A 56,504-nucleotide genomic window follows, 5' to 3' on the forward strand; every position below is an offset into this window, starting at 1 on the left:
CGCCTGCGCCTGCGCGTGAGCTGACGGCGTGGCCGGGTCGGGGTTGCTCGCCGTGACCGGACCGCCGGCATCCTGCGCGTGCGGTCCGGTGTCCTGACCATGTCCGGGCGCCCCGGCGCTCCGCCCGGGTTCGGCGGCTTGCCCGTGCGCGGGATCGGCAGCGCCCGCCTGCGCCTGCGCCTGCGCCTGCGCCTGCGCCTGCGCCTGCGCGTGAGCTGACGGCGTGGCCGGGTCGGGGTTGCTCGCCGCGACCGGACCGCCGGCATCCTGCGCGTGCGGTCCGGTGTCCTGACCATGCCCGGGCGCCCCGGCGCTCCGCCCGGGTCCGGCTGCCTGCGTGTGACCTGGATCGGCAACGCTCACCTGCGCATTCGCTGACGGTTGGCCTTGGACCGTGTCGGCCGCGGTGCCATGACCGTCGGTATCCTGCGCGTGCGGTGTCGTGTCCCGGAGATGTCTCGGCGCCTCGGCGCTGCGGCCCGGTTCCGCCCCGGCCCGCGAGTGGCCTGCCTCGCCAGCACTCACCCTGTTCTGGGCGGGACCTGCCTGTGCGGCGGCTGAGTCTGTATCTGGATCGGCGGCGGTGCCGTGGCCGACGACGGCCTGGTCGTGACCTGCATCCGCCCTCCCCCCCCGCGCCTGCGCGCTGACTTGCAGCTGAGCGGGATCCGCATCGGTGCCCCAGCCCTGTTCGGGCGCGACCCGCGTTCGCGGCGCCGAGCTCTCGAGATGCCCTGGTGCCTCGGCGCTCCGTCCCGATTCCTCGCCAGCCTGCCCGTGTCGCGGATCCGCATTGTTCGCGCGAGCCTGTGCGACGTCTGCCGCGGGGGAAGGGCTCACGCTGTCAGGTGTCTCGTGATCGCTTGGATCGGGCTGGGCAGAGCCCGCCGTTCGATGCCCGGGAGCCTCGGCGCTCCGTCCGGGGCCGACCTGCGCTTGGCCCGGATCGGCCGCGCTGGTCTCGACCTGCGCGATGCCGGACGGTTGACCCGGATCCGCGCTGCCGGCCGAGCCGCGACCGTCCGCCTCCCGTTGGACCGCTGCTGTTTCCTCCCGATGTCCCGGCGCTTCAGCGCTCCGGCCGGGTCCATCGCCGATCTGACCGCCGCCAGCCCCCGCAGCCTCCACTCGGCCCTGCGCGGTGCCCGCAGAAGGGCTCTCACCAGCGACCGTTGTTGCGTTGTGGCTGTCCGTGCCGTGCTGCTCCCGTTCGGGTGCGCCCGCGCCTCTGCCCGAGGGATCCGCATCCGGGCTCGCCTCGGGTCGTGCTCGTTCGTCTGGAAAGGTGCTCGCCCGCGAGCCGTTGTTCGAGTTTCCTGACTGCGCCTCCCCGGTCGCGAGCAGCGCATGTTTCGATTCGGGTTGTGCGGCGGAGTTGAGGCCATTGACCTGGGCTGGCGGAGCTTCGGACGCACCAGGCCCGGTCGTCGCGTTCGCGCTCCGGACTTGCGGTCCGGCCTCACCGGTCGCGCTTGGCGATGGCGCTGGCTGTTCCCGCGCTTGGGCGTCCCCCGATGCCACGGCACTGCCGTCCGATCCGGCATCCGGAGAGGACGATGAACCCGCCGCGCGGGCTGCGCCCGCCTCCACACCGTGCACCAGGGGCTGATATGCGGGCTCCGTGCCTGCCCGCGCCGGCCCCGTGGCTGAGGCCGGATCTCTGAGGCCGATCGATCCAAAATCCGCAGCATCGGGTCGGGCGGCAACGACCGAGATCGGTTCGACCGTTACGGAACCGGAGGCGCCGCTCGTCGGACCTTCGTGCCGGCCGGAGCTGTGCGGTCCACCGGCCTGGACCGGGCTCAGCGCTCCGCCCGCCGTCGGCGATACGCCGCCCTGGTCCTCCGGGAAGGCCTTGATGCCACCCGGTGCGCCGAGATCTGATGGCGCTTCGTGTCCCTGCGCCGGGTGGTCGGCGAGGGCGTCCACAGCGAAGACCATCGCCGAGAACACGATGATCCCGACTTGCTTGCGATGCGCGTCGCGGTCTTCGGCATCACCGGTGTCGCGCGCTTCGGACGGCCCTTGCTGATGCGCCTGGCCCGCGTGAGGGGCCTGGGACGCGCTCTCGGTCGACCGGGCCTCGTCATCGGCGCGGGCGTCGTCGGGCGACAGGCTCAGGGCCGCGGCCGCGACGAGGGCGGCGAGCAGCGCCGCCGGGTGAACCGAGAGCTTCGTCTCACCGGCACTCTGCGGGATCGGGAGAAGCTCGGGATAGCGTCGGGCGATCTCGTTGATGAGGGCGCGAAAATCGCTGCCCCGCATCGGGCTGTCCAAGACCTCGGACGCGATGACGTAGCTGCCGTCGATCCTGGCGAAGTGCATGACGGCGTCGCCATCCGGCCGGCAGAAGACGAACCAGGGATCCGCCTCGTCGCTCAGGCCCTGCTCGCTCCCGATCTGCAAGCCGGCCCGGACCAGGGCGGCCTCGACGCGGTAGAATTCCGCGAGTTCCTGCTGCGACCAGCCACCCCGGCACGTCGCCGCGGGTCGGAAGAATGAGATGACCGCGCCCATCGGGACCTCACGTCCGCACAGTGACTGAGAAGCAGGGTCTAGCGCTCATGGAAACTGCGTCCCAGAGCGTCGAAGAACGGAGCCACCAGATAGTCGAGCGCGGTGCGCTCGCCGGCCGAGACGACGACCTCGGCAGGCAGGCCGGCCAGGAGGCGTGACCGTACGTCGTCCGGGAGTTGGCGGTCGTCGATCTCGACGGTGCCGGCGAAGTAGGCGTGTTTCGTGCCGTCGTCGATCAGGCGATCGCGGGACACCATCGTCAGCGTGCCGAAGATCGCCGACATGCGGCGCGTCTGAAAAGCCGGGAACTTCACCTCGGCCCGCAGGCCGGCATGGACCGCCTCGAGATCGTTCGGCGCGAACTGCACGCTGATCACCAGCCTGTCGTTCGTCGGAACGATCTCCATCAGCGGCTCGCCCGAGCGGACCACCTGCCCGATCGTGTAGACCTTCAAGCCCTGGATGACGCCCTGATGCGAGGCCCGGACCTCGTGCCGACGGAGGACATCCTGGGCCACGATGAGCTTCTCGCGCAGCTCGGCGATCTTCTGCCGCGTGTCCAGGAGCTGGGCAGTCAGCGCCTCCTGTAGCTTCTGTTTAAGCTGCGCGGTCTGCATCCCCGCTTCGTTGATGCCGTTCTGCGCCTTGGCGGTCTCCGCCACGGATCGCCCGATCACGCCTTCCAGGCGCGCGTGCTCGCGTTCCATCATCAGGACGCGCGAGAGCGGGATGAGGTTCTTCTCGCGCAGGCCGCGCAGGCCCTCCAGCTCCTGCTGGATCAGGGCGACCTGCTGCTCGACCGAGGCCTTCTCGACCGCGAGCCCGGAAATCTCCGTCCTCAACTGCGTGACGCGCGCCTGGATGAGGGCGAGCTGCGCCTGGAAGGACCCGCGCCGCTCCAACAGCTGGCTGGCCTGATCGTCGATCATCCCGGCGACGGCCGGCTCAGCGCGCCGCGCCGCGATCTCCGGCGGCAGGAGCAGGTCTTGCGCCTGGCTCTGCTCCGCACGGAGGCGGGCTTCGAGGATCAGGGCCGCGTCGAGCTGGCCACGGAGGAGATCGTTGCTGGCACGCGATTGCACCGGATCGATGCGGAGCAGGACATCGCCCGCGCGGACCGTCTGTCCGTCCCGGACCAGCACCTCCTGGACGATGCCACCTTCGAGATGCTGCACCACCTTGCGGCTGCCTTCCGCGACCACCACCCCGGGACTGATGACCGCCCGGTCGAGGCGCGCGAACGTGGCCCAGGTGCCGACCACTCCGAACGTCGCGAAGATGAGCGCGTAGCCGGCCACCGCGTAGGCGCGCCAGTTCGTCAGGCCGGTGACACCCGGCCGCTCTCCATCGGGCGCTTTCTGGACAGGTGACGGGCTCAAGATCGCGGCGCGCGGGACGGTCATCGCTTACCCCGCGCTCCGCTGCCCGTCGGAGCCTCGGTGGCTCTGGGACGTCGTGGGGCCGACGGGCGGCACCAGGGTCGGGACAGGCCTCTGGCCGGTGATGTGGCCGAGGATCTGATTGGGCGGTCCGGAGAGTTGGACGCGGCCCTCGCCCATGAGCAGGATATGGTCGGCCTCCTCCAGCAGGCTCATCTTGTGGGTCACCATCACGACCGTCGCCCCGGACTGCTTCAGGGCCGCGACGGCGCGCATCAGCGCCGCTTCGCCGTGCTGGTCGAGACTCGCATTCGGCTCGTCGAGCACGACCAGGCTCGGCTCGCCGTAGAGGGCCCGGGCCAGAGCGATGCGCTGCCGCTGCCCTCCGGACAGACCGTGTCCCCCGCGCCCGATCACCGTGTTGTAACCCTCCGGCAGGGACTGGATCAGCTCGTGACAGCCAGCCCTTCGGGCAACCTCGATGACGCGCGCATCGTCCAGGGCGGCGAAGCGCGCGATGTTCTGCGCGACGGTCCCGTCGAACAGCTCAACGTCCTGGGGCAGGTAACCGACATGCTGCCCGAGCAGAGCCTTGTCCCAGTGGCCCAGGTCGGAGCCGTCGATGCGCACCGTGCCTTCCAGCAAGGGCCAGACACCGGTGAGCGCGCGCACGAGCGTCGATTTGCCGGCGGCACTCGGGCCGATGATCCCGACGACGCTGCCGGGCTCGAGCCGGAAGCTCACGTCCTCGAGGATGGCTCGCGACGCTCCGGGGGCGGCCACCGAGATGGTCTCGGCCTCGATCAGGCCGCGCGGTCGCGGCAACACGAGGCGGCGCGTCTCCGAGCCGGCGACGGCGATGAGATCGGTCAGTCGCCGATAGCTGGCCCGCGCCGCCGTGAAGCCCTTCCAGTTTCCGACGACAGCCTCGATCGGCGCGAGGGTGCGGCCGATGATGATGGACGCGGCGATCATCGACCCGGCCGAGATCTCGCGGTGCAGGGCGAGATACGCGCCGATGCCGAGCACCAGGGTCTGCAGGAGCATGCGGATGAACTTCGTGGCGGCGACGATCAGGCCCGCGCGATCGCTCGCGCGCGCCTGGAGGAGCAGAACATCGTCGTGACGCCGGCTCCAGAGCCCGCGCATGGACGCCACCATGCCCATGGCCTGGAGCACTTCACCGTTTCGAAAGACCGTCGCGGCGCTCTGCCCCGCCTCGCGCGAGGCCTGACTGGCGGCGTCGAGCGTCCGGCGGGTCGCGACCTCGTTGAGCAGCGTGAGGCCGAGGATCGTGCCGCCGCCCACGAGCGCCATCCAGCCGAACCAGGGGTGTAAGATGAAGCAGGCGAGCAGGAAGATCGGGATCCAGGGCAGATCGCAGAACGCCAGCATGCCGCTGCCGGTCAGGAACTCCCGCAGGATGTCCACGTCGCGCAGCGCCGTGTCGTGCTGCGCGCCGGGCCTGACCAACGTGCCGCGATGGGCAGCATCGAAGATCGGCGTAGCAATCTTCTGATCGAACACGACGCCGCCGCGTACCAGGAGGCGGGCGCGCAGCATCTCCAAGATCGCGTAGACGGCCAGGCCGAACGCCGCGATCAGCGTGATCCCCGCCAGGGTTGTCTCATTCCGGCTCGGGATCACGCGGTCGTAGATCTGGAGCATGTAGAGCGGGCTGACGAACAGCAGCAGATTGATGAAGAGCCCGAACAACACGGCGGTCGTCAGGACCGGCCGCAGGGAGCGCAGGCCGACGGTCAGTGCCGATTGCAGCGCATGATCGCCCATACTGCCCTCTTCCTGCGATCGTTCGGCACGACCGGCGACACCCGGTGGCTCAGATTCCCGTCCTGCTCGCGTCCGTGACCCGCGGGCGCTCAGATCAGCGAGCGTGGGTCACGTGTCCGATTCTCGACAATCATGGGCCGCTATTTGGAGACACTGACCGGTATTGCGGCATTCCGCGCCTCTGTTCAAACCGTTTCCTACGGGATGATGATAGCGCTGGTCGGATACCTGCCAAGCATCGGGTCGCGTTCGGGGGCGACGGTCGACGGCGCGTGTCTGGACAGCGCGACGCCGGGTCGGCTATATGGTTTTTGCTGTATAAGCGCCGCGCTGAGTGGCGTCGGTCGGCAGGAAGGCGAGACTCCGTGTATGCTCATCAGCAACGCCTGGACTCCGAGGAGGTGCTGGAGCTGCGTCGGGAGGGCGGGCGCTATCTGAAGGAACTTCGGGAGGCACGCGGCCTGTCGCAACGACAGCTCGCAGCGCTGGTCGGTGCGGATTACTACACCTTCATCTCGCAGCTGGAGACCGGGCGCGGCCGGATACCTCCGGATCGGTACCGCGCCTGGGCCGAGGCGCTGGCGATCGAGCCGAGAGCGTTCGTCCGGAGCGTCATGCGCTTCTACGACCCGATCACCCACGAGATCCTGTTCGGCGATCCGGCCGGGAAGCCCGGGACCGGCGAGGCGTAGGCCATCGACGCTCTCAAGGTGAGGATCGCTCGGATGAGCGAGGCGCGCGTGACGGTTCCCGGCAAGGAGACGACCAGCCGCGCGGGCTCAGGACGTGGAGTGACCCGCATCGTGCATCGTCTGTGACCCGAAGGCCGAGGCGTCCTCAGGGGTCGCGTCGGCAGCAGAGACGGGTGCGCCGATCGCCGCCATCAGCATTCGCAGCCCTTCGATCCATGTATCGGCCTCCGCTCGGGAGACACACCCGGTGCGGCGAAAGGTTTTTCCGGATTCAAGTTTCACGACAACATCGAACCAGCCATCCGGTCTGTCCGTGATCCAATATTCTACATTCTGCGGCATCGAAGCTGCTCTGAAGTTCCTCATCTGGCGGGCCACAGCGGCGCCGCGCGCGCAGCTCGCAGTCTCGTGGGGATCGCGCACCGCTCCCGACGCCGTATTCCGTTCACCGTGACACGACATTCGTCGCTCGGACTCGGGGAACATCGCCGTTCGAGCCGCCCTGGACGCGAAGATCTTCGGGACCCGCTCACTTCATCATTGGCACCTCCCATCCGATCGAAGCGAGGCCCAACGCTCGGGCCGCCGAGAACGATCCCGCATTTGCAGGGTTAGATGTTCACTGTACAGTCAGGTGGCTGGCCCTATCTGCGGAGATGAACGCTCGATGACGCGCGCATCCGGGTCGGTCCCGTCGGATGGCCCGATGCCGATGCGGGCCGCCGAGCGGGCCGCCGAGCGGGCCCCAGGGCGGGCCGGGATCGGGGCGTGCGACGAGCGCTTTGAAAGGACGTGACTTGACGGACACGTTGGTTGCTCAAGACGGAGAGGCCCGTCGGCCGAGCCGGCAGGATCCCCCGGAACTGGCCGCTCTACCGGCCGGCGTGCGGGATCATCTCGGTCTGCAGTTGCGCGTCGCCTACGAGGCCGTGACACGGGCACAGACACCGCCGCGTCTGCTGGAGCTCGTCGCGCAGCTCGATGCGGCGCTGGAGGGACCGCAACGGGACTACGCCGCCGTTTTTCGCGACGGCCTGACCGAGGCACTCCCCGGCCTGCGCGCCTTCGCCCTCTCGCTCGTGGGCGATGCCTCGCGCGCCGACGATCTGGTCCAGGAGACGGTGCTCCGGGCCTGGGCGCGACAGGAGCTGTTCATACCGGGCTCCAACCTGAAGGCGTGGCTGTGCACCATCCTGCGCAACCAGTTCTACACCGAATGCCGCAAGCGGAAGCGCGAGATCGAGGACGTGAACGGCGCTGTCGCGGCGCAACTCACCGCCCCGGCAGCTCAGGAGCACGGTTCGGATCTGCAGGTCGTCTGGTCCCACATCGGCAAGCTGCCGGAACTGCAGCGGGAGGCCCTGCTCCTGGTCGGGGCACAGGGCCTGACCTACGAGGCGGCCGCTGAGGTGATGGGCTGCCAGACCGGGACCGTGAAGAGCCGGGTGAGCCGCGCCCGTGCCCTGCTCGTCGCGCATCTCGCCTGAGAGCGGCGTGCTGCTCCGAGGGGATCACGGAAGGCGCCGAACCTCGGCGCCACCGGGATCCTCGTCGCCTGGCCGGATCGGAGCGGTGAGATGAGGCGCGCGACGCGCGAAGCCCTCGGAGGTCTCGGAAAGACATCCGGCCCTCGCCGCTGATACGGGCACCCTGGCGCACGCCCCTCCCCCGCCTGCTTCGAACCGCACGGGCGTCTGTCGGGGGCGCCGACCGCGACATCGCGGCCGTGATGCTCGATCGCTCGTCCCGCGGTCCAGCGCTCACCCTTCGGCAAGGTTCGAGCCCGCCCGGTGTTGACCGCCGCGAGATTGGCCGCGCGTCCCGGGCCGATTCACAGGTCATCGCGGGTGAGGCTGCGGAGCAGGTCGCCCTTAACAAACCCCTCCATCCCCGCACGAATCTCTGCCGCCGCTGGACTCGGTTTGCAGAATCGGTCCACATGAACAGTCACGTTGGCAGAATCGGGCGGGGACCGATGACCGCAGAGGAACGGCTGGCAGAGCTGAAGGCGGCGGATATTCGCCGTCAGACACGTCGCAGGGAGGCTCTCAAGCAGAAGGGCATGACCCAGCAGAACGTGTGGCTGAAGCCGTCGGTCAAGGCTGTCATCGACCAAGCGATCCAGAACGGTCGGTTCAAGAGCCGCACCGAGGCGATCGAGTGGGCGCTCGCGTCTGCCTTCGAGGAGAAATCGGCATGACGTAACGGGCAAAGCAGAAGGCCCCGAGGCGGGAACCTCGAGGCCTTTGGACCTGACATACCCTGGGATGGGGCGCGACAGGCGATTCGCACCCCCTTTATGCCCCCTCCCCCAGGCCGTCGTCAAGAACACCCTTCGGGGTGAACGGTCCCGCTTTGCCTCCTGAGAGGAGGCGGTTGAGGTGGAGACAGTTCATTCCGGTGGCCGGCCGCTCACGCGCGCCGCGCTCGCCGGTCGGAGACGCGCGCTCGAGGCCGGGCGAACGATCTCGCGCAGGGAGCTCTCGGCCGCCGGCCGGGACGCTGCCAAGGCCCTGCGCCTGCGCCCTGCCCTGCGCGCCATCCTCTCGGCGCTCTGCGCCGTGTGGGGCGAGCAGGAGTGGGAGCGCCTCGTGGTCTGGCCGTCGAACGAGCACCTATGCGGAATGACCGGGCTGTCGGAGCGCGCGCTCCGCTACGGGTTGCGCGACCTCGTGGCCCTGGAGGTCATCACGCCCCGGGACAGCGCGAACGGCAAGCGCTTCGCCATCCGGGCACCGGGCGGCGCCATCATCGACGCTTACGGCTTCGACCTCACGCCGATCGTTGCCCGACAGGGCGAATGGACAGAGGTGCTCGCTGAGGCGACCGCGCGAGAAGTCCGGAGACGTCGGTCGTTCGATCTCCTGACCGTCCGCCGCCGCGCTGTGTCGGAGGCCCTCACCGCCCTCCGCACGCGCTTTCCGAGAACGGACGTGGCCGATCTGCTCGCAGCGCAGGAATCGCTGGAGCTGAGTACGCCGAGCCGCAGAGCGTCGAACGCCGAACCGGATCTCGTTCTCGAGGCTTGGGGGGAACTTCAGATCATGACGGAGGAACGGTTCTATCAGGCCGCCTCTGCCGGCATATCCAGCCGCCACATAGAACAAAACACCGGATCTCCTACCGATCCTTGTGCAAGGGCTCCCGAGAAGGAGCCTGGGCCGATCCACCTGCCCGAACCGGGTCTCGTTGCGGCTGCCTGCCCGGTGGCTGGTGAATTCGGCGTTAAGCTCAGAACGGAGGCGGACGTCATCGAGGTCGGCCGTCTGATGCGGGGCGGGATCGGGGCGCATCCCTCCGCCTGGGGTGAGGCCTGTGAGGCCCTCGGTCCGTTCCGGGCCTCGGTGCTCGTACTGATCGTCGCGCAGCTGCACGACGACGACGTGCGGCGGGGTGAGATTCGCATCCGGAATCCGGGGGGCTACTTCAGGCAGCTCGTCCGCCTGTGTTCCGAAGGTCGCTACGGACTCGAAGCCGAACTCATGGCGATGCGGCGGAGGAAGATGACGTGAGCCGAGCGGGCCGGTGGCCGGCTCCCGCGCGTCGCGGACCGGTATCGGTGTGGGGCGACGTTCCCACCCGCGTCCCCTGCCCTGCTTTCAGGAGGCGCATTCAGGAATCGTCCGCCGCGCAGGGCCCGGCCGCCCGGGGCTGGACAGGTCCGCGCGAATCGGGCTCATCCTATCGCTTGCGGTGATCTGGGCATTTCAACCGTTTCACCGTGAACGAGATAGGGCCGATGAACCAGCATCTCTCCGGCGGGCGGCTCGTGCCTGCGCCAAATCAGACCGCCGGCGACGATGCTCGGCTGCTCGGTGCGAAACTGCGCGAGATCGCGTCCGTCGTGTTCTCGCCGTCCGAGGCCAAGACGCTCCGGCGTTTCACTTCCGGTGAGGTCGCGCGCATCCTGGGCGTCACCGACAGTCGGATCCGGCAACTCTCCCCCGACCTTCTCGTCTCCGAGCCCGAGGTCGCGCCGGGTGGACGACGGATGTACACGCTGGCCGACATCCACGCCCTGCGCGCGCATCTCGATGAGATCGACCGCGTGGGACGCCGCTACCTGCCACACCGCGATGCCGACCGAGGTGAGCATCTGCAGATCATCGCCTGCGTCAACTTCAAGGGCGGTTCAGGCAAGACAACGACCGCCGCGCACCTCGCCCAGTCGCTCGTGCTGCGCGGCTACCGCGTGCTCGCGGTCGACCTCGACCCGCAGGCCAGCCTCTCCACGCTGCTCGGCGTCCGACCCGAGAACGAGCGCGAGCCCTACCGCACCATCTATGATGCAATCCGCTACGGCGAGGAGCGGTGCGGCCTCGGCGCGGTCATCCGGCCGACCTACTTCACGGGACTGGACCTGGTGCCGGCCGATCTGGAACTTGAGGTTTTTGAGTTCGAGGCGCCCAACCACATGGCGCGGCGGAAGGCGAACGATCCCGAGCCGCCGTTCTTCGTGCGGGCCGGACTCGCTCTGGAGGAGGTCGCGGACCGCTACGACGTCGTCGTGATCGATTGTCCGCCGCGCCTCGGCTACCTCACCATCGCGGCTCTGTGCGCGTCGACCTCGCTCCTCATCACGATCCATCCGCAGATGCTCGACGTCTCGAGCATGCGCCAGTTCCTCACGATGATGGACGAGCTGATGGAGCCGGTGCGTGAGCAGGGGGGCGTGCGCACCCACGACTGGTTCCGCTACCTCGTCACGCGCTTCGAGCCGCAGGACACCCCGCAGACCGAGGTGGTCGCGATGTTGCGCGGCCTGTTCGGCGAGCGCGTTCTGACCAAAGCCATGCTGCAGTCGGCCGCGGTTTCGAACTCGGGCCTGCGCGGCCAGACCGTGTACGAAACACCGCTTCGTCGCGACGAGGTGACGGGTTCGACCTACCGCCGCGCGCTCGACGCGCTCGACGCGGTCAACAGTGAGATCGAGACCTTGATCGCACGTGCATGGGGCCGGGTATGAGCCAGAAGAAGCGCCTGAGCGCGATCATGGGCGCGCCGATCCAGACGGATGTGGCTTCGCCCGCGCATCCCGATTCTTCAACGGCTTACCCCCCTGTGACAGGTGTCACACCCCCTCCCCCGGTGGCGGAGAAGCGGCCCGCGGCGGCGCGCTCGATCGCCGCCATGTGGGCGGCGGCCCGTCCTGTAGCCGCGCAGGACGGGGCCGTGGTGGAACTCGATCCGGGTCTGTGTGAGCCATCCGCCATCGCCGACCGGGTGCCCGACGCGACGGACGCGACGTTCGAGGCCTTCGTGGATCAGATCCGGGAGGAGGGCCAGCATACCCCGATCCTCGTTCGCCGGCATCCGACCAAGCCCGACCGCTACGAGATCGCTTACGGGCGGCGACGGACGCGGGCGGCGACGGCGCTGGGCAAGCCCGTGCGCGCCGTCGTGCAGGACCTGACCGACGCCGAACTCGTGATCGCACAGGGCTCAGAGAATCTGGCGCGCGAGGATCTCAGCTACATCGAGCGTGCCCATTTCGCCCGGAACATGGAGCGGGCCGGCATCGCGCGCGACCTGATCCTGAAGGCGATGGCCGTGCATCGGACCGAGCTCGACCGCTATCTCGACATCGCGGAGAGCATCCCTGCCCCGGTTCTGACGATCATCGGTCCGGCCCCGAAGGTCGGTCGTCCGCGCTGGCTGACGCTCGCCGACCGGATCCGAGCGGCGAGCCCGGAGCGGATCGCCGCCGTCCTCGCCTCGCCGAAGCTGGTCGGCAGACCCTCCGATGAGCGCTTCGCCGTGATCCTGACCGAACTCGCCGCGCCGCAGCCGCAGAAGGCGAAGCCGAAGGCCGAGACGCTGAAGGATACCAGAGGCCTGAAATTCGCCCGCGTAGAGCGGAGCACGACCGGTCTGCGCCTGACGCTCGATGAGACGATCGCGCCCGGCTTCGGTGATTACCTGGCCGACCGGTTGCCCGAACTCCTCGCAGCCTATCGAGCGAGCCGAGGCTGACCACCCCAGGCGCCGCAGACCGAGGCGGCGTTGGGGAGATCTGGAGATCGGCTGCGCCGGATGCACAGCCGATCTCCCGAAGCTTTGCCGACGACGATGGCGGACGCCGCACCGAGCGTCTTCTCTCCGAGGGACGGGCGGCCGCATGGCCGGTCAGGATCAGCGCCGTGATGTCTCCGGCGGGCGCGATCGTTCCGCGCCTGGTCGCAAAGGGGATCGCGCCCTCACCGCTCGCCGGAAGGCGGTTCGCCCGGAGGGGAGGGCGCTGCGCCGACGAGCGCCGGACGCGCAGGGGATGCCCGGACACGTCGGCCGTCGCCGATCTCGAGGGCCGGATCATCGGGCGGCGGCCCCTCCGGTCCGAGGGGAGGAACTCACCGATTGGTTGGCCGGAGCGGCTCCCGATATCGGACAACGGGCTGCCGCATTGGCCGCTCGGGTGAGGTGCGTCGGCCCGATCCCTGGCGCACTTCCGGAGGAGCCGGCCTTCGCGATGGATAGCTGCGGGAGAGCCTGAGAACTGGCGCCGCGCGGTCTCTCGACGCCGGCACGGCGAGGCTTCGGAGGGCAGGGGGCGCCAACGGCCGATGCGCCGGAGCGCGATCTCCGAGGGCGGCCGGGAGGAGCTGCCGACCCCGTCTTCGGGCTCTTGGGCGACCTCCGACCCGGGGAGGCGACGGTGCTCGCCGCGAAGCTCGGAAGCTGACCCCGGACGCGGAGGGGCGGTCGTTCAGGGATTGTTAGCCATGTTCCGCGACCCGCCGTGCCGCTCGGAAACCGGCCACGATCATCGAGGCGCACACGCCCGGGGTCGGGCACCGTGACGACATCCGTGGCCGCGCCTTCGGAATGACACCCGTCGAAGGGCCTGCTGACGGCTGCGCGACACGCCCGGATTCCCGGGACCTGTCGCGGCACGGCGCGGGTCGGTGACGCCGCCCGTGTCGGATCCTGGGCCGGCAGGGCAGGGGGACATCCGTCTGGCCACTGCCCACGGCTGGACCCTCCTTCCGGCGGCCGCTCTCGGTCGGGCCGTCAATTGAGCCACGGCGGCTGATTCCGACGCACGGGTGCGTCAGTCCACGCCGCAGGCGAGGATGGCGCGCCGCCGCCGCTCGGCATCCTCCCGGGCCGCCGCCTGCCAGCTTTCCTCGGGCGGCGTGATCTCGACCGTGTCCTGGTCTCGGGCAGGCCGCTCGCCCGGCAGATAGAGGCTGCGCGGGTCGGCGGGCAGGGCACCTGTCGTCTCGGGATCGTCGCCGCAGTTTCCGCCCGGCCGACCAGTCTGGGCGAGGGCGGGACCAGCGCACACAATCATGACCGACGTGAAGGCGATGAGCGTTCTCATGATCGGTGTCTCGGCATCCAGGCGCGCTAGAGTGATCTCGGCCGGCAGCGGGCTGCGACCGCCCCGGGCCGCCCGGCTTAGCGAAGAGTTCGTTCCAAGGCTTGGCGGCAGCCATGGGCGGCGAGCATGCGACCCCTGAGGGCGTCGCGCTTGACGACGCGGCGCCGGACGGCCGGTGCCGGGGCCACGTGGCGGGGGCGCCCCGGCACTGCAGACCGTGATGGTGTCTGCCAGACGAGCACGGCGGAGTGGGCGGCCGGATACGCGGCCACGCGGGGCTCGCGCAATCGGCGTTCCCGCGTCGGCAGGAAGCCGCCACCGACCCGATAGGGTCCTCCGGTCCCGCCCGATCCCGCGCGTCGTGCCCGGCAGGGCCGGAAGGGCTACGGCGTCACGCCGACTGACCGGAGCCGCTCGGCGAGGCGCGGATACGCGCGCAGCGCGTTCCCGGCATAGATCTTGGCCCGGTCCGCGTCCGGAATCGCGGCGGCCTCGACGTAGCGCTTGGTGTCGTCGTAGGCGTGGCCGGTCTCGGGATCGATCCCGTTCACCGCGCCGACCATCTCGGAGGCGAACAGCACGTTCTCGCGCGGGACGACCTTGAGCAGCAGGTCGATGCCGGGCTGGTGGTAGACGCAGGTGTCGAAGAAGACGTTGCGCATCAGCTCGGACAGCGGCGGCCGCTTCGCGTCCTGGGCCAGTCCCCGGTAGCGCCCCCAGTGATAGGGCACGGCACCGCCGCCGTGCGGGATGATCAGGCGCAGCGTCGGGAAGTCCTTGAACAGGTCCGAGGTCACGAACTGCATGAAGGCGGTGGTGTCGCCGTTGATGTAATGCGCGCCGGTCGCGTGGAAGTTGGGATTGGCCGAGGCGCTGACATGCACCATGCCCGGCACGTCGAGCTCGACCATCTTCTCCCAGAGCGGGTACCAGAACCGGTCGGAGAGCGGCGGGTCGGTCCAGTAACCTCCGGACGGGTCCGGGTTGACGTTGCAGCCGACGAAGCCGAGCTCCCGGACGCAGCGCTCCAGCTCGGGTACGCAGGCCTTCGGCGAGACGCCGGGCGATTGCGGCAGCTGGCAGACGCCGACGAAGTTCCGCGGCATCAGGCTCGTCACCCGGTGGATCATGTCGTTCGACACGATCGACCAGTCGAGGCTGGTGCGGGCCGTGCCGATATGGTGGCCCATCCCGCCGGCCCGCGGCGAGAACAGCGCCAGGGAGATGCCGCGCTCGGACTGGAGCTTGAGCTGCCGCCCGCTCACGCTGGCGCGCACCGCGTCGTCGCTGACCCGCAGGTCCGACGGCGCGGGGGACTGGCCCGGGTCGTTGAGCGCGCCGATCTGGCGCTTGCGCCAGTCCAGCAGGGCGGCCGGCTCGGTGGTGTAATGCCCGTGGCAGTCGATGACCAAACCCGTGTAGCGCGACGGCTCGGCACGCGCCGCGCCGGCCGTCATCGCCGCCGCTCCCAGCCCGGCGAGGCGGCCCATGAAGCCGCGGCGGGGCAGGCAGCACGCGCACCGGGCGCCGGCGTCCGGTCCGCCCGTTCCAGGATCCGCCGCGCCGATCATCGCGCGCCGTCCTCCGGCAGGGCGGCGCGCTTGCGCAGCACCATGTCGCCCCGGAACAGGAACTTCTGCGCCCGCTTCCCGGTGTCGACCTCGGTGGTGAAGACGTTGCCCTTGGAGTCGATGGCGAGGTTGTGGACCCAGTGGAAGTCGCCGGCCATCCGGCCGTTGCGGCCGAAGCGGCCGAGGACCTCGCCGGTGTCGCGGCTCAGGGTGCGAACCTCGTTGTTGGCCCCGTCGGCGTTGAGCAGGTAGGTCTGGCGCTCGTCCGGCCACAGGGCGAGTTCCCAGACCGAGCCGTTGGCCCGGGTGTTCTTCTCGACGAACATCTCCTGCACGAAGGTGCCGTCCTTCCTGAACACCTGGATCCGGTCGTTGGTCCGGTCGCAGACGTAGACGAGGCCGTCGCGGGCGATCTGCACGCAGTGCACCGGGTTGGCGAATTGCTGGGACGGGGCCGCCGCCGGATCGTAGGGGCCGAGCTTGTCGTCGGTCGGCGGCTTGCCGTAGGCCCCCCACATCCGCTTGAACGCGCCGGTCTCCGCGTCGAACACGATGACGCGGTGATTGTAGTAGCCGTCGGCCACGTAGAGCTCGTTCGACTCCGGATCGACCATCATGCCGGCCGGTTTGCCGAGGCGGCTCGTGTCCCGGCTGTCGGTCTGCGGCCCCTGCTTGCCGATCTGCAGGACGAACTTGCCGTCCGGCGTGAATTTCAGGATCTGGCCGTCGGTGTCGCCGTTGCCCGCGAGCCAGACGAAGCCCTTGTGGTCGATGTGGATGCCGTGCTCGTTCTGGGGCCATTGATAGCCCTCGCCCGGGCCGCCCCAGGACTTCACCAGGCGCCCGGCCTGATCGAAGACGAGGACCGGCGGTGCCGGCTTGCAGCATCGGGTGCGGGGCGGATCGAGGCTCGCGGCCTTCTCGTCGTCGGTGAGGGTGCGCGGCCGCTGGATGACCCAGACATTGTCCTGCGCGTCGACCGCGACGCCCGCCGCCTGGCCCATGATCCAGTCGTTCGGCAGGCGCTGCGGCCAGGCCGGATCGACCTCGAAGCGCAGCGGCTCCTCGGCGACGGCGGGACCGGCGAATGTCAGGGCGGCCGCAGCCGTCAGCTGACGCAGCACGCGTCGCAGCATCTCGGTTTCCTCTCCCGGCTTTTATTCAATTCGCAGCACCATCAGAGGCTGAAAGGCGGGCCTCGTCCAGCATCGAGCAGCATATCCGGGTGACATCGCGCGACGCTTCCGCCGGGATGTTCCCGGTCGCGCGGTCCCGGCCGCCGCCGGGGCGCGCTCTAGGAAGTCGGGTAGCCGAGCGCGGCCCGGAAGCGGTTCTTGACGTGGACGCCGTCCCGCGGCGGCAGGACGCGCGGTGGGTTCTCGGGACGGATCTTGATCGCCGCGAAGGTCAGGCCCGCCCGGGCGGCGACCCGGTCACGCAGGGTGTCGAGGCCGGCGCTGTCGGCGATCGCCCGGCTCCACGGGAAGCCGCAGGCCTCCGCGACCCCCTCGAGCGCCAGGCCGCGGCCGGCGTGGCTCGCCTGCATGCCGGTCTCGCCGTAATGGCCGTTGTCGAGGACCGCGACGGTCAGGTTCGGCGGTCGCTGCAGGGCGATCGTCGCGAGCCCGCCGAGCCCCATCAGCATCTCGCCGTCGCCGGTGATCACCAGGACGGGTCGCGCCGGCTGGGCGACGGCGAGGCCGAGGCCGACCGTGGCGGCCGAGCCCATCGCCGCCCACAGGTAGTAGTTTCCGGGATGGTCGCCCGCCGCCATAACGTCGTAGGAGGGCGAGCCGAGCCCGGTGATGACCAGCAGATCGTCCCGGCCGGCCAGGAGCCGCGCCACGGCCTCCCGGCGCTCCAGCGGCCCGCCCGCGCTCACTTCAGCCACGACTTCTCTCCGATCAGTCGCTGCCCCAGCAGCAGGGCGCAGGCGGCGTTGCCCTCGAACGCCATGGTGGCGGCGCCGTGCAGGAGCGGCGCGACGGCGTCCGGCGCGTCGGCCCGCCACGTCATCACGCCCATGAGCTTCAGGGACGCCTCGGTGGCCTGCCCCATGGGGTTCTGCCAGGGATTGAACTCGGCCCAGTCGCCGCGCATCGTGACGACCATGAGGAGCGGGAAGCCGCCGCAGGCCGGCAGCGCCAGGGTGTTGATGCAGTTGCCGACCCCGCTCGATTGCAGCAGCAGCGCCCCGCGCTGCCCGCCGAGCCAGGCTCCCGCGAGGTAGCCGATCCCTTCCTCTTCCGTGGTCAGCACGACGGCGTTGAGATCCGGGTCGGCCTCGGCGAGGCGGATCGCGGTCGCGTGCCCCGCGTCGGGCACGTAGGCCACGTGCCGGACGCCCGCCGTCTTGAGTCCGCGGAAGACGTCGCGGCGCCAGTCCGCCGCGTGGTCCGGTTCCTGGCCCGTCATCGCCCCCCTCATCCCTGCCGCCCTGACCCGTCGGTCGTGGCCGACCCCCGCCGGTTCGGAATGGATCGTAGAGGCGCCGGTCCGGCCCGGGCCAATAGCAATCGGCGAAACGAGAGATGCCGCGGATGTCTAGCTCGGGCGTCTAGGCTCGAGCGTCCCGGCCAGACGCGTGGGCCGCCCGCGACGCGTCCAGCACCTGGCCCATCCAGACGCCGCGCGCGGCGAGATCGGCCGCGATCCCGATCACCGTCTCGCCCACGAGGCGCGCGGCGCGGCTCACCGGCCGGTCGGCGGGATAGGCGACGACCAGCTCGCGGGTCGGACTGGGATCCGTGAGCGGCGCCGCCGTGAGGTCGCCCGCCGCCACCATGGCGTGGACCGGCGCCAGCGGCAGCACGGTGGCCCCGATTCCGGCGCGCACCAGGTTGATCAGCGACTGGAACGAGTCCGCCTCGACGACCACGCGGAGCTCGATGCCGGCCCGCCGGGCACAGTCGTGGGCGATGTCGCGCAGCATGTGACCGGGGCTCGGCAGGACGAGGTCCATGCCGGCGAGGCCGGCGAAGGGCACGGGCGCGCCCGGCTCCTCCCGGCCGCCCGGGCCGACGAGGAGCAGCGTCTCGATCATGATCGGGACGATGCGCAGCGTGTGCAGGCGGCGCGGGTTGTACGACACGGCCACGTCGATCTGCCCGCGCTGCAGCCAGTCGAGGATGTGCCCGCTATAGGCCGCGCTCAGCCGGACCGCGAGGTCGGGATGCGTGCGCCGGAGCGCCGTGACGAGCGGCACCGTCACGATCTCGGCGACGGTCGGCGTGGTGCCGACCGAGACCGTGCCCCGGAACGACGTGCGACCGGACGCGACCGTGTCGCGGATCGCCTCCATCTCGGCCATCACGCGGCTCGCGTGCACCAGCACCGCGCGCCCGGTCTCGGTGATGACCATGCCGCGCCCGTGGCGCTCGAACAGGTCGGTACCGAGTTCCTGCTCCAGCTGGCGGATCTGCCGGCTGAGGGCAGGCTGGGCGATGTTGAGCCGGTCGGCCGCCTTGCTGACGCTGCCGAGTTCGGCGACGTGGATCAGCGTTCTGAGCTGCGCAATGTCCATGGCGATCCACGCGGCGGCCGGGTCCTGCAGCATTACCGGCCGGGCTCCGGGCGCGTTCCCCGGCCGATCGCGACCGCGCGCCGGTATCGTCCCGGGCGATAGCAGGTATACCGAAAGGGTCTTACCGTTGACCGCCGCCACGGCTCGATAAGGGGTCCGCACGTCCGAGTCTCCCGGACCGAAGCGCCGGGCCTCGGACCCACACCTGCAGGCACGACGACCGCCCGGCGCGTCCGGGCGGCGATCGCCGCCGCGGTCAACGAGGATGCGCCATGATCGGCTCGCGCAGGTTCGCGGTCTACGGGGGCCTCTTCCTGCTCACCTTCGTGAGCTACGTCGACCGCGTGAATCTCTCGGTCGCGGCGGCACCGATCGCCGCCACGTTCAGGCTGTCGCCGATCCAGCTGGGCTACGTGTTCTCGGCGTTCCTCTGGACCTACGTGCTGCTCCTCATCCCGATGGGCATCGCTGCCGACCGGTTCGGCGGCCGCACCCTCACGGCCGCCGCGCTGGCCGTCTGGTCGCTGGCGGCGGTCTGGACCGGGCTCGCCGCCTCGCTGCCGGCCCTGTACCTGGCCCGGCTGGCGCTCGGGGCCGGCGAGGCGGCGAACTATCCCGCCGGCGGCCACATCGCCTGCGCCTGGGCCCCGCGGGACGAGCGGGGCCTCGCCACCGCCTGCCTGAACAGCGGGTCCTACGCGGGGCTGTGCCTCGGGGCGCCCCTCGTCGGCTGGCTCGTCACGGTCTTCGGCTGGCGGGAATCGTTCTGGATCGCCGGCGGCCTCGGGCTCGTCCTGGCCGCCGCGTGGTTCGCCCTGTACCGGGCGCCGGAGGCGGCCGCGTGGCTGACCGACGCGGAGCGCGCCCACATCCTGAGCCGTCGCGGCCCGCAGGGGCGGACCGCGGGCGCGGCGTCCGGCCTGCCCGTCACGCGTCTGCTGCGCAGCCCGTCGATGTGGGCGCTCGCGATCACGCAGGGCTGCACCGTCTACACCAGCTACCTGTTCATGACCTGGCTGCCGAACTACCTCGCGGTGAGCCGCGGCCTCGACGTGCTGAAGAGCAGCCTGTTCACCGCGATCCCCTACGGCATCGCCGCGCTGGTCGGCCTCGCCGTGGGCGCCCTGAGCGACCGGCTCCTGCGCCGGCCCGGAGCGACGCCCGCCGACCGGCGCAAGCTGATCGCCGGACTCCTCCTCGCCTCGTCGGTCATCCTCGCCACGCCGCTCGTCCAGCCGGTCTGGCTCATCCTCTGCCTGTTCGGAGTGTCGCTGAGCTGCGTCGGGACCGTGGCCGGCCTCAACATCGCCCTCACCGCCGACCTCCTGGAGGACGGCGCCGCCAACGGCGCGGCCGTCAGCCTGCTCATCGTCGGCGGGAACACGTTCGGCCTCGCCGCCCCCATCGTCACCGGCTACGTCGTGGCGGGCACCGGCGGCTTCGCCGGCGCGTTCCTGATCGCGGGCGCGCTGCTCCTGGCGGGGGCGCTGATCGTCCTGCTCGGCGCGCGTCGTCCGATCCGCGGGGCGGCCCCGCCGCTGCCCGCCGCGCCGGTTCCCCTGCGCGCCGCGAGCCGCTGACCGATGACCGGGCTCACCTTCGCGGCCGTGTCGCGGAACTACTTCAACCTCCCGGTCTGGATCGCGCAGCACGCCGGCCTGTTCGCCGAGGAGGGCCTCACCGTGGCGATCGAGCTCCACGAGGGCGTCGATGCCGTGACCGAGCGGTTGCGCGACGGGCGGGTCGACCTCGCCTACGGCATCACCGAGCACGTCGTCCTCGACCGGGAGGCCGGGGGCCACTTCACGATCGTCGGCGGCAACGTCAACAAGCTGCCGTTCTCCCTGATCGCCCGCCCGGAGATCCGGGACGTGTCGGGCCTGCGCGGCAAGGTGATCGGCGTCTCGTCCCTGGAGGCGGGCAGCTCGTCCCTGGTGATGAAGCTGCTCGCCGCCCGCGGGCTCACCTATCCCGGCGACTACGCGTTGCGGGCCGTCGGACCCATCCTGGCGCGCTGGGAGCTGCTCCAGAGCGGCGCGATCGACGCCGGCCTGCAGGGGGCCCCGCTCGACGCCGTCGCGATCGACGCGGGCTTCAGCGTCGTGTGCGACCCCCGTGCGGACGTCCCGGACTTCCAGTTCACGTCCCTGAACGTCGACGCGCGCTGGGCCGCGGAGAACGCGGCGATCCTCACGCGCTTCCTGCGGGCGTTCGTGCGCGCCCACGCGCTGTTCTACCGGGATCCGGACACCGCGACCCGCGTCGCGGCGGTCGAGACCGGCGTGGCGCCCGCCTACCTCGCCAGGGCGTGGCAGACCTACACGGACGAAGCGATCTTCCCCCGCGACGGCGACGCGAGCACGGCCGCGGTCCAGGCCCTGATCGAGGTCAGCGCGCTGATCCGCGCGTTGCCGAACCGCCGTCATTCGGAGGCGGACCGCTACATCGACCGGCGCTACCTGCGCGCGGCGCACCGCTCCTTGTCGTCGTGACGCTCGCACCCGCCTGAGACCCGGCCCGCCCGACCGGTTGCCGTCCGCCCGGCAGAGCGCGCCGGGGCCCGCGCCGAGAAGTGCGCCTCGCCGGTCACCGGGTGTATCCTTCCCGCGCCGACGGCGAACGGGGACGGGACGCCCCGCACCGACGCGTCCAGACGGAGGCCCCCATGATGACGCGCAGAACGCTGAACCGCGCGCTCGCCGCCAGCGCGGCGGCCGCGCTGCTTCCCGGCGCGGCCGAGGCCCAGGACCCGCCGCGGGCGCGCAACGTCGTGCTGGTGCACGGGCTGTTCGCCGACGGGTCGTGCTGGTCCGAGGTGATCCCGCACCTGCAGGCGGCCGGCCTCACCGTCACCTCCGTGCAGAACCCGCTGACCACCTTCGAGGAGGCGGTGGCCGCGGCGCAGCGCGTGCTGGCACGGCAGGAAGGGCCGACCGTGCTGGTCGGTCACTCGTTCTCCGGCATGATCGTGACCGAGGCCGGTATCGACCCGAAGGTCTCGGCCCTGGTCTACGTCGCGGCCCGGGCGCCGGACGCGAACGAGGACTACGCGGCGCTGGCCAGGACCTACCCGACACCGCCCGCCGCGGCCGGCATCGAGTTCGACGGTGACGAGGGGCGCCTGAGCGAGGCAGCGTTCCTGCGGGATTTCGCGGGCGATCTGCCGGCCGAGAAGGCCCGGGTGCTGTTCGCGAGCCAGCAGCCGTTCCGCAAGGCCCTGTTGACGGGACGGACCACCCACGCGGCCTGGCGCTCGAAGCCGAGCTTCTACGCGGTGTCGACCGAGGATCGGACCATCGACCCGGACCTCGAACGGTTCATGGCCAAGCGCATGAACGCGCGGACCGTCGAGCTCAAGGCGAGCCACCTGTCGCTGATCTCGCGCGCTCCGGACATCGCGGACCTCATCCTGGAGGCGGCCGGCCAGCCCCGCCGCCGGCGCTGACCGGGCGCGCTCCGCGGTGCTACGGTGATCCCTTGGCGGTCCCCTGGCGGGCCGAGCGGCGGGCAGGGGAGGGGAGGGCTGCGTGCGGCGAAGGCCCGAGGCTGGCCGGACGCGGTCGCGCGGCCCTACCTATCGGTGGTCGGGCTGAAACGGATCTGGAGCGCGCGCATGCAGGACATCCCGTTGGGTGCGAAGGGGAGCTTCGCCATGCTGGTCGGGCCGTCACATCTGGCCAGCCAGTTCAAGGACAACATCCTGCCGCCGGTCTTCGCCACGCCGATGATGGTCCTGATCATGGAGAACGCGGCGCTGAACGCCGTTCGCCAATACCTCGATCCCGGTGAGAGCGCCGTCGGAACGAAGGTGGACGTGACCCACATGGCGGCGACTCCGGTCGGCCACCGCGTCCGGGCAGAGGCCGAGGTCGTCGGCGTCGCCGGACGCCAGATCCAGTTCCGCGTCGCGGCCTGGGACGAGGCGGAGCAGATCGGGGCCGGGACGCACGAGCGGATGATCGTCGACATCGAGCGGCTCGGCAAACGGCTCGCCGGTAAGCAGGCCGCGCCGTCGCGGCGCGTGTAGTCCGGCGCGGCTCGGCACCGCCGCCGGACGCGCATTCAGGGCGAAGAACGCGCGTCCCCTGGAGGGCTCACTCCTGACGGCTCGGCGGAGCCAAGCTCTGTCCCGAGGATCGCGACGCTCAATCCGGGCGGCCGGCGCCCGCGGCATCGGTCTGCCGCACCGCGACGGCAGCCTTGATCGCCTCGTAATCGGCCTTCTTCAGGACACGCCGGGTCACGAGATCCTCCGGGGACGCGTAGGGCCGGAACGCGATGATCCTGCGTCCGATCATGCCGGCCCCGAGGGCGTTCAGCTCCTCGACGGACGCCGTGTTGAGGTCGACGCCCTGGCCCGGAGAGGCCGGCGGCTGGCCCGAGCCGGACGCGCTGTCGGCCGGCTGCGGCGGCATCGGCCTCGCCGCCGCCCCGCCCGCGGTCGGAGCATCCGGCGGTACTGCCGGGATTGCCGCCGAGATTGCCGCTGGGGACGGCGGGGGGGCCGCCGCCCCGGTCCGCGGCGCCGGGGCGACGCGCTGGGCAGATCCGGAACCCGGCCCCGGATACACGGAGCGGATGCTCTCTCCCTGGGGATCAATCCCGGATCGGTCCTGCTTGGACACGGGTATCGTCGTGGACGCTTGCCTGTCGCGGCTCGCGTGAGGACGGGGTCCGTAGGAAACCCAGAGGCCCGCCAGGACGACTGCGGCCACCGCCAGACCGGCGCTGATGGACAGCGTGGATCGGCTCATTCTCACGACCTCCTCTTGGCGGGCTGGGGACTGCCCCACGGCGATGGCACGATCGAGGCGGGCTAACCCAGCCCGAGCGGCATCGCCATCCGCCGCGCGAGGTTCGCTGATCCGAATCGTGCGGCGCGCTGGCGCAGCCACCAAACCGGCGCAGTCTCCAGGCTGGAGCGGGCCGTGCGGCGAAGCGGTCGGCCGGAGACGCCGCTCCGGCAGGTGGACGGGCCCGTGATCTGGACCCGCGCGGCCCGGTCCGAGCCTGGAAGGGCGCCCGCGCGAGGCGGTACGTCTGATAATGCCCTTTCGCGGATCCCGTGGTCAGAGGTCGAGCGTCACGGCGTCCCGCGCGCGCGAGACGCAAGCCATCATGCGGCTCCGGCGCTTGGTGAGCGGCAGCACCGCGTCGCGGTGGATGACCGTGCCGTCGCGATAGCCGCACTCGCAGGAGCCGCAGACGCCGAGCTCGCAGGAGGACGGCAGGTCGAACCCCGCGCGGCGCAGCACGTCGAGCAGGGACCGGTCGGCGGGGACGTGGAGCACCTGGCCGGTGGAGGCGATGCGCGCCTCGAACGGCTCCGGCACGAAGCCCTCGTCGCGCAGCGGCTCGAAATGCTCGCTGTGCACCCGCTCGACGGGCCAGCCCCGCGCGACCAGGCCCGTCTGCACCGCGTCCATGAGGCGCCGCGGCCCGCAGGCGTAGACGTGCGTCCCGGCCTCGGCCGGGCCGAGGGCGCCGGGATCGAGGCGCCGCCCCTCGGACCCGAACCAGCAGCGGAGGCGCGGCCCGCAGACCGTCCGCACCTCCGCCAGCAGCGGCGCCTGCCCGGGGGAGGGGGCGCAGAGATGGAACGCGTACTCGGCCCCCGACGCGGAGAGCGCGCGCGCCATGGCGAGCAGGGGCGTCACCCCGATCCCGCCGGCCACGAGCAGGTGGCGGCGGGCGTCGGGCTCGAGGGGGAAGTTGTTGCGGGGCGCGGAGACGTGGGCGAACGCGCCCGGCGCGAGCGTGTCGTGTGCCCAGGCCGAGCCGCCCCGGCCGACCGGCTCCCGCTTGATCGCGATCTCGTAACGGCCCCGGTCGGCCGGGTCGCCGCACAGCGAGTACTGCCGGACCCGACCATCCGGCAGGCGCAGGTCGACGTGGGCGCCGGCCGTCCAGGCGGGGAGTTCCGGGCGCGCGGGATGGACGAGGCTGAGGTGCAGCACCTCCGGCGTCGTCGCGACCGCCTCGGCGACGCGCAGCTTCATGATCAGGCGGGCCGTCATCGCGCGCAGCTCCGTCAGTCCAGCAGCTCGATCGCGTCGCCGGGCCGGATCACGCCGCCGCTCTCGATCCCGCAGTTCAGGCCCGAGCGATTGTAGAGCGGCAGGTAGACCGGCATCCCGAGAAGCTCCTCGAGATAACGGCAGGGGAAGTTGAGGCGCCCACCCCGCAGGATCACGGCGCCGACCCGGAAGCGCCGGCCGACCAAGTGGTTGAGCGGCACGCCGCGCACCGTGAGATTGCGCCGATGATCCCCCGGCAGGAGGCGCAGCGGCCCCTCCTGCAGCGGCGGGTCGTTGCGGTTGAGGGCGTCGAGGGCCTCCTGCTCGATCAGCGTGACCTCGCGCACGTCGGGCTTGGGCGAGTAGGTGCCGGTGCCGAGGAAGTAGCGGTCGCCCTCGATCCCGCGGCCGGCCACGCACACGGCCTCGGACAGCGCCTCCATCTCGAAGCTCGCCGCGGGGGCGATGTGGATGTGGGTCAGGGTGCCAACCCAGCCGGTGGCGCCGCCCGGAACCCGAACGGCGGCCGATCCCGCCGCGTGCGCGAACGCCTCGACCATGCGGGGTGCCGTCTCGCTGGTCATGCGGCCTCCGTGGCAAGCGCGATCGCCTCGATCTCGACCCGGGCGTCGCGCGGCAGGCGCGCGACCTCGACGGTGGAGCGGGCCGGCGCCTCGCCCGGGAAGTGCTCGGCGTAGACCGCGTTCATCGCGGCGAACTCGTTCATGTCCTTGAGGAACACCGTCGTCTTCACGACGCTCGCGAGGCTGGCTCCGCCCGCCTCGAGCACGGCGGCGAGGTTGGCGAGGGAGCGCCGGGTCTGCGCCTCGACCCCCTCCGGGAACGCGCCGGTGGCGGGATCGATCGGCAGCTGTCCGGAGGCGAAGACCAGCCCGCCGGCCCGGATTCCCTGGGCGTAGGGCCCGACCGCCGGGGCGGCCTTCTCGGTGCGGATGGTGTGCTTCGTCATGCGGTCGGTCTCTCGCAGGGTTGTTTCAGATAGTGGACGATAATCCACTCTATGGGAAGCGTCCGCGCGCCTTCGGGACGGCCGGCCGACCGGTCAGTCGATCGGCTTCCGCGCCGTTTCCGGGGCGAGGAGCGTGGCGGTCAGCGTGATGCAGGCGAGGGCGATCAGGTAGACCGAGATCGGCCAAGTCGCGCCGGAGCTCCAGCCCAGCAGGGCCGCGGCGATCAGGGGCGTGAAGCCCCCGCTCAGGGCCGCGCCCACCTGGAAGCCCAGCGAGGCGCCGCTGTAGCGCAGGCGCGCGTCGAACAGCTCGGACATCCAGGCGGCGCCGGTGCCGAACATGATCCCCTGGCCGAAGCTCAGCGCCACCGCGACGGTCAGCGTGATGACCATCGGGTCGCGCGTGTCGAGGAGGGTGAACAGCGGGAACGCGAAGGCGATCGAGAACAGGCAGGCGGCGACGAACAGCGTCCGGCGGCCGTAGCGGTCCGACAGCCAGCCGAAGGCCGGCAGGGTGAAGAGCTCGATCACCGCCGCCACCAGGATCCCGTTCAGGATGATGCTGCGCGACAGCCCGAGCTGGCCGGTCACGTAGGAGATCGAGAACACGGTCACGACGCTGACGTAGGCGATCTCCGAGACCTTGAGGCCCACGGCCTTCAGGAAGGTGCGCGGGTGCTCGGTGAGGATCTCCATGACCGGCAGGCGCGCCACCGCGGATTGCCGCTTCACCCGCTGGAAGGCCGGCGTCTCGTGCAGCCGCAGGCGGATGAACAGCCCGAGGCCGACCAGCAGCGCGCTGGCCAGGAACGGGATCCGCCAGCCCCAGGCGAGGAAGTCCGCCTCCGGCAGGAAGCCGCACAGCGCGAAGGCCCCGATCGACGCGATGACGCCGAGGGGGTAGCCGAGCTGGACGATGCTGCCGAAGAAGCCGCGCCGCTCCGCCGGGACGCTCTCGACCACCATCAGGACCGCGCCGCCCCACTCGCCGCCGATCCCGATGCCCTGGACCAGGCGCAGCGCCACGAGCAGGATCGGGGCCCACAGGCCGATCTGCGCGTAGGTCGGCAGGCACCCGATCAGGAACGTGCCGAGGCCCATGATGATGATGGTCAGCGAGAGCATCGCCTTGCGGCCGATCTTGTCGCCGAAATGCCCGAAGATGACGCCGCCGAGGGGGCGCGCCAGGAAGCCCACCGCGTAGGAGCCGAACGCCGCGATGGTGCCGACCAGCGGGTCGAAGCTCGGGAAGAACAGCTTGTTGAACACGAGCGCCGTGGCCGTTCCGTAGATCAGGAAGTCGTACCACTCGACCGTCGTGCCGATGACGCTCGACCAGACGATCTGGCGCCGGTCGGCGACCGGCACCGGGCCGGCCTCGAGAGCCGGGGACGCCTCAAGGGGCAACGCGGTATCGGCCACGGCACATCCTCCACTGTGATGGATGAAAATCCATTCTTGTGGAGGCAAGCGGCGTGCCAGCCCGGCGCGCAGCGGCCCGGCGGCCGACCCGTCGCGCAGTGCGGCGCGCAGTGCGGCGCAAGGTGCAATTCGGCCGCCCCTGCGTTAGGCGGGGGCGACTCTCTCGGTGCCGCGCCCCGGTCGCGCGGGCCGGTCGCGGGCGCGGATGACGGGGCATGACGGCGAGGACGATCATCGGGGCGGACCCGGCAGCGACGGAGACGTCCCCGCAGATCCACATCGCCGAGGAGATCCGGCGGCGCCGCAGGGAGCAGGGCCTGTCGCTGGAGACGCTGGCGGCGCGCTCGGGGGTCAGCCGCTCGATGATCTCGAAGATCGAGCGCTCCGAGGCCGTGCCGTCGACGGTGGTGCTGTCCCGCCTCGCGGAGGCGCTCGGCGTCACCTTCTCGCGGCTGATGGCGCCCGCGACGGAGCGCGAGATCCTGCTGATCCCGGCGAGCCGCCAGCCGATCCTGCGCGACGAGGCGTCCGGCTACCTGCGGCGCTGCATCTCGCCGGTCCTGCCCGGGCGCGGCATCGACTGGGTGCTCAACACGCTGCCGCCGGGCGCCAGCACCGGCGAGTTCACCGCCCATCGCCGCGGCGTGTCCGAGTACATCTACGTCCTGCGCGGCCGCCTGCGGGCGGTGATCGGCGAGCGCGCGGTCATCATGGAGACCGGCGACAGCCTGTATTTCGAGGCCGATGCCGGGCACGCCTTCACCAACGTCGGCACGGAGGCGTGCGAGTACTTCCTGGTGATCGACCCGTCGCGCGTCCGCTGAGCCGGGCCGCCCCGGACGTCCGCGGCGCGGGGCTTCCGGGCGCCGGTCCCGGTCGGGCGCGTCAGTGGAAGGCCTTGAAGGCGATGATCGTCTCGGAATCCTTCACGCCGTCGAGGCGCAGGAGGAAGTCGTTCACGAACAGCCCGATATCGACGCCGTTGTCCACGTGGAACTTGGCCATGATGTCGAAGCGCCCGGCCGTGGAGTAGATCTCCGACGCGATCTCCATCGCGACGAGCGCGTCGGACACGGCGTAAGTCTTGCCGATCTCGCATTTGATCTGCACGAAAAATGTCTTCATGTCCGTCTCGCTGGATGGCGCGCCGTCGCGGCCGCGCGGATCGGGACCACCGACCCCGCCGGAGCGGCCGAACCTAGCACCGTTCCGCGCGCCCGGTCAGGCGGCGCCCGGCCGGAGAAACGCCAGGACCTCGCTGGCGAACATCTCGGGGGCCTGGAGCTGCGGGACGTGGGCGCAGTCCGGCAGCGTCACGAACCGCGCGTCCGGCAGGCCGGCCGCGAGCTCGCGCGCCATGGCCGGCGGGGTCGCCTCGTCCTCCTCCCCGACGAGCACCAGCGCCGGCGCGCGGATCTCGGAGAGGCGGGCGCGCAGGTCGAGGCCGGCCAGGGCCGCGCAGGCGGCCCGGAACACGTCGACGTCCGTGCGCAGGAAGGCGGCCCGGCGCTCGGCCATCAGGTCCGGGTGCGCGGCCTGGAACGCGGGCGCGAACAGGCGGCGCATGGCCGTGTCGGCGATCGCCGCGAGCCCCGCCTCGGCCGCCGCCCCGGCCATGCCGCGGAACGCGGCCCGGCCGGGCTCCGGGAAGCAGGCGCCGCAATCGGCGAAGACGAGCCGGTCGAAGAGGTCGGGGTGGCGCAGGGCGCAGAGCAGCAGCACGAAGCCGCCGTAGCCGTTGCCCAGCCCGGCCGCCGGCCGGCCCCCGGTCGCCGCGCGCAAGGCCGCGCCGACCCGGTCGGCGACGGCCTCGAGGCCGCCCGGGGCGGGCGCGGAGGCGCCGAATCCGGGCAGGTCGGGGAGGAGGAGCCGGAAGTCGCGGCCGAGCGCCGGGGTGACCCGGTCGAAGCTCGTCCGGTCGGCGAGCAGCGAGTGCAGCAGGACGAGGGGAGGGCCCTCGCCGCACGCGGTCACCGCGACCTGGCCATCCGCGAACATCGCCTGCATCCGAGACCTCCCCCGCCGCCTCTGCCGGCAGCCTCACGACGCTGTCGCATCCGACGCGTTCGCTCGCAATCCGGTTGACGTGATATTTCACAGATGGCAGCATGTGTCGACCGAACGAGGCTGCGCGTGCTGCTCCGAGACAACATCTACGCGGCGATCCGCGCCGACATCCTGGCCTGCGTCCTGCGTCCCGGCGCCGAGGTGCGCGAGCAGGAGCTGGCCCAGCGCTACGCCGTGAGCCGGCAGCCGGTCCGGGAGGCACTGCTGCGCCTGGAGCGCGAGCGCCTCGTCACGGTTCACGCCCGCCAGGGATATCAGATCAACGCGATTTCGGTGGCCGACGCCCGCGATCTGCTGCGCATGCGCCTCGCCCTGGAGCCGGCCTGCGCGGCCGAGGCCGCCGCCGGCGCGCCCGATTCCGTCGTGGCGTCCCTCGACGCGTTCCGCACCGTCGCGGACGGCGCCGACTTCATCGCGGAGAACCGCGCGTTCCACATCGCCCTCGCCGAGGCGTCGGGAAACCGCCGCATGGCCGCGACCGTGCGCGACCTCGTCGAGCAGGCCGACCGGCTGGTGCGCGTCAGCCTCGACGGCATCCGCGGGCGCGATCCGGCGCAGCTGGTGGACGAGCACGCCGCCATCATCGACGCCGTGCAACGGCGCGACGGGCGCGGCGCGCGGCGCCTCGTGCGCGCGCACGTCGCCCAGGCCGAGCGCCGCATCCTGACCGCCCTGGAGCGCAGCGCGATCGTCCTCTGAACGAGGCCGCGCCCGGCGCGGAGCCGAGGGACGCGGTCGAACACGACACGGGCCCGACAGCGGGCCCGACACGGGAGAGACGCCATGACCCTGCACGCGCCGGAACCGACGGTCGAGACCCGGGGCAACTTCATCGACGGGCGCGAGGTCGAGGCCGGGGACGGCACGCTGATCGACGTGCGCAACCCGGCCACCGGCGCGGTCATCGCCCGCATCCCGAATTCGGGGCCGGCCGACGTCGACCGGGCGATGCGCTCGGCCCGCGCCGCCTTCGAGGGCCGGGAGTGGGGCGGGATGGACATCCGGGCGCGCGCCCGGCTGGTGAACCGGCTCGCCGACGCGTTCGAGGCCAGTCTCGACACGCTCTACCGGCTGGAGACCACCAACAACGGCCGGCCGGTCAACGAGACCCGGGCCCAGCTCTCGCGGCTGCCGGACTTCTTCCGCTACTTCGCGGGCGTGGCGCTGGCGCGGCGCGACGACGTGATCCCCGTGGAGGGCAACTACCTCAACTACACCCGCCGCACCCCGATCGGCGTGGTGGCGAACTGCACGCCGTTCAACCACCCGCTGATGATCCTGTGCAAGTCGCTGGCGGTCGTGCTCGCCACCGGCTGCACCACGGTGGTCAAGCCCTCCGAGTACACGCCGCTCACGACCCTGAAGCTCGCGCAGATCTTCACCGAGGCCGGCCTGCCGCCGGGCGTGTTCAACATCGTGCTGGGGCTCGGCGCCTCGACCGGCAAGGCGCTGGCCGAGCACCGCGACATCAACAAGCTCGTGCTCACCGGCGGCACCGAGGCCGGCCGGATCGCCGGCTCGGCGGCCGCGAAGGTCTTCGCCCACCAGACCATGGAACTCGGCGGCAAGACCCCCGTGATGGTGTTCGACGACTTCGACGTCGAGCGGGCGGTGAACTACGCGGCCTTCGGCGCCTTCATCGGCGCCGGCCAGACCTGCGTCTGCGGCAGCCGCCACCTCGTCCAGGCCTCGATCTACGACGAGTTCGTGGAGCGGCTCGCCGCCAAGACCGCCGCGATCCGCCTCGGCGACCCCTTCGACCCGGCGACCCAGCTCGGCCCGGTCATCTCCGAGCGCCAGCGCGAGCGGGTGCTGGCCTATGCCGGCTACGGCCGCGACGCGGGTGCCCGCGCCGTCGCGGGCGGGCGGGCGGCCCGGGTGCCGGGCTTCGAGGGCGGCTACTACGTGGAGCCCACCGTGTTCGCCGACGTCACCGCCGACATGCGCATCTTCCAGGAGGAGGTGTTCGGGCCCTTCACCAGCGTCACCCGCTTCGAGGACGAGGCCGACGCGCTCCGGCTGGCCAACGACTCGCCGTTCGGCCTCGCCGCGGCCGTGCGCACCCGCGACGTCGCCCGGGCCCACCGGGTGGCGCACGCGGTCAAGGCCGGCATCGTCTGGATCAACGACCACCACCGCCTCGACCCGGCCTCGCCCTGGGGCGGGGTCGGCGACAGCGGCCTCGGCCGCGAGTGCGGCATCGAGAGCTTCAACGACCATTTCGACGTGAAGAGCGTGATGGTCGCGACCGGCGACGGGCCCTTCGACTGGTACCGCGACACGGCCGGCCAGCGCCGCCTGAACTGACGACCGACGGCGCGGGGGATACGAGGTCCGCGCCAGACGGACCCCTTCCGCGCCGGCCCCGAACCCGAGGAAGGAAACGCCCCATGTCCGAAGCCGTGAGCCCGGCGGTCAACGCCGGAGGCCGCCTCGACCGCCTGCCGATCGGGCCGTTCCACCGCCGCATCATGTGGCTGATCGGGATCGGCATGTTCTTCGACGGGTTCGACATCTACATCGCCGCCACCGTGCTCGGCGCGACGCTGAAGAGCGGCTTCTCGACCCTGCCGCAGAACGCGTGGTTCGTCTCGGCCACCTTCGTGGGCATGATGGCGGGCTCGTTCCTGACGGGCTTCTTCGGCGACCGCTACGGGCGGCGCTTCACCTACCAGGCCAACCTGCTGGTCTTCGGGCTGGCCGCGCTCGGGGCGGCCTTCGCGCCCAACATGACGGTGCTGATCGTGCTCCGCTTCATCATGGGCGTCGGGCTCGGGGCCGAGAACGTCGTGGGCTACTCGACCATGACCGAGTTCGTGCCGGCGCGCTCGCGCGGGCGCTTCCTCGGCCTCATGGCGGTGTTCGTCGTCACGGGCCTGCCGGCCGCCTCCCTGATCGGCTACCTGATCATCCCGGCCTTCGGATGGCGCGCGATGTTCGCGCTGGGCGGTCTCGGGGCGCTCGCCGTCTGGTACGCCCGCAAGAGCCTGCCGGAATCGCCGCGCTGGCTCGAGGCCGTGGGGCGCCACGCCGAGGCCGAGGCGCTGATGCGCGCGATCGAGGCCGAGGCCGCCCGCGGCGCGCCCCTGCCGCCCGCCGCCGCGACGGCGCCGGTCACGCAGCTCGGGCTCGCCGCCCTGTTCCGGCCGCCGCTGCTGTCGCGGCTGCTGCTGGGCTGCCTGTGCCTCGTGGTGATCAACACCCTGCTGTACGGCTTCGTGACTTGGCTGCCGACCTTCTTCATCCGGCAGGGACTCTCGGTGGCGACCTCCTTCGGCTACGCGCTGTTGATGGGGCTCGGCGCGCCGGTGGGCAGCGCCATCGGCGCCCTGACCGCCGACCGCTGGGGTCGCAAGCCGACGATCGTCGGCGCCTCGGCGACGGCCATCCTGTTCGGGATCCTCTACCCGATGACCCTCGACCCGGTGCTGCTGCCGCTGGTCGGGTTCGGGCTGACGGTGCCGATCTACGTGCTGGTGGCCCTGCTGTTCGGGATCTACATCCCCGAGCTGTTCCCGACCGAGGTGCGCCTGCGGGCCTCGGGCCTGTGCAACACGGTCGGGCGCGGGGCGACCATCGTGACGCCCTTCCTGGTCGTGACCCTGTTCGAGGCCTACGGCATCGCGGGCGTGACCGGCCTGATGATCGGGCTGCTCGCCCTGCAGATCGTGGCGGTCGCGGCGTTCGGCGTCGAGCCGCGCAGCCAGAGCCTGGAGAGCCTGGAGGCGGGCGTCGCGCCGGCCGAGGGCGGCCCGGCCGACCGGGCGCGGGACGCGGTCCCGCGGCCGATCCTCTGAGACCGGGCGGCCCGCCGCCCGGCCGTCTCCCGGCCGGGCGGAGCGATCAGTTCCAGGTGTGCAGGACCGTGCGCCAGGCGCCGTCGCGCTTCTCCAGCACGTTCACCCAGTTGCCCTCGAACTTCTTCCGCGCGCCCCCGTCGCCGGGGCCGGTCATCTCCCAGCGTCCGGAGACGATGAGCAGGTTGTCCTTGGGCAGCGCCGAATTCACCGTCGTCTTGTGCTCGTCCCACCCCTTCGCCTTCAGCCCGGCGAAGAACTTCTGAATGCCGTCGCTGGTCTGCGGGGCGCCCTTCGTGACGACGATCGCGTCGGGCGCGTAGAGCTTGGCCAGCGTGTCCATGTCGCCGCCGTTATACGCCGCGTCCCACCGGCTCGCGGCGCTCTGCGCGTCGGCCTGCACGGTATCCGACCGGCACAGGCTCGGCGTCATCAGGGCCACGGCGAGCACGGTCGCGTGCAGGACGTGAGGGCGCAGCATGTCTTCCTCCATCGTGAAGTGTTCTGGTTGATGAGAGCGTGGCGGCACGGGGTCTGCGGGCTTCGACTAAGGGTATTTCTCCCAGGTGAGGGTGATGATGCTCATCCTGCCGTCGAGGTTGAACTTGAACGGCACCGTCCGGAGGATGAGCCGCCCGTTCTCCTGCGCGACGTGCCGGACCTGGGAGGTCCCGGTCCAGGCCTCGTTCCACGACGTGTCGATGTCGTGGATGATCCGGTCGCCCTCGAACCGGTATGTCCCGGCATAGGCGAAGAAGGTCTTGTGGAGCTTGACCCGGTCCGCGTCGGACATCTTGTCGTTGGCGATCGGCCTCTCCCGGCCTTCGTAGGCGCAGACCACCATCATGCGCCCGTCGCGGCCGTAATGGATCCATCCGGTCGGCTTCGGGCCGCCGTAGGCGTCGATGGTCTCGTCCGTGTCCACGATCCGGCGCGTCGCCGTGACGAGGCGCCAGGTCCCGACGACCGCGTCCCCGTCCAGCGCCCGTCCGGCCGAGACGCCGAGCGCGCCCGAGGCCAGGACGGCGGCGCCCACGAGGGCGATCGTCGCCACGTGGCCGAGGCCCTCCCGGCGAGAACCGCGTGACCCTTGCTCGCCGATGCGCATCGTTGCGACCCCCCGAGACGGCATGGGGACTCAGAGCACGAACCGGAACGTACGCCACCGAACCGTCATAGAAGACCATAATCGAGGTGCGCGCAAGCCCAATGTGCTGAAATGCCGAAAATCAAAACAGTAAAAGCGCTGCGATGATCTGAATGGCGACGATAAGACCAGTATATGTCCGCACGAAGGACGTGTGCGCCCCGCCGGCCGAGACGATGGCGGGCGAGCGGGCGACGTTTCAGGGGGAGGGATCGGCCGCGCGCACGCGGAACATCCCTGATCCGCGCGACCGGATCCGCCGCTCGACCTGCGCGACGCGCGCGAAGATCTGCGCGTCCGGGACGATTGACCGCTGATCGGAGGGGCACCGCGCGACTTTTGAGGACGGCGCGCACGGGCTACGCTCCCGGCCATGTCCGCGGCAACCGACCCCCACCCCGATCCCAGGCCGACGCTCGCCCGACCCGACGACGATCCCTACCTCTGGCTGGAGGCGGTCGACGGGCCCGACGCGCTGGCCTGGGTCGAGGCGCGCAACGCGGAGACGCTCGCCCGCTACGGCGATGCCGTCTTCCTCCGCGACCGCGACATCGCCCGCGACCTCCTCGACCGGCCGGGCCGGATCCCGTTCGTCCAGCGCTTCGGCGCCTGGCTCTACAATTTCTGGACGGACGGCGCGCATCCGCGCGGCCTGTGGCGGCGCGTCGACGAGGCCGGCTACCGCGCCGCGGTCCCGGACTGGGAGATCCTGCTCGATCTCGACAGCCTCGCGGCGACCGAGGGCGAGGACTGGGTCTGGGCCGGGGCGGCGATCCTCAAGGGCGATCTCGATCGCGCCCTGGTGCGCCTCAGCCGCGGCGGCAAGGACGCGGCCGTGATCCGCGAGTTCGATCTCGACACCCGCACCTTCATGGCCGACGGCTTCGTCCTGCCCGAGGGCAAGGGCGGCGCCACGTGGCTCGATCGCGACACCGTGCTCCTGTCGAGCGCCCTCGGGCCGGGCATGGCCACGCGGTCCGGATACGCGCGCACCGTCCGGCTCTGGCCGCGCGGCACGGATCCGCGCGACGCGCCGGTCCTGTTCGAGACCGCCGAGACCAGCATGGATGTCTGGGGCGCGTCCGACCGGCAGACCGGGACGGAGCGGATCACCGTCGTCGAGCGGCTCGGCTTCTTCGACGCGGCGATCCATATCGGCGACCGCACCGGCGTGCACGTGCGCCTCGACCTGCCCACGCATGCCGGGGTCCAGCTGCACCGGAACCACCTGTCCGTGCGGCCGCGGCGGCCCTGGACGGTGGACGGCGTCGCGCATGACACCGACACGGTGCTGGCGATCGCGCTGCCCGATCTTCTGGCGGGCCGCCGCGCGTTCACGGTCCTGTGGCGGCCGGACGAGCGGCGCGCCCTCCAGGGCGTGTTCTGGTCGGCCGGGCGGCTGATCGTGGACGTGCTCGAGGACCTACGTCCCACCTACCGCGTCTTCGAGCCGGGGCCGGGGGGATGGACCGAGCGGGCCGTCGCCGGGCTGCCCGCGCTGGGCTCCGTCCATCTCTGGCCCCTCGACGGCGATCCGGAGCGGGCGGATGGAGCCCTGCTCGCGCTGGCCCACGATCCGGTGACGCCGCCGGCGCTGCTCGCCTTCCCGCCCGCGCTCGACGCCCCGGCCGTGCTGCGTCAGGCGCCCCCGGCCTTCGAGGCGCGCGGCATCCGGGTGACGCGCCACGAGGCCCGGTCGGCGGACGGGACGCGCGTGCCCTACGTCCAGGTCGGGCCGGAGGCCGAGACCGGTGTGGCCCCCGTCTACCTGACGGCCTATGGCGGGTTCGGCCTCTCGCGCCTGCCGGATTACCAGCCTGTGCTGGGCAAGCTCTGGCTGGAGCGCGGCGGCACCTGCGTGACCGCCAACATCCGCGGCGGCGGCGAGTTCGGCACCCGCTGGCACCACGCGGGCCGGCGCGAGGGCAAGGCGCGGGCGCACGACGACTTCGCCGCGGTGGCCGCCGACCTCGTCGCCCGCGGCGTGACGCGGCCGAGGCGGATCGCGGCCGAGGGCGGCTCGAACGGGGGCCTGCTGATCGCCAACATGCTCACCCGCTACCCGGAGCGGTTCGGGGCGCTGGCCTGCACGATCCCGCTCATCGACATGCGCCGCTACACGAAGCTCCTCGCCGGCGCGAGCTGGATCGGGGAATACGGCGATCCGGACGATCCGCAGGACTGGGCGTTCCTGTCCGGCATCTCCGCCTACCACGCCGCCGAAGCGGGGCGGCCCTACCCGCCGATCCTTCTGGCCACGAGCCGCGGCGACGACCGGGTTCATCCCGGCCACGCGCGGAAGATGGCGCAGAAGCTCCGCGTCCTCGGCTGCGACGTCGCCTTCTACGAGCCCGCAACGGGCGGGCACGGCGCCGGCAAGGACAGCGAGCAGACGGCGGCGTTCAGGGCGCTGGGGCTCACCTTCCTGCGCCGCGCCATCGGATGGGAGGACCCGGTCGCGTGAGCGCGGCCTCGGCCTGCGCTCGGGCGGACCTGAGGACCAGCGCGTTGCGCGGTTCAGAAGCCCATCAGCACGCCGGCCGAGCCGCTCACCGTCATCGCGAGGCCACTCAGGCAGGCGCCGATCATCGCGTAGGAGAAGCCCTTCAGAACCATGTCGTGCACGCCTCTCATCGGGCAGCGGGTCTCGGGTAAGACCCGGGACCACCACCTGCAACGAGAGGCCGGATCGGCCGGGCGGGTGCGGCGCGAAGGGGCACGCTGCACGGCGGAACCGGGCGCGGGTTCAGGCTGCCCCGGTGAGCGAGGCAGCCGCCGGGCCGGCGTCGGTCTAGGCGAAATGCGCCGGCAGGCTGAGGGCCTGCGCGTAGGTCACGAGGGCGATGGCGCCGGCGATCAGGGTCGCGGCCAGGGTGATGCGGTTCGTCCAGGTCATCGTCGTCTCCATCGGGTTCGCGACCGTGCTCGCGGTGTGATCCCGATGTACGCCCGAGCTTTCAGGCCCGGCGTGTCCGGGAACACCTGCGGAGCCGCTGTTCGCGCACGGATCTCGGGCTGCGCACCGGCCGGAGGCGGGCAGGACGGCCGCCTCCCGGTTCGGAGGGCTCCGCAGAGCGGGACCGGACCCGCCGGCCCGATCTATCCGGCCTCGGCGCGCTGATCCGCGTTGGAGGCGACCGTGAAGCCCTCGCGGTCGAAGACGGTGTAGAGGACGCCGGCCGGATCGAGGCCCAGTCCCGCGATATGCGTGATCGCCGCCTCCTTGGCCTCGGCCAGCGTGCTGAACGGATCCGGCAGCTGGTACATCCGCGACGCCTGCTCGGCGCCGTCGATCTGAACCGGCGGCGTTGTGATCTCGACCGTGTAGGGCACGACGTCCGCCTGCCGGTGCCTAGTGGAACACGCCGAGGAAATACAACAACAGAATGATCGGCAGCGGGATTCCCAGCAGCCACAGCAATCCACCGCGCAGCATTCGCGCCTCCTCTATGTCGACAATCGCACCGAAATATCGGCTGGTTCGAGGATGGAACGCACGAACAATGCGAAGGGATGCACATGACTGGCGCGAATGCTCGAAGCGCGCCTTCGATAGAGCTGCGCGAGACCTTTGGGCATCTCGCCCCGCACGGGCGCGCGATGTGGTCGCCGGAAGCCCGCGATCGGTCGCGGGCTCGCGGCAGCGCCTCTCGCCACACGCTCGGGGACCGGCGCGTCTGGCCGACCGCGGGTGGGGCGGCTCAGCGATGCAGCGCGGCGATCCAGTCCTTCAGAGGATCCACCACGTAGGCCATCCAGGTCCGCGCCCAGGCCAGGGCCGGGCGGTTCGCGTCGATCGGCCGAGCGGCCATCAGGGCGGCCACGTAGGCGTCCTCCTGCGGTTTGCACATGTCCAGGGCACCCCGCTCCCGTCCGGGCTTGCTCCTGTGCGCGGGCTGCTGGTCGAAGGCCTCGCGGACGCAGCCGTGCCAAGCGCGCTCCAGGCCCGGCAGGTCGCCCGGCTCCGCTTCCAGCGCCGCGGCGGGCCGGGCACCGGCGAGGGCTGCGAGGAGCGCGAGGCCCGCCGCGAAGGGCGACCGCCTACTCATCGGACGCGCGATCCGCCTGCGGGGCCGCGTCGGCCAGGGTCATCGCGCGCGTGGCCGTGCGCAGCTCATGGCGGGCCACGCCGTCCGCGAGCGCGACGAGGGCGACGAGCACGAGCCCCAGCAGGAGGACGCGGCGGATGGTCAGGGCGGAGATGAGCATCGAGGGCGCCTCGTGGAGACGTCCGCACCGTAGCGGAGCCGCCACGCGCTGACTGCCGCTCCGGTGCCACATGAGTACGGAAAGCGAACGCCCGGCCGACACGCCCGCAGGCGTGCCGCGAGGGCTCGACGGGTGCGCGCGCTCCACGGCGCGGCGGCAGACCTCGACCCGCCCGCGCCGGACGGCGACGCGATCTCGCCGCGGGCGTGTCCGGCCGACATGCACGCGCGATTAGTGTTGACGGCCGTCAATGCTATGCTCGATGGCGCGTGTACGGTATGAATCGACGCCATGAGCGCGCCTGGACGCGAAAGGCCGATTGCCATGACACGCTTGACCGTCGCCGCTCTGGTATTCGCTCTGACGAGCCCCGTCATCGTCGCGCAGGCCCAGCAGGACATCCCGATCCAGCGGGATCTCAAGCGCGTGGATCGCCTCGATCAACGGCTCGGGCGCGAGGATACCGAGCTGAAGGTCGATCCCAACGTGACGCCGGACAATCCGGACGGCGTCGTCGGTTTCGACGGACCTCCGTTCAACTACGGGGATCCCGGGGTGATGGGTGACGGCCCCCTGCCGCCGGGATCGCCCGCCGACGACGACGACTGGTACTGACCGAGGACGGCGTGCCCCACGGCCCTGAGACCGCGGGGCTCCGCGCGCGGCTCAGCGCCCTTTCTTGTAGAGCTTGCTCGCGATCTCGAAGATCTCCTCGGGGGCGTAGTTGGGCGCGAACGCCCCGTAATTGCCGTCGAGTTCCGGGATCTTGCCGCCCTCCGGCAGGCCGTCGACGACCTCGAGGTTGCCGGGCGGATCGCCCGGCAGCGCGACCTCGTCGTTCGACCAGACGCCGGCCGCTTCCTTGTAGTCGTCCGGGCTGAAGCGGTAGAGGCGCCGGTGCGAGCCCTCCTGCAGATACTTCTGGCATTCCGGAATCTTGTCGAGAACGATGTTCGGGGTCGGCAGCATCTTCTCGATCTCGACGCCCGTCAGCTTCTTGAGCGCCAGCGCGTAGGCGTGCGCGTGCACGGAACCGCGCACGAGCAGGTAGCCGCAGACCTCCCGGCCGGTCGGATCCTTGAGGGTCTCGTAGACGCGCAGCTTGTGCAGGCGCGCGCCGCATTCCAGGTGGAAATTGTGCAGCAGGTCGATGATGATGTTGCCCGTCGTCGTGACCATGTCGACGTTCCAGGACTGCGCGTTGGAATTGACCGGCGTGGCGCCGCCGCCGTTGCTCAGGAAGCTGCCGGCGAGCCGGATGTCCTGCATGTCGTGGAACGGGGCCTTCGAGACGTCGACCTCCTCGGTGTCGTCGCCGGGGCCGTTGTTGAGCATCGCGATGCCGGTCGAGACCAGCTCCACGTGCCCGAGCTCCTCGGCGAAGATGCTCGACACCAGGCTGTAGAAGGGGCGCAGCTTCGACTTGTTGCGGAAGTTGAAGCTCTGGAACATGTAGTTCCCGAGGGTCGACATCTCCCCGTACTTGCCGCCGAGCAGCTCCTGCAGCGCGGCCGCCGCGTTGGGATCGGGCTTCTTCGGCTGTGGCAGTTCGGCCTGAAGGCGGTCGAGCTTCATGAACATGCGAGCAGCTCCGTTCGCGCGGGGTGCGCATGACGGCATCTTCCCGCACGGACGATTGTTCCTGCGGCCGCGTCGCGACAGCGCGCGTCGGGCTCACCGCGCGGCCGTGACGGCGTGGACCGCGGGCGGTGTGCCGGCGGTCGGCGCAATCCTGCTGTGGACAGCGGCTCCGGCACGGCCGGCCGGCCGCCATCCTTTCAGGGGCGGTAACCATGCCGGTCCTACCAGCCGCGACCCCGGACGGTGAGGCAGGTGGACGAATGGGCGACGACGTGGCTGCGATCCTGTTGACCCTCGTGACCGAGAATTCCGAGTTGCGCGAGCAGCTCGCCAGCGCGCAGGACATGCTGATGGAGACGGCCATCGATGCGGGACAGCTCCACGCCCGGATCCAGGGGCTGGAGGCCGAGCGCGATGCGTGGCGGGCCGAGGCCGGGCCCCGGGAGGGCCGCGCCGCCCTGATGGCCTGACGGTTCGGCCGCGCGCCGATCGCGCGCCCGACGCAGGACCGGACGCCCGCGGGTCGGCGAGCGAGGCAGGCCGGCGCGCGTCGCGGCTTCGAGCCTGCCCGTCCCCGCGCGTCCCGGCGGTTCGCGGTCGGATCGGGGATCGGGTACGTTCAGAGGCCGTCGAACGATCGATTCGGGAGCGCGCGGCGATGGTCACGAACGTCCTGCCCCCGCTCGATCCGGCCGCGCTCCCGGCCGGCATCCGCGCCCGCTTCGTCGAGGGCGTCAACGGCCTGCGCATGCACGTGCTGGAGGCGGGCGAGGCCGGCCCCGACCGCCCCCTCATCCTGCTGGTGCACGGCTTCCCCGAGATCGCCTATTCCTGGCGGAAGGTCATGCCGGCCCTGGCCGCGGCGGGCTACCACGTCGTCGCCCCCGACCTCCGGGGCTACGGCCGCACCGCGGACGCGCCGGTCGCCTTCGCGGACGACCTCGCGCCCTACCGCCTGCACAACCATCTCCTCGACCTGCTGTGCCTGATGAGCGCCCTGACGCGCGACAGGGTCGCGGCGCTCGTCGGACACGATTACGGGTCCTGGGTCTGCGGCTACTGCGCCCTGGCGCGGCCCGATCTCTTCGGCACGGTCGCCCTCATGAGCGCGCCCTTCGCGGGGGCGCCGGGGCTCGACGCCCTGGCCCGGGGCCTCCGGACGCCGGCCGACGACCCGATCCACGCGGCGCTGGCCGCCCTGCCGCGCCCGCGCACGCACTATCACCGCTACTACGCGTCCCGACGCGCCGCCGCCGACATGGAGCGCAGCCCCCAGGGCCTCGCCGCCTTCCTGCGCGCCTATTTCCACCACAAGAGCGCCGACTGGCCGGACAACCGACCCCGCGCGCTCGCCGGCTGGACGGCCGAGACCCTCGCCGAGATGCCGACCTACTACGTGATGGATCAGGGCCGGACGATGCCCGCGACGGTGGCGCCGGAGATGCCGCCGCGGGACGGCGCGGACTGCGCCTGGCTGACGGACGCGGAGCTCGCCGTCTACGCCGCCGAGTACGCGCGGTCCGGCTTCCAGGGCGCGCTCCAGGGCTACCGGTGCCGCATGGATGGCAGCATCGACCGCGACCTCGCGCGCTTCGCCGGCCGGCGGATCGAGGTTCCCCTCCTGTTCGTGTCCGGAGCGCGCGACTGGGGGCCGTTCCAGGTGCCGGGCGCGCTGGGGCGCATGGAGGAGGCCGCCGGCGCGGGCCTGCTCGGCTGCCACTTCGTGGCGGGGGCGGGGCACTGGGTGCAGCAGGAGCGGCCCCAAGCCGTCGTCGACCTCCTGCTCGACGCGCTCGCACGCGGCGGGGCCGGGCACCGCACCGGCGCGTAGGCGCCCGCCGCCGCACCGCGTCCTCGGCTATCGGGGCGCCCACCGCCCGGCTATGTCTGCCGCGAACCGGCCGGAGAACCGGTCGGACCGGGCGCACGGCGTCCGTTCCGGATCCTCGAGGGAGGCCGACCGATGGATGTGGAAGCGCGCGCCGTCCGGCGGGTCAGCAGGCGGCTGCTGCCCCTCCTGATCACCTGCTACTTCATCTCCTACCTCGACCGGGTCAATGTCGGCTTCGCCGCGCTGACCATGAACGAGGACCTCGGCATCTCCGCCACGGCCTACGGCCTCGGGGCCGGCATCTTCTTCCTGACCTACTTCGTGTTCGAGGTGCCGTCGAACCTGATCCTGGAGCGGGTCGGGGCGCGGGTGTGGATCGCCCGGATCATGCTGACCTGGGGGCTCCTGTCGGGCGCGATGGCCTTCATCGTCGGCGAGACGAGCTTCTACGCCGTGCGCCTGCTGCTGGGCGCCGCGGAGGCCGGCTTCTTTCCCGGCATCATCTTCTACCTCACGCTGTGGTTCCCCGCGCGCTACCGCGGGCGGATCATCGGCACCTTCATGGTCGCGGTCCCGCTGTCGAGCGTCGTCGGCGCGCCGGTCTCGGGGGCGCTGCTGGGCCTCGACGGGGTCTGGGGCTTCAGGGGCTGGCAGTGGCTCTACGTCCTCGAGGCCCTGCCGGCCGTCATCTGCGCCGGCATCGTCCTGGGCTTCCTGACGGACCGGCCGGCGCAGGCGGGCTGGCTGCCGGCGGACGAGCGCGCCTGGCTCACCGAGCGCCTCGCGCAGGAGCGGCGGGCGCGCGAATCCGCCCGCCGCTACAGCGTCCGGGACGCGCTCCTCGACCGGCGCGTGCTCGCCGTCGCCTTCGTGTATTTCGGCAACGTGGCGCTGCTCTACGGGCTCAGCTTCTTCCTGCCGCAGATCGTGAAGGGCTTCGACCTCACGAACGTCCAGACTGGTCTCGTCAGCCTCATCCCCTTCGCGATCGGGATCGTCGGCATGCTCGCCCTCGGACGCTCCTCGGACCGCCGGGGCGAGCGCAAGGGGCACGCGGCCTTCGCGCTCCTGCTCGCGGCCGGCGGCACGGCCGGGGCGGCACTGGTCTCCGATCCCTACGCCAAGATGGTCCTGTTCAGCGTCTCGGCCTTCGGCGTCTTCGGCGGCCTCCCGGTGATCTGGACGCTGCCCACCGCCTTCCTGTCCGGCGCCGCGGCGGCCGGCGGGATCGCCATCGTCAACGCCCTCGGCAACCTCTCCGGCTTCGCGGCCCCCTACGCGGTCGGCGCGATCAAGGATGCCACCGGCACCTTCACGGGCGGCCTCCTCCTCATCGCGGCGGCCGGGCTCGCCGCCATGGTGACGGTCCTCTGCCTCACCCACGACCCACACCTGGAGCAGGCCGCGGCGCGCGGTGCGCAGGCGGCGGAGTAGACGCGGCGGAGTAGACGCGGCGCAGGAGACGCGATCTGGGGGCAGGGGATCGCGCCGCCGCCCTGCCGCGCCCGGGGGGCGGCGGCGGGTGGCGGCCGGCGGCCGATCGACTTATGGCAGCGTCGGACTGTCCTCCCGGCGGAGGCCGTGTTGCGGGGCCGCGCGAGCCCGGGGACACGCCGTCGCCGGCGACGCGCCGGCTCGAACCCATCGGAGCAGCCCATGAACGCACCCGCTCCCGCCCCCCGCACCCGCCCGGACGCGGCGACGATCGCGGGTCTCACCGAGGCCTTGCGGGCCGTGCTCGGGGACCGGGTGACGGAGAGCCGGGCCGTGCGCGAGCAGCACGCCAACCAGCTCACCTGGGCGCCGTGCGAGCCGCCGGACCTCGTGGTCTTCCCGCACACCACCGCGGAGGTGCAGGCCGTCGTGCGCGCCTGCGCCGAGCGCGACGTGCCGATCGTGCCCTACGGCGTCGGCACCTCCCTCGAGGGCCACGTCAACGCGCCGTTCGGCGGCGTCTCGATCGACACGGGCGCGATGAATCGCGTCCGCGCGGTCAATGCCGACGACCTCGACTGCACGGTCGAGGCCGGCGTCACCCGCAGGGCGCTGAACGCGTACCTGCGCGATACCGGCCTGTTCTTCCCCATCGATCCCGGGGCGGACGCCACGATCGGCGGGATGGCGGCGACGCGGGCATCGGGCACCAACGCCGTGCGCTACGGGACGATGAAGGATGCGGTGCTCGCGCTCACCGCGGTGATGCCGAACGGCGACATCGTCACGACCGCCCGGAGGGCGCGCAAGTCGTCCGCCGGCTACGATCTCACCCGGCTCCTCGTCGGCTCGGAGGGCACGCTCGGGATCATCACCGAGGTCACGCTGCGCCTGCACGGCATCCCCGAGGCGATCTCGGCGGGCATCTGCCCGTTCCCCTCGATCAAGGCGGCCTGCGACGCCACGATCCTGACGATTCAGTCCGGCATCCCGGTCGCGCGCATCGAGCTGCTCGACGAGGTGCAGGTCGCGGCCTGCAACCGCTACTCGAAGCTGACCCTGCCGGAGACCCCGCTGCTCCTGGTCGAGTTCCACGGCACGGACGCGGGCGCGCGGGAGCAGGCCGAGCGGTTCGGCGAGATCGCCGCCGAGCTCGGCGGCGGCCCGTTCGACTGGGCGACCGGGGCCGACGCGCGCGCACGCCTCTGGCAGGCGCGCCACGACGTCTACTGGGCCGCGGTCGCGCTGCGGCCCGGTCCCACGATCAAGAACATGTCGACCGATGTCTGCGTGCCGATCTCGCGGCTCGCGGAATGCGTGGAGGCGACGAAGCGCGACATCGCCGCGACCGGGCTCACGGCGCCGATCGCCGGCCATGTCGGCGACGGCAACTTCCACACCCTCCCGCTCGTCGATGCCGACAGCCCCGAGGAGATGTCCGCGGTGGCCGGCTTTCTCGACCGGCTCGTCGCCCGCGCGCTGGACCTGGGCGGCACCTGCACGGGCGAGCACGGGATCGGCCAGAAGAAGATGCGCTTCATGGAGAGCGAGCACGGGCCGGAGGCGCTCGGCCTCATGCGGACCCTCAAGCGCGCCATCGATCCCCGGAACCTCATGAACCCCGGCAAGCTGATCCCCTGACGCGGACGCGGTCCGCGACCCGCCGGCCCCGGAGGGCCGCCCCTTCGCGGGCCTCGCGTCGTCCGACCGCGTCGGGCTCGACACGCGGGCGCTCGGGGCCCGGACCGCCGAGCTCGGCACGGCCCTGGCCGTGACCGCGCGGCCGTGTCGTCGATTGCGCCATCCCCTCAAGGCGGCCCGCGCCCATCAGCACCGTTGGCCGCTCGCGCGGATACGGAGATCGGGCTCGAACGGCGTCGGTGGATGGCGTACCCGGCGACAGGGCGGGATCGGTTTCTGCCCGCCCGCTCCCGGAGCCACGATCAGATGGCTTCACAGCGTCCCGTGAGCGGACGCTCCCGGTCGCGAGCCGGCGCGGGCGGGTGTGCCCGCGCTCAGGGCCCTCCATCGTCCGGGCCTGACCGACCTTCGGTCCGCGATACGCTTCGCATCGACGACAGCATCTCGGACCGGAGACATCGATCGCCTCACGGGCTGCGGCGATGTCGGTGCGTCGTCGGTTCTCCGATCCGGCGCGGCGTCGGCACGGCCGGCCCATCGTTCGCCCCTGCCCCGCGCTTCATCGCCGATTCGTCCGGTCCCGGCCGATCCTCCCGGCCAGCACGATCCGGGACCGGCCCGTCAACGCGGCGGCACCGGGCTCGGGAATCTACCGGACGCTGCGTCGCGGATAGCCGGCTTCACCGGCACAGCCGGGACGGATGTCCGCGAAGCCCGGAACCGGCCGCGAGGCCTCGCCCGAACCGGCGAGGATCGAGGGGAGGGCGGTCGCGCAGCGAGGCTGCACGCGCGGCGCCGCCTTATAATCCCGCTCCGTCGACCGCGGCGTGTGAATTATTTTGCTTGCCATAGGATCCTGGCACACAGAATAATGCATGCCGCAAAGCCAATATCGGAACCCGACATGAGGTTTCGGCGAGGCCGGCGATGCGCCGACGTGCACGCCAATCCTATAGCACGTCGCCGAATGTCAGCGCAGGGACGAGGGAGGAAGCTCATGGCCATGCCAAATGCCACGCCGGCTACGGCAATACCCAGTACCAATCGATGGCTGCAGATCGTGCTCGGCGTGATCTGCATGGTTGCCGCGGCGAACATCCAGTATGCCTGGACGCTGTTCGTTCCCGAGATCCAGAAGACCTTCGGTTGGGACCGCGCCGCGATCCAGGTCGCCTTCACGATCTTCGTCGTCGTCCAGACCTGGCTGACCCCGATCGAGGGCTACTTCATCGACAAGTACGGCCCTAGCCGCGTCGTGATGTTCGGCGGCCTGATGACGGGCCTGGCCTGGGTCATCAACTCCTACGCCACCAGCCTGAGCGGCTTCTACCTCGGCTCAGTGGCCGGCGGTATCGGCGTCGGCTGCGTCTACGCCACCTGTGTCAACAACGCGCTCAAGTGGTTCCCGGACAAGCGCGGCCTGGCGGTCGGCCTCACGGCGGGCGGCTACGGCGCCGGCTCGGCGCTCACCATCCTGCCGATCGCCAAGATGATCGACGGTGGCAACTACGCCCAGGCCTTCTTCGTCTTCGGCCTGATCCAGGGCGCCATCATCATCGCCGCCGCCATCGCCATGCGCGCCCCGCGCAAGGATCAGGTGCCGTTCTCCACCAAGGTCCTGCAGTCGCGGCGCGACTACACGCTGGGCGAGGCGCTGCGCACCCCCGTGTTCTACGTGATGCTGCTGATGTTCACCTGCACGGTGACGGGCGGCCTGATGGCTGTGGCCCAGCTCGGCGTGATCGCGCAGGATCTCGGGGTGAAGAACTTCCAGGTCAACCTGTACTTCTTCGCCATGGCGGCGCTGCCCTTCGCGCTGATGCTCGACCGGATCATGAACGGGATCTCGCGCCCGCTCTTCGGCTTCGTCTCGGACCGGATCGGACGGGAGAAGACGATGTTCATCGCGTTCGCGATGGAGGGTATCGGCATCGTGGCCCTGGGCTATTTCGGCTCGAATCCGTGGGCCTTCGTGATCCTGTCCGGTGTGGTGTTCCTGGCCTGGGGCGAGGTCTACTCGCTGTTCAGCGCCACCGCCGCCGACACCTTCGGCTCGAAGCACATCGGCAAGATCTACGGCGTGCTCTACTGCGCCAAGGGCTTCGCGGCGCTGTTCGTGCCGGTGGGCAACCTGATCATGCAGGCGACCGGTACCTGGGCGACGGTCCTCTACACGGTGGCGACCATGGACCTGATCGCCGCCATCCTGGCGATCGCGGTGCTGCGGCCGATGCTCAAGCAGCACCACGCGGCGAACAACGACGCCGCGGCGCCGGCGCTGACGCTGGCGCACGCCTGAGCGACCGGCTCGGCCGCCCCGCGGCCGGGCCGGACCCGCGACGCCCCGGCTCCGGAATCTCGGAGCCGGGGCAGAGACGATCGAGGGGGTTGCGCGCCGCCGGCACCGTCGCGGCGTCTCTTCGGGACGCACGTCGCAGCGGGCACCTGCGGATCCTCGGGCGTACACCTCCGATCATGCCGTGCTTCGTCGGCGCCTCGCTCTCACGCGACATTCCAGCCGCGCTCCGGCGCCCGCCCGAGATCTGAGGCCGGAACCAGTTCCCGCGTTTTCGGAGATCGACTGTGCTGCAGCCTCCCGAGACCTCCCTGGGTCTGGCCTCGATCGGGCAGACCGTGAGCCTGCGCGAGCAGGCCTACGACAGCATCAAGCAATCGATCCTGGCGATGGATCTCTACGACGGCTCAGCGCAGATCCGGCTGCACGAACACCAGATCGCGCAGGATCTCGGCATCAGCCGCACGCCAGTCCGGGAAGCCCTGACGCTTCTCGAGCGGGAAGGCTTCGTGAGCACGGTGCCGCGCCGCGGCCTCTTCGTGACGCGCAAGACCAAGCGCGAGATCGTCGAGATGATCACCGTCTGGGCCGCGCTCGAGGGCATGGCGGCCCATGCCGCCGCGCGGCACGCCGAAGATTCCGAACTTCGCGCGCTCGGCAGGGCGTTCGAAGATTTCGAGATATCCACTTTACCCGATCATCTGAAGGCCTATGACGAGGCCAACCTCGACTTTCATCGGACGATCATCCGTCTCGGCGGCTGCGGATTGATGGTCGAGATGACGACCAACCTGTTCATCCACATGCGGGCGCTCCGGTCGGCCTTCCTCCATCGGGCCGGGAGGCTCGAAGATTCGATGCGCGAGCATGCCGCCATCATCGCCGCCCTGCAGGCACGCGACGCGGATCGGGCCGCGGTCCTCGTGCGCGATCACGCGCTCGGGCTGATCGCGCACGTCGAGGCGCACTGGGCTTGGCCAGAGGGGTAAGAGCCACCGCCGACGGAGAATCGACCTATGCTACCGTCCGTTCACATGACCGATCTGCTCGGCCTCGGCTTCCTGATCATCGGGCTCGTCGGAGCCGGGATCGCCAGCGCGAGCCGGTCGACGCGCTTCGCGGAGGAGCCGCGTGAGGAACTCGCGGGCGGAGCGCTGCTCGTGGCGATCCTCGGCCTCGCCTTCGTGCTCGCCGAGTGAGCGGGCGCGGCGCGGGCAAGGCGGCCTCTGCGGCTCGCCATGCCGCAGATTTGCAACAGGCGCCGGAAACAGCCGGGAGGGCTGGAATTATTCCAGTCCAACGCCCCGCTGTCCGGCCATTCATTTCTCGCGTCTAGACAACCGTTTGACCGAACAGAGCAACCGCAGTTTAGAGGTGCTACAAAGATCTGAGCCGCTTGCGCCAATCGGAGCCATATTATTTTAATCCGTCGGACGCTGCACGCGACTGTGCACGGCGCGAGCATCTGAGGATTGGAGTAATGGCGGCGGTATCGGTAGATGCCCTGCATCGCAGCGAGAACCTGAACCTTCATCGGTTCCTGCTCCGCAAGCTCGGCAATCCCGCGGATGCCGCCGATGCCGCGCAGGAGACGTATCTCCGTCTCGTCAAGGCGCTCACCACCACCGACCTGGAGCAGCCGCGCCTGTTCCTGTTCCACCTCGCCCGCAACGTCGCCGCCAATCTCGGCAAGCGCCGCCGGTTCGAGGCCGGCCTGTTCCGGTCCATCACCGATCTCGAGCTGTCCAGCGTCGTGGACGGCCGCGCGCAGACCGAGACGCAGGTGATCGCCCGCGAGCAGCTGCGCCTCGTCGCGGCGGCGATCGACGGGCTGCCGCCGCGCTGCCGCGAGGCGTTCCTCCTCAGCACCTTCGAGGGCCTCTCGAACGGGGAGGTCGCCGCCCGTCTCGGCGTCAGCCGCAACATGGTCGAGAAGCACCTCATCAAGGCGCTGCTGCACATCCGCCGCGCGTGCCACGAATTCTTCTGATCCGGAACGTCAGGACTTCGCGGCCTCGATGGTCTTCATAGGTCGGACGGGCGGAGCGGGCAGCGGGTCGACATGGAGGAGGAGCGGACGCCCGCGGGCGACGACGAGGCCGCGGACGACCCGGTCTACGCGCGGGCCGCGTTCTGGGTGGTTCGCCTGGCCTCCCCCGACGCGACCGACGCCGACCGGGCAGCCTTCGCGACCTGGCGCGCGGCCGACCCGGCCCATGCCGAGGCCTACGCGGAGATGGAGGCGTGGCGGCGCGTCGCCGGGCGCGCGCCCGATACCCGCCGGCGCAAGCGGCGGCCGCCGACGCGCCTCGTCGGTCTCGCGGCGGCGCTGGGCCTGTCCGGCTTCGTCGCCTACGAGAGCGGGCTCCTCGACCGCGTCCGCGCCGATGTCTGGACCGGTATCGGGGACATCGAGACGACGCGGCTCCCCGACGGCAGCCGCGCCGCCCTCAACACCGACACGGCGCTGGTCCTGCGCTTCACGGCCGCCGAGCGCGACGTCCACCTGCTGCGCGGGGAGGCGGAGTTCGATGTCGTGCCCGACAGCGGCCGGCCCTTCGTGGTCCACGGCGGCGGTCTGCGGGTTCGCGCGGTGGGGACGCGCTTCTTCGTCCGGGCCGGCGGGGACGCCGAACCGGTCGGTGTGGCGGAGGGGCGCGTGGACGCGTCGACATCCGCCGGCGCCGTGACGATCGGGGCCGGCGAGGTGGCCCTCCGGAGCGCCGACGGCCACCTGATGGTCGAGCGCGGCGATGTCGGGCGCGCCACGGCGTGGCGGGAGGGCCGGCTCGTCGTCACGGGGCAGCCCCTCGCCGCGGTCGTGGCCGACCTGAACCGATATCGGCGCGGACGCATCGTCCTGCTCGGCTCGGGGCTCGGCGCGCAGCGCTTCAGCGGGACGCTCGACATCCGCGACACCGACGAAGCGCTCGACGTGCTGGTCGCGACGATGGGCCTGCGCGTCACGCGCCTGACCCCGTACCTCGTCCTCGTCAGGCCGCCGGGCTGACGGGGCGAAAAAAACCCGCGCGGGGAGGTCAGGAGTCGCGCGGCTCGATTGTCGTGTGTCCGTGAGGGCCCAGAGCGCGCGCCGAGCGTGCCGCCCTCCGCGGAACGGGGGCACGGATGGCGGTGTGGAATCTCGGCGGCACTCTCGGCAGCGCGCTGGGCGGCACTCTCGGCAGCGCGCTGGGCGGCACTCTCGGCAGCGCGCTGGGCGGCACTCTCGGAAGCGCGCTGGGCGGCACGTGGCGCAGGGCGGCCCTGGCGAGCGCGTCCCTGATCGCGATCGGGCAGGCCTCGGCCGCGCAGGAACGGCCGATCACCCCGACCTTCGTGCGAGCCGGCGAACGGCTCAACATCGTGCCCGTCGCCGCCGGGGACGCCGGGCCGCCGCGCGCGCTCTCGGCGCGGCGCGTCCGGCTCTCGATCGCGCCCGGTCCCCTCGAGCCGGCCCTGGCGAGCCTCATCGCGCGGACGGGCCTGTCGCTGGCCTACCGGACGGCGCTGACCGAGAACCGCGCGACGCGGGGCGTCGAGGGGGACGTCCTGCCCCTGGAGGCGCTCGCGCGGCTGCTCGACGGGACGGGGCTGACCTACCGCGCCGCGAAGCACGCGACGATCACCCTCGTGAACCCGCGCTACGCCCAGGCGTCCCTGCCGCCGGGGGATTCGAATGCCCCGACGCCGGTCGGGGCGGCCGCCGCGTCGGTCACCCTCGACGAGCTCTCGGTCGAGGCCCAGCAGCCGACCTTCGGGACGACGGGCTTCGTCGCGACCCGGTCCACGGCGGGCTCGAAGGGCAACGATTCCATCCTGGAGACGCCCGCCACCGTCAGCGTCATCACCCGGGACGAGCTGAATGTCCGGGGCGTGCAGGACGTCAACCTCGCGGTCGCCTACACGCCCAACGTCCAGGCCGTCGACTATCCCGGCGGCCAGGGCGGTCCGACCTTCACGCTGCGCGGCTTCAACGCCAACAACTTCGACAGCGTCTACGAGGACGGCCTGCGCTACGGCTTCAACTCGTTCGACCAGAACATCGAGCCCTACGCCTACGAGCGCATCGACGTCGTGAAGGGGCCGATCTCGGTCCTCTACGGCCAGGGCCAGCCGGGCGGCATCATCAACCTCGTCTCGAAGCGCCCGACCTTCGTCCCGTTCAACGAGGTGTTCCTCCAGGGCGGCAATTACGGGCGCGTCCAGGCCGGCTTCGACCTGTCCGGCCCGGTCGAGGGCGCGCCGCAATTCGCCTATCGCGTGACCGGCCTCGTCCGCAACGCCGACAGCCAGGTCAAGTACACGCCGGACGACCGGACCTTCATCGCCCCGGCGCTGACCTGGCGGCCGGACGCCGACACCGCCCTCACGGTCCTCGGCAAGTACGCCGAGTACCGCGGCGGCGGATCGGAGCAGAGCCTGCCGATCGTCGGCTCGATCCTGCCGAGCGCGCGCGGCTTCTTCCCGCGCAGCCCGTTCGTCGGGCAGCCGAACTTCAACACCGGCCTCCTGGAGAACAAGGAGATCGGCTACATCCTCGACCACAGCTTCGCGCCGGGATGGCTGCTGCACTCCGCCTTCCGGGCCTACGAGACCACCTCGAAGTTCGACGCGGTCGGCGCCAGCCCGGCCTTCACGCCGCCCGGCTTCCTCGCCGTCTCGGTCTTCCCGTACCTGCGCGACCAGTCGAGCCAGGGGCTCCTGACCGACAACTACGTCCAGGGGCGCTTCGACACCTGGGACATCCAGCACGACGTCGTCCTCGGCGTCGGCTTCCAGAACTACTATCGCCGCGACGCGCGGACCTTCCCGAACGGCTACCCGACGAGCGCCGCGAACCGCCTGATCGACCTGTACGATCCGGTCTACAACCTCGGCATCGCCTTCCCGCAGCGAACGAACGTCGCGACCCGGGCGCTGCAGCAGCAGACGGGCGCCTATGTCCAGGACCAGATGAAGTGGAACGGCTTCATCCTCACGGGCAGCCTGCGCAACGACTGGGTCGAGCAGCAGGTCCGGACCACCTTCAATTTCCCGAACCTGCCGGTCGCGACCCTCAACCGGACGACGATCGACAACCAGAACTTCTCGGCCCTGAGCTACCGGGCCGCCCTGGGCTACGCGTTCGCCGCCGGGATCGTGCCCTACGCCGCCTACTCGACGTCGTTCAACCCGCAGATCGCGGGTCAGCGGGCGGACGGCTCGGCGCTGCCGCCCCGCGAGGCCAGCCAGATCGAGGGCGGCGTCAAGTGGCAGCCGGTCGGCACCAACGCGCTCGTCACCGCGTCGTATTTCGAGATCACGCAGACCAACATCCCCCTCGCCGACCCCCTCAATCCCGGCTTCTTCATCGTGACGGGCGCGGCGGAATCGCGGGGCTTCGAGCTGGAGGGCAAGGCGAGCCTGTTCGACGGGTTCAACCTGATCTTCGGCTACGCCCACCTCAACACGAAGGTCACGCGGAACGCGACCAACCCGGCGCTCGTCGGCAACCGCCTGCCGAACGCGCCGGACAACACCCTGTCGCTCTTCGCCGACTACACCCTCCCGCTGAACTCGCCCTTCGCCGGCTTCCGGGCCGGGGCGGGCGTGCGCTACGTCGGCGAACGGACGGACGCCACCAACGTCGATCGCATCCCGGCCTACGCCCTCGTCGACGCCTCGCTGAACTACGACCTCGCCCAGCTGAACCCGGCCTGGAAGGGCGCGGTCCTGTCGGTGAACGCCAACAACATCTTCGACCAGCGGTACTTCACGTCGGGCTTCTACACCGGCTACGTCTTCGAGGGGTTCCGCCGGAGCGTGTTCGGGACGCTCACGTATCGCTGGTAGGGTCGCCGGCCGATGACGCGCGCGGCACCGACCGTCTCCGGGCGACCGGCCCCGGCGGGGGGCCGGCCTGCGTCGAGCCCCCGGTTCACGGCCTCGCGGACCTTCCGCCTGGGCCTGTGGCTGCATCGCTGGAGCGGGCTGGTCGCGGCGCCGTTCTTCCTCGTGCTCTGCCTGACCGGGACCGTCCTGATCTTCCACGAGGAGATCGACGCCTGGGCGGGCTTCGAGCCGGCGGTCGAGGCCTCTGACGCGCCGCTCCGGCCGCTGGCCGCGCTCGCCGACGCGGCGCTGGCGCGCGCGCCGGGCCGGCGCGTCGTCGCGGTCGCGCTCGACGCGGAGCATCCGGAGCGGGTCACGGTGAGCCTCGCCGCGCCCGGCATCCGCACGGTCGCCGGGGCCGATCCGGTGCTGATGGACGCGCGGAGCGGCGCGGTCCTGTCGCGGCCCGACCCGCGGACGACGCCCCTCGGCCTCCTGCTGCGGCTGCACGCGAACTGGTTCCTGGGTCTGCCGGGGCAGCTCGCCGGCGGCGCCGTGGCCCTGCTGGTCGTGCTCTGCCTAGTCTCGGGCACCGTGATCTACGGGCCCTATATCCGCGGACTCGCCTTCGGCGCGGTCCGGCGCGGGTGCGGCGCGGCCCTGCGCCAGCGCGATCTGCACAACCTGATCGGCGTCGCCACGCTCGGCTGGACGCTGCTCGTCTCGGTCACCGGGATCGCGCTCGCCCTCGGGGGCGTCGGCCTCCTGGCGTGGCAGGCGACCGAGTTGCAGCGCCTCGTGCGCGCCCACGCCCCGGCCTCCGCCGGGCGCGTCGACGGGCCCGCCGCCGTCTCCCTCGACGCCGTCCGGGCCGCCGCGGAGGCCGCCCGGCCCGGCTGGCGGGCCACGCTGATGATCGTTCCGGACACGGTGCTGTCGACGGACCGGCACTTCACGGTGCTGCTCGCCGGCCCGACCGGTCTGCAGAAGCGCCTGTTCGAGATCGCCCTGGTGGACGCCCGCGACGCCCGGGTCGCGGAGGTGGCCCGTCTCCCCTGGTACCTCACGATCGTCAGGCTGTCGCAGCCCCTGCATTTCGGCGACTACGGGTCCTGGCCGCTCAAGATCCTCTGGTGCGCGCTGTCCTGGGCCACCCTGTTCATCACCGGCAACGGGGCCTGGCTGTGGTGGACGCGCGGGCGCGGGCGGCGCGCCGGTCGCGCGCAGGCAGGTCCCGCATGAGCGGGGTGTCCGCGCTGTGGCAGCGGCGGCCGGTCCTGTTCGCGCTGGGCCTCGCGACGCTGACGGTCGCGGGCCTCGTCGTGATGCTCGGCGACGCGGCCGCGTGGAAGGCCGCCGGCTTCGTGCTCGCGGCCCTGCCGCCGGTCACGGCGGCCTTCGCCTATCGGAGGCAGTGTCGGCGGCGCGGCGCCTCGTGAGCGCCGGCCTTCTCGGGACCCTGCGCGCTACGCCGCCTGCCCCGCGCGCGCGTTCCACTTCTCGAACTTCCCGAGCACGCCCCACGCCGTCAGCGCGATGAAGATCGGCATCGTGTAGGGGCTCAGCCCGAAGGCGGGCGTGAGCTGGGCGAGCACCTGGCCCAGACCTGTGCCGGCCGGCACCTGGGACAGGATCTGCGTGACGACCGCGCCGACGATACCGATCGCCGACTTCTTGCCGGAGAGCAGCTGCCCGATCGTCTGCCCGAGGGCGCCGTTGACCGGCCCGAGGACCGCGCCGGCGGGACGCGCTGCCGGCGGGCCGGGCAGGACCTGGGCGGTCGGCAGGCGCGCGCCGTCGATCTGCCGGCGCAGGGCCTGGAGAAGCTCGTCCAGCCGTGCCGCGGCATCCGCGGGGGGCGCGGCCGGCACGGGCGCGGCCGGCGCGATCACCGCCGGATGCATCGGGACGGGTTGCAGCGGTGCGGAGTGCAGCGGGGCGGTTTGCGTCGGGCTGGCCGCCCGCGCGGCGACCTGGCGCTCCAGGTCCTGGATCCGCGCCAGCACCGCCCTGTCCGGCGCCGGCCGCAGCGCCTCCTGGATCGCCGCGATCGTGCGCGCATCCGCGAGGCCGGAATCGTCGAGGCCGCACCGTTCCTGGAACATCGCCACGGCCGCCATGGTCCGCGGCCCGTTCCGGCCGTCCTCGACGAGGGGCGGCGCCGCGCCGAGGCGGTTGAGGGATTGCTGAACCCAGAGCGTGCTGTCGGCGAGCTCGTCGTCGGGCTCGCGGGACACGGCAGCCTCGACGGCGCGCGGCGCCGCGAGGGCGACCGTGGCGTCGATGTCGATGAGGCTCCGCAGGATCACCGCGGTGCCGATCTGCGTGTCGACCACGTTCGGGTCGAAGACGTGGTCGCGCACGAACTTGCCGCCGCGCGCGCCCGGCGGCCCGTAGGCCGTCGACCCGCCCCAGAGATACGGCGAGTTCACGCCCCGGCCGTGGTAGCCGTAGCCGTTGAAGCCCTCGAGCCGGTAGAGGGCGCGCGCGACGCTCCAGTCGCCGACCCCGATCAGGCCCTGGAGGCGCAGCGCGTCGACCGCCCCTTCGACGAAGGCCTGCGGCCCGGTGAAGGGACCGCGCCCCTTCGGGACGATCGTGGTCCGTCGTCCGAGCGTCTGCCCGTTGCCGAGATACGTGTCGAAGTCGAAGGCCGATTCCCGGTAGTGGCAGAGCCCGACGAACCACCAGGGCACGCCCGTGCGCGCCTCGATCTCCCGGTAGCGCAGTTTGCCGGCGGCGAGCTGCTGCGCGAGCTCGCGCACGGTCGCGAGCTTCTCCGGCCGGATCTGAAGCGACGCCCAGGTCCGCTCGTAGCCGTCCTGAAAATCCGTGAAGGATGCCATGTCGATGCTCCGGGATCTGCGGTGACGAAGCCTTGACGGGACGGTCCGCGCGGCGCGGCCGGAGCCCCCGCGCGGCCGGGCGCCGATCGGGCGGGTCTGCACGCGACGCCCCGGATCCGGACGCGCGGTCGCGCGGCGCGGGCTCCCGACGGAGGGGCCGGGCGCCCGGTATCGGCGACGTCCTGCCCGCGCGCCGGGCTAACCGGGCGCGGCGGCGCCCGCCGACCGTCCGGCGTAGGAGATCCGGAACGCGGTCGGAAACGGCGTGCCCCCGTCCTCGACCGCGCCCTCGGCCCGCACGGCGTCGCGCAGCAGGATGCGGCGGACGATCTCCGGGATCATCGCGCCGGCCACGTAGCGGCCGAGGCACTCGTGATGGCCCCGGCCGAAATGGAGGTAGGTCTGATCCGGGCGGGTCGGGTCGAAACGGTCCGGCTCGGGCACGCCGGTCGCGTCGAACATCGCCGAGAGGCTGAGGGGCAGGACGATCCGGCCCTTCGCGATCCGGCTCTCGGCCGGGCTGCCCCGGCCGAGCACGTGGTCGGTCTCCGCTTGGCGGAACATGAAGGCGACGATCGGCGCGAAGCGCAGCGCCTCCCACACGTAACCGTCGAAGGCGGCGGGCCCGGTCCGGGCGGCCG

53 protein-coding genes (1 of these 53 running past the window's edge) are annotated in these 56,504 nt (G+C 71.4%); 28 read left to right on the forward strand and 25 right to left on the reverse strand.

The genetic code is table 11. The annotated features are described in order from the left end of the window. The 3 genes from ACTJK8_RS22385 to ACTJK8_RS22395 all read right to left on the reverse strand — a co-directional run. Positions 1–2,517: hypothetical protein (locus ACTJK8_RS22385; protein WP_440762525.1), on the reverse strand; the 2,517-nt coding region annotated here is incomplete at its 3' end. A 38-nt stretch (positions 2,518–2,555) separates the two neighbouring features. Then, positions 2,556–3,920 (reverse strand): HlyD family type I secretion periplasmic adaptor subunit, encoded by a 1,365-nt coding sequence (locus ACTJK8_RS22390; RefSeq protein WP_440762526.1) that lies wholly within the window; start codon positions 3,918–3,920, stop codon positions 2,556–2,558. A gap of 3 nt (positions 3,921–3,923) precedes the next feature. Beyond that, positions 3,924–5,687 (reverse strand): type I secretion system permease/ATPase, encoded by a 1,764-nt coding sequence (locus ACTJK8_RS22395; RefSeq protein ID WP_440762527.1) that lies wholly within the window; start codon positions 5,685–5,687, stop codon positions 3,924–3,926. Positions 5,688–6,052: 365 nt separating this feature from the next. Between ACTJK8_RS22395 and ACTJK8_RS22400 the strand changes: the two genes are divergently transcribed. Continuing rightward, positions 6,053–6,379 (forward strand): helix-turn-helix domain-containing protein, encoded by a 327-nt coding sequence (locus ACTJK8_RS22400; RefSeq protein ID WP_012329644.1) that lies wholly within the window; start codon positions 6,053–6,055, stop codon positions 6,377–6,379. 87 nt (positions 6,380–6,466) lie between these two features. Here the strand turns inward: ACTJK8_RS22400 and ACTJK8_RS22405 are convergent, their stop codons facing one another. Further along, positions 6,467–6,721 carry a hypothetical protein gene (locus ACTJK8_RS22405; RefSeq protein ID WP_440762528.1) on the reverse strand — a complete coding sequence of 85 codons (255 nt, stop codon included), beginning with the start codon at positions 6,719–6,721 and terminating at the stop codon, positions 6,467–6,469. Between the two features lie 542 nt (positions 6,722–7,263). Between ACTJK8_RS22405 and ACTJK8_RS22410 the strand changes: the two genes are divergently transcribed. The 5 genes from ACTJK8_RS22410 to repB all read left to right on the forward strand — a co-directional run bounded on the left by ACTJK8_RS22410 (position 7,264) and on the right by repB (position 12,352). Next, positions 7,264–7,866 carry a sigma-70 family RNA polymerase sigma factor gene (locus ACTJK8_RS22410; RefSeq protein WP_245297853.1) on the forward strand — a complete coding sequence of 201 codons (603 nt, stop codon included), beginning with the start codon at positions 7,264–7,266 and terminating at the stop codon, positions 7,864–7,866. A 488-nt stretch (positions 7,867–8,354) separates the two neighbouring features. Continuing rightward, positions 8,355–8,579: a hypothetical protein gene (locus ACTJK8_RS22415; RefSeq protein WP_012329646.1), complete on the forward strand. Its 225-nt coding sequence runs from the start codon at positions 8,355–8,357 to the stop codon at positions 8,577–8,579. A gap of 181 nt (positions 8,580–8,760) precedes the next feature. Next, positions 8,761–9,891 carry a plasmid replication protein RepC gene (repC, locus tag ACTJK8_RS22420; RefSeq protein ID WP_440762529.1) on the forward strand — a complete coding sequence of 377 codons (1,131 nt, stop codon included), beginning with the start codon at positions 8,761–8,763 and terminating at the stop codon, positions 9,889–9,891. Positions 9,892–10,118: 227 nt separating this feature from the next. Then, on the forward strand, positions 10,119–11,345 hold the full coding sequence (gene repA / locus ACTJK8_RS22425) for a plasmid partitioning protein RepA (RefSeq protein WP_024827318.1): 1,227 nt from the start codon (positions 10,119–10,121) through the stop codon (positions 11,343–11,345). Positions 11,346–11,509: 164 nt separating this feature from the next. Further along, positions 11,510–12,352, forward strand: coding sequence for a plasmid partitioning protein RepB (gene repB / locus ACTJK8_RS22430; protein WP_440762530.1), 843 nt, complete (start codon positions 11,510–11,512; stop codon positions 12,350–12,352). A gap of 1,075 nt (positions 12,353–13,427) precedes the next feature. On the opposite strand, the gene ACTJK8_RS22435 is transcribed toward repB, so the two are convergent. The 6 genes from ACTJK8_RS22435 to ACTJK8_RS22460 all read right to left on the reverse strand — a co-directional run bounded on the left by ACTJK8_RS22435 (position 13,428) and on the right by ACTJK8_RS22460 (position 18,794). Further along, complete coding sequence (locus ACTJK8_RS22435) at positions 13,428–13,700, reverse strand: hypothetical protein (protein ID WP_012329650.1); 273 nt, start codon at positions 13,698–13,700, stop codon at positions 13,428–13,430. A 383-nt stretch (positions 13,701–14,083) separates the two neighbouring features. Next, positions 14,084–15,112, reverse strand: a complete 1,029-nt coding sequence (locus tag ACTJK8_RS22440; protein ID WP_029358926.1) for an amidohydrolase family protein — start codon at positions 15,110–15,112, stop codon at positions 14,084–14,086. Positions 15,113–15,267: 155 nt separating this feature from the next. Then, positions 15,268–16,407: a hypothetical protein gene (locus tag ACTJK8_RS22445; RefSeq protein ID WP_043074701.1), complete on the reverse strand. Its 1,140-nt coding sequence runs from the start codon at positions 16,405–16,407 to the stop codon at positions 15,268–15,270. A gap of 158 nt (positions 16,408–16,565) precedes the next feature. Further along, positions 16,566–17,162: a thiamine pyrophosphate-dependent enzyme gene (locus ACTJK8_RS22450; RefSeq protein WP_012329653.1), complete on the reverse strand. Its 597-nt coding sequence runs from the start codon at positions 17,160–17,162 to the stop codon at positions 16,566–16,568. Next, positions 17,150–17,686 (reverse strand): thiamine pyrophosphate-binding protein, encoded by a 537-nt coding sequence (locus ACTJK8_RS22455; RefSeq protein WP_029358924.1) that lies wholly within the window; start codon positions 17,684–17,686, stop codon positions 17,150–17,152. The genes ACTJK8_RS22450 and ACTJK8_RS22455 overlap by 13 nt, the downstream gene beginning before the upstream one ends. Before the next feature lie 142 nt (positions 17,687–17,828). After that, positions 17,829–18,794, reverse strand: a complete 966-nt coding sequence (locus tag ACTJK8_RS22460) for a LysR substrate-binding domain-containing protein (protein ID WP_029358923.1) — start codon at positions 18,792–18,794, stop codon at positions 17,829–17,831. A 272-nt stretch (positions 18,795–19,066) separates the two neighbouring features. On the opposite strand from ACTJK8_RS22460, the gene ACTJK8_RS22465 reads away from it, so the two are divergent. From ACTJK8_RS22465 to ACTJK8_RS22480, 4 genes are all read left to right on the forward strand, one after another. Next, positions 19,067–20,374: an MFS transporter gene (locus tag ACTJK8_RS22465; protein WP_029358921.1), complete on the forward strand. Its 1,308-nt coding sequence runs from the start codon at positions 19,067–19,069 to the stop codon at positions 20,372–20,374. Between the two features lie 3 nt (positions 20,375–20,377). Continuing rightward, the gene (locus ACTJK8_RS22470; protein ID WP_440762531.1) at positions 20,378–21,286 is read left to right on the forward strand and encodes an ABC transporter substrate-binding protein; all 909 of its coding nucleotides are present in this window, start codon (positions 20,378–20,380) and stop codon (positions 21,284–21,286) included. A 173-nt stretch (positions 21,287–21,459) separates the two neighbouring features. Continuing rightward, on the forward strand, positions 21,460–22,239 hold the full coding sequence (locus ACTJK8_RS22475; RefSeq protein ID WP_440762532.1) for an alpha/beta fold hydrolase: 780 nt from the start codon (positions 21,460–21,462) through the stop codon (positions 22,237–22,239). Positions 22,240–22,407: 168 nt separating this feature from the next. Continuing rightward, on the forward strand, positions 22,408–22,821 hold the full coding sequence (locus ACTJK8_RS22480; protein WP_440762533.1) for a thioesterase family protein: 414 nt from the start codon (positions 22,408–22,410) through the stop codon (positions 22,819–22,821). 118 nt (positions 22,822–22,939) lie between these two features. On the opposite strand, the gene ACTJK8_RS22485 is transcribed toward ACTJK8_RS22480, so the two are convergent. The 5 genes from ACTJK8_RS22485 to ACTJK8_RS22505 form a co-directional block, all read right to left on the reverse strand. Next, positions 22,940–23,209, reverse strand: coding sequence for a helix-hairpin-helix domain-containing protein (locus ACTJK8_RS22485; RefSeq protein WP_234742334.1), 270 nt, complete (start codon positions 23,207–23,209; stop codon positions 22,940–22,942). A 654-nt stretch (positions 23,210–23,863) separates the two neighbouring features. Then, positions 23,864–24,811, reverse strand: a complete 948-nt coding sequence (locus ACTJK8_RS22490; RefSeq protein ID WP_440762534.1) for a PDR/VanB family oxidoreductase — start codon at positions 24,809–24,811, stop codon at positions 23,864–23,866. A gap of 14 nt (positions 24,812–24,825) precedes the next feature. Beyond that, positions 24,826–25,395 carry an MOSC domain-containing protein gene (locus ACTJK8_RS22495; protein WP_012329662.1) on the reverse strand — a complete coding sequence of 190 codons (570 nt, stop codon included), beginning with the start codon at positions 25,393–25,395 and terminating at the stop codon, positions 24,826–24,828. Next, positions 25,392–25,781 (reverse strand): RidA family protein, encoded by a 390-nt coding sequence (locus tag ACTJK8_RS22500; RefSeq protein ID WP_024827311.1) that lies wholly within the window; start codon positions 25,779–25,781, stop codon positions 25,392–25,394. The genes ACTJK8_RS22495 and ACTJK8_RS22500 overlap by 4 nt, the downstream gene beginning before the upstream one ends. Positions 25,782–25,874: 93 nt before the next feature. After that, positions 25,875–27,203 carry an MFS transporter gene (locus ACTJK8_RS22505; protein ID WP_024827310.1) on the reverse strand — a complete coding sequence of 443 codons (1,329 nt, stop codon included), beginning with the start codon at positions 27,201–27,203 and terminating at the stop codon, positions 25,875–25,877. Between the two features lie 215 nt (positions 27,204–27,418). Between ACTJK8_RS22505 and ACTJK8_RS22510 the strand changes: the two genes are divergently transcribed. Continuing rightward, positions 27,419–28,027, forward strand: coding sequence for a helix-turn-helix domain-containing protein (locus ACTJK8_RS22510; protein WP_012329665.1), 609 nt, complete (start codon positions 27,419–27,421; stop codon positions 28,025–28,027). A gap of 61 nt (positions 28,028–28,088) precedes the next feature. On the opposite strand, the gene ACTJK8_RS22515 is transcribed toward ACTJK8_RS22510, so the two are convergent. Continuing rightward, positions 28,089–28,328 (reverse strand): Lrp/AsnC ligand binding domain-containing protein, encoded by a 240-nt coding sequence (locus tag ACTJK8_RS22515; protein WP_012329666.1) that lies wholly within the window; start codon positions 28,326–28,328, stop codon positions 28,089–28,091. Between the two features lie 96 nt (positions 28,329–28,424). Continuing rightward, entirely contained in the window at positions 28,425–29,210 is a 786-nt protein-coding gene (locus tag ACTJK8_RS22520) for an alpha/beta fold hydrolase (RefSeq protein WP_182179588.1), read from the reverse strand. 126 nt (positions 29,211–29,336) lie between these two features. On the opposite strand from ACTJK8_RS22520, the gene ACTJK8_RS22525 reads away from it, so the two are divergent. The 3 genes from ACTJK8_RS22525 (at position 29,337) to ACTJK8_RS22535 (ending at position 33,067) form a co-directional block, all read left to right on the forward strand. Beyond that, entirely contained in the window at positions 29,337–29,969 is a 633-nt protein-coding gene (locus ACTJK8_RS22525) for a GntR family transcriptional regulator (protein ID WP_012329668.1), read from the forward strand. Positions 29,970–30,053: 84 nt separating this feature from the next. Continuing rightward, on the forward strand, positions 30,054–31,577 hold the full coding sequence (locus ACTJK8_RS22530; RefSeq protein WP_012329669.1) for an aldehyde dehydrogenase: 1,524 nt from the start codon (positions 30,054–30,056) through the stop codon (positions 31,575–31,577). Between the two features lie 83 nt (positions 31,578–31,660). Further along, the gene (locus ACTJK8_RS22535) at positions 31,661–33,067 is read left to right on the forward strand and encodes an MFS transporter (protein WP_012329670.1); all 1,407 of its coding nucleotides are present in this window, start codon (positions 31,661–31,663) and stop codon (positions 33,065–33,067) included. A 46-nt stretch (positions 33,068–33,113) separates the two neighbouring features. Here the strand turns inward: ACTJK8_RS22535 and ACTJK8_RS22540 are convergent, their stop codons facing one another. Both ACTJK8_RS22540 and ACTJK8_RS22545 read right to left on the reverse strand, forming a co-directional pair. Then, positions 33,114–33,548 (reverse strand): YybH family protein, encoded by a 435-nt coding sequence (locus ACTJK8_RS22540; protein WP_012329671.1) that lies wholly within the window; start codon positions 33,546–33,548, stop codon positions 33,114–33,116. A 66-nt stretch (positions 33,549–33,614) separates the two neighbouring features. Next, a complete protein-coding gene (locus ACTJK8_RS22545; RefSeq protein ID WP_244633235.1) occupies positions 33,615–34,121 on the reverse strand; it encodes a lipocalin-like domain-containing protein in 507 nt (168 codons plus the stop codon). Positions 34,122–34,587: 466 nt separating this feature from the next. On the opposite strand from ACTJK8_RS22545, the gene ACTJK8_RS22550 reads away from it, so the two are divergent. Continuing rightward, positions 34,588–36,678, forward strand: coding sequence for a prolyl oligopeptidase family serine peptidase (locus tag ACTJK8_RS22550; protein ID WP_440762535.1), 2,091 nt, complete (start codon positions 34,588–34,590; stop codon positions 36,676–36,678). A gap of 635 nt (positions 36,679–37,313) precedes the next feature. Here ACTJK8_RS22550 and ACTJK8_RS22555 read toward each other — a convergent pair. From ACTJK8_RS22555 to ACTJK8_RS22565, 3 genes are all read right to left on the reverse strand, one after another. Continuing rightward, on the reverse strand, positions 37,314–37,547 hold the full coding sequence (locus ACTJK8_RS22555; RefSeq protein WP_012329676.1) for a hypothetical protein: 234 nt from the start codon (positions 37,545–37,547) through the stop codon (positions 37,314–37,316). A 368-nt stretch (positions 37,548–37,915) separates the two neighbouring features. Then, positions 37,916–38,263, reverse strand: a complete 348-nt coding sequence (locus tag ACTJK8_RS22560) for a hypothetical protein (protein ID WP_024827305.1) — start codon at positions 38,261–38,263, stop codon at positions 37,916–37,918. Continuing rightward, positions 38,256–38,423 (reverse strand): hypothetical protein, encoded by a 168-nt coding sequence (locus tag ACTJK8_RS22565; RefSeq protein ID WP_012329678.1) that lies wholly within the window; start codon positions 38,421–38,423, stop codon positions 38,256–38,258. Before ACTJK8_RS22565 ends, ACTJK8_RS22560 begins: the two co-directional genes overlap by 8 nt. A 324-nt stretch (positions 38,424–38,747) precedes the next feature. Here ACTJK8_RS22565 and ACTJK8_RS22570 point away from each other — a divergent pair, with 324 nt between their 5' ends. Continuing rightward, positions 38,748–39,038, forward strand: a complete 291-nt coding sequence (locus ACTJK8_RS22570; protein ID WP_012329680.1) for a hypothetical protein — start codon at positions 38,748–38,750, stop codon at positions 39,036–39,038. Between the two features lie 51 nt (positions 39,039–39,089). On the opposite strand, the gene ACTJK8_RS22575 is transcribed toward ACTJK8_RS22570, so the two are convergent. Then, a complete protein-coding gene (locus ACTJK8_RS22575) occupies positions 39,090–40,004 on the reverse strand; it encodes a manganese catalase family protein (protein WP_010685278.1) in 915 nt (304 codons plus the stop codon). Positions 40,005–40,264: 260 nt separating this feature from the next. On the opposite strand from ACTJK8_RS22575, the gene ACTJK8_RS22580 reads away from it, so the two are divergent. The 12 genes from ACTJK8_RS22580 (at position 40,265) to ACTJK8_RS22635 (ending at position 54,456) form a co-directional block, all read left to right on the forward strand. Continuing rightward, complete coding sequence (locus ACTJK8_RS22580; protein ID WP_024827304.1) at positions 40,265–40,474, forward strand: hypothetical protein; 210 nt, start codon at positions 40,265–40,267, stop codon at positions 40,472–40,474. A gap of 188 nt (positions 40,475–40,662) precedes the next feature. Continuing rightward, on the forward strand, positions 40,663–41,835 hold the full coding sequence (locus ACTJK8_RS22585) for an alpha/beta fold hydrolase (RefSeq protein WP_012329682.1): 1,173 nt from the start codon (positions 40,663–40,665) through the stop codon (positions 41,833–41,835). A gap of 132 nt (positions 41,836–41,967) precedes the next feature. After that, positions 41,968–43,269 carry an MFS transporter gene (locus ACTJK8_RS22590; RefSeq protein WP_059409468.1) on the forward strand — a complete coding sequence of 434 codons (1,302 nt, stop codon included), beginning with the start codon at positions 41,968–41,970 and terminating at the stop codon, positions 43,267–43,269. A gap of 222 nt (positions 43,270–43,491) precedes the next feature. After that, entirely contained in the window at positions 43,492–44,910 is a 1,419-nt protein-coding gene (locus ACTJK8_RS22595) for an FAD-binding oxidoreductase (protein WP_012329684.1), read from the forward strand. 997 nt (positions 44,911–45,907) lie between these two features. Further along, positions 45,908–47,209: an oxalate/formate MFS antiporter gene (oxlT, locus tag ACTJK8_RS22600; RefSeq protein ID WP_012329685.1), complete on the forward strand. Its 1,302-nt coding sequence runs from the start codon at positions 45,908–45,910 to the stop codon at positions 47,207–47,209. A gap of 284 nt (positions 47,210–47,493) precedes the next feature. Next, positions 47,494–48,195 (forward strand): GntR family transcriptional regulator, encoded by a 702-nt coding sequence (locus ACTJK8_RS22605; protein WP_024827300.1) that lies wholly within the window; start codon positions 47,494–47,496, stop codon positions 48,193–48,195. 27 nt (positions 48,196–48,222) lie between these two features. Further along, positions 48,223–48,405 carry a hypothetical protein gene (locus ACTJK8_RS22610; RefSeq protein ID WP_012329687.1) on the forward strand — a complete coding sequence of 61 codons (183 nt, stop codon included), beginning with the start codon at positions 48,223–48,225 and terminating at the stop codon, positions 48,403–48,405. Between the two features lie 281 nt (positions 48,406–48,686). Next, a complete protein-coding gene (locus ACTJK8_RS22615; protein ID WP_012329688.1) occupies positions 48,687–49,196 on the forward strand; it encodes an RNA polymerase sigma factor in 510 nt (169 codons plus the stop codon). Between the two features lie 72 nt (positions 49,197–49,268). Continuing rightward, a complete protein-coding gene (locus ACTJK8_RS22620) occupies positions 49,269–50,216 on the forward strand; it encodes a FecR family protein (protein ID WP_012329689.1) in 948 nt (315 codons plus the stop codon). A gap of 116 nt (positions 50,217–50,332) precedes the next feature. Next, a complete protein-coding gene (locus tag ACTJK8_RS22625; protein WP_440762536.1) occupies positions 50,333–53,038 on the forward strand; it encodes a TonB-dependent siderophore receptor in 2,706 nt (901 codons plus the stop codon). A 12-nt stretch (positions 53,039–53,050) separates the two neighbouring features. Beyond that, positions 53,051–54,259: a PepSY-associated TM helix domain-containing protein gene (locus ACTJK8_RS22630; protein ID WP_024827298.1), complete on the forward strand. Its 1,209-nt coding sequence runs from the start codon at positions 53,051–53,053 to the stop codon at positions 54,257–54,259. Then, positions 54,256–54,456: a hypothetical protein gene (locus ACTJK8_RS22635; RefSeq protein WP_012329692.1), complete on the forward strand. Its 201-nt coding sequence runs from the start codon at positions 54,256–54,258 to the stop codon at positions 54,454–54,456. The genes ACTJK8_RS22630 and ACTJK8_RS22635 overlap by 4 nt, the downstream gene beginning before the upstream one ends. Before the next feature lie 27 nt (positions 54,457–54,483). Here ACTJK8_RS22635 and ACTJK8_RS22640 read toward each other — a convergent pair whose 3' ends face one another. Then, positions 54,484–55,863, reverse strand: coding sequence for a peptidoglycan-binding protein (locus ACTJK8_RS22640; RefSeq protein WP_058606892.1), 1,380 nt, complete (start codon positions 55,861–55,863; stop codon positions 54,484–54,486). 198 nt (positions 55,864–56,061) lie between these two features. Next, positions 56,062–56,504: the 3' end of a cytochrome P450 gene (locus ACTJK8_RS22645; RefSeq protein ID WP_059409463.1), read on the reverse strand. Its footprint extends 838 nt past the window's final position; the window shows 443 of its 1,281 coding nt (coding positions 839–1,281); its start codon lies off the right edge, out of view — the gene reads right to left on this strand; its stop codon occupies positions 56,062–56,064.

The sequence above is a fragment of the Methylobacterium sp. 22177 genome (assembly GCF_052045615.1).
Lineage (GTDB): Bacteria > Pseudomonadota > Alphaproteobacteria > Rhizobiales > Beijerinckiaceae > Methylobacterium > Methylobacterium radiotolerans.

Coding starts and splice junctions, on each gene's coding strand:
- ACTJK8_RS22390 (WP_440762526.1), bottom strand. CDS start 3,920: ATGACCGTCCCGCGCGCCGCGATCTTGAGCCCGTCACCTGTCCAGAAA.
- ACTJK8_RS22395 (WP_440762527.1), bottom strand. CDS start 5,687: ATGGGCGATCATGCGCTGCAATCGGCACTGACCGTCGGCCTGCGCTCC.
- ACTJK8_RS22405 (WP_440762528.1), bottom strand. CDS start 6,721: ATGCCGCAGAATGTAGAATATTGGATCACGGACAGACCGGATGGCTGG.
- ACTJK8_RS22415 (WP_012329646.1), top strand. CDS start 8,355: ATGACCGCAGAGGAACGGCTGGCAGAGCTGAAGGCGGCGGATATTCGC.
- repA (WP_024827318.1), top strand. CDS start 10,119: ATGAACCAGCATCTCTCCGGCGGGCGGCTCGTGCCTGCGCCAAATCAG.
- repB (WP_440762530.1), top strand. CDS start 11,510: ATGTGGGCGGCGGCCCGTCCTGTAGCCGCGCAGGACGGGGCCGTGGTG.
- ACTJK8_RS22435 (WP_012329650.1), bottom strand. CDS start 13,700: ATGAGAACGCTCATCGCCTTCACGTCGGTCATGATTGTGTGCGCTGGT.
- ACTJK8_RS22445 (WP_043074701.1), bottom strand. CDS start 16,407: ATGCTGCGACGCGTGCTGCGTCAGCTGACGGCTGCGGCCGCCCTGACA.
- ACTJK8_RS22455 (WP_029358924.1), bottom strand. CDS start 17,686: ATGACGGGCCAGGAACCGGACCACGCGGCGGACTGGCGCCGCGACGTC.
- ACTJK8_RS22460 (WP_029358923.1), bottom strand. CDS start 18,794: ATGGACATTGCGCAGCTCAGAACGCTGATCCACGTCGCCGAACTCGGC.
- ACTJK8_RS22465 (WP_029358921.1), top strand. CDS start 19,067: ATGATCGGCTCGCGCAGGTTCGCGGTCTACGGGGGCCTCTTCCTGCTC.
- ACTJK8_RS22470 (WP_440762531.1), top strand. CDS start 20,378: ATGACCGGGCTCACCTTCGCGGCCGTGTCGCGGAACTACTTCAACCTC.
- ACTJK8_RS22475 (WP_440762532.1), top strand. CDS start 21,460: ATGATGACGCGCAGAACGCTGAACCGCGCGCTCGCCGCCAGCGCGGCG.
- ACTJK8_RS22480 (WP_440762533.1), top strand. CDS start 22,408: ATGCAGGACATCCCGTTGGGTGCGAAGGGGAGCTTCGCCATGCTGGTC.
- ACTJK8_RS22485 (WP_234742334.1), bottom strand. CDS start 23,209: ATGCCGCCGCAGCCGGCCGACAGCGCGTCCGGCTCGGGCCAGCCGCCG.
- ACTJK8_RS22490 (WP_440762534.1), bottom strand. CDS start 24,811: ATGACGGCCCGCCTGATCATGAAGCTGCGCGTCGCCGAGGCGGTCGCG.
- ACTJK8_RS22495 (WP_012329662.1), bottom strand. CDS start 25,395: ATGACCAGCGAGACGGCACCCCGCATGGTCGAGGCGTTCGCGCACGCG.
- ACTJK8_RS22500 (WP_024827311.1), bottom strand. CDS start 25,781: ATGACGAAGCACACCATCCGCACCGAGAAGGCCGCCCCGGCGGTCGGG.
- ACTJK8_RS22510 (WP_012329665.1), top strand. CDS start 27,419: ATGACGGCGAGGACGATCATCGGGGCGGACCCGGCAGCGACGGAGACG.
- ACTJK8_RS22515 (WP_012329666.1), bottom strand. CDS start 28,328: ATGAAGACATTTTTCGTGCAGATCAAATGCGAGATCGGCAAGACTTAC.
- ACTJK8_RS22520 (WP_182179588.1), bottom strand. CDS start 29,210: ATGCAGGCGATGTTCGCGGATGGCCAGGTCGCGGTGACCGCGTGCGGC.
- ACTJK8_RS22530 (WP_012329669.1), top strand. CDS start 30,054: ATGACCCTGCACGCGCCGGAACCGACGGTCGAGACCCGGGGCAACTTC.
- ACTJK8_RS22535 (WP_012329670.1), top strand. CDS start 31,661: ATGTCCGAAGCCGTGAGCCCGGCGGTCAACGCCGGAGGCCGCCTCGAC.
- ACTJK8_RS22540 (WP_012329671.1), bottom strand. CDS start 33,548: ATGCTGCGCCCTCACGTCCTGCACGCGACCGTGCTCGCCGTGGCCCTG.
- ACTJK8_RS22550 (WP_440762535.1), top strand. CDS start 34,588: ATGTCCGCGGCAACCGACCCCCACCCCGATCCCAGGCCGACGCTCGCC.
- ACTJK8_RS22560 (WP_024827305.1), bottom strand. CDS start 38,263: ATGAGTAGGCGGTCGCCCTTCGCGGCGGGCCTCGCGCTCCTCGCAGCC.
- ACTJK8_RS22565 (WP_012329678.1), bottom strand. CDS start 38,423: ATGCTCATCTCCGCCCTGACCATCCGCCGCGTCCTCCTGCTGGGGCTC.
- ACTJK8_RS22570 (WP_012329680.1), top strand. CDS start 38,748: ATGACACGCTTGACCGTCGCCGCTCTGGTATTCGCTCTGACGAGCCCC.
- ACTJK8_RS22575 (WP_010685278.1), bottom strand. CDS start 40,004: ATGTTCATGAAGCTCGACCGCCTTCAGGCCGAACTGCCACAGCCGAAG.
- ACTJK8_RS22580 (WP_024827304.1), top strand. CDS start 40,265: ATGGGCGACGACGTGGCTGCGATCCTGTTGACCCTCGTGACCGAGAAT.
- ACTJK8_RS22585 (WP_012329682.1), top strand. CDS start 40,663: ATGGTCACGAACGTCCTGCCCCCGCTCGATCCGGCCGCGCTCCCGGCC.
- ACTJK8_RS22590 (WP_059409468.1), top strand. CDS start 41,968: ATGGATGTGGAAGCGCGCGCCGTCCGGCGGGTCAGCAGGCGGCTGCTG.
- ACTJK8_RS22595 (WP_012329684.1), top strand. CDS start 43,492: ATGAACGCACCCGCTCCCGCCCCCCGCACCCGCCCGGACGCGGCGACG.
- oxlT (WP_012329685.1), top strand. CDS start 45,908: ATGGCCATGCCAAATGCCACGCCGGCTACGGCAATACCCAGTACCAAT.
- ACTJK8_RS22610 (WP_012329687.1), top strand. CDS start 48,223: ATGCTACCGTCCGTTCACATGACCGATCTGCTCGGCCTCGGCTTCCTG.
- ACTJK8_RS22615 (WP_012329688.1), top strand. CDS start 48,687: ATGGCGGCGGTATCGGTAGATGCCCTGCATCGCAGCGAGAACCTGAAC.
- ACTJK8_RS22620 (WP_012329689.1), top strand. CDS start 49,269: ATGGAGGAGGAGCGGACGCCCGCGGGCGACGACGAGGCCGCGGACGAC.
- ACTJK8_RS22625 (WP_440762536.1), top strand. CDS start 50,333: ATGGCGGTGTGGAATCTCGGCGGCACTCTCGGCAGCGCGCTGGGCGGC.
- ACTJK8_RS22630 (WP_024827298.1), top strand. CDS start 53,051: ATGACGCGCGCGGCACCGACCGTCTCCGGGCGACCGGCCCCGGCGGGG.
- ACTJK8_RS22635 (WP_012329692.1), top strand. CDS start 54,256: ATGAGCGGGGTGTCCGCGCTGTGGCAGCGGCGGCCGGTCCTGTTCGCG.
- ACTJK8_RS22640 (WP_058606892.1), bottom strand. CDS start 55,863: ATGGCATCCTTCACGGATTTTCAGGACGGCTACGAGCGGACCTGGGCG.